The sequence below is a fragment of the Bacillus sp. 0209A genome, from assembly GCF_036765095.1.
Taxonomy (GTDB): domain Bacteria; phylum Bacillota; class Bacilli; order Bacillales; family Bacillaceae; genus Bacillus; species Bacillus subtilis_G.
In genome coordinates, this window is the sequence record NZ_JBAIZV010000009.1 from 1 (window position 1) to 55,968 (window position 55,968).

Below are 55,968 nucleotides of genomic sequence, written 5' to 3' on the forward strand. Positions count from 1 at the left end.
TCGAAAAAAGAGCAGCTCATATGAGCTGCTCTTTTTTGTATTCTGGTTTGTTGGTATCATAAAATTTCATTTAATTGTATAATATAATAACTTTACACTGAATTTTAAATCGGTGGTCAGGTTTTATGGGCCGAGAAAGTGGAAATAATAAAGGATAGAGCGAGAAAGTTGAAAATTCTCGAGAAACGCCTTATAGTAAGATTAAAGTCAAATATAGTCAAAGTCAGTAAAGGAGGGGGTTGAGTGGGACATAATATTTCTGACATCATTGAACAATATTTAAAACGAGTGTTAGATCAAAATGGCAAGGAAATTTTAGAGATTAAACGAAGCGAAATTGCAGATAAATTTCAATGCGTTCCTTCCCAAATAAATTATGTCATCAACACCAGATTTACAAGTGAGAGAGGTTATATTGTTGAGAGCAAACGCGGGGGCGGCGGTTACATCAGAATTATTAAAATTAAAATGAACAGTGAAGTTGTCCTGATCAATAATATTATTTCTCAAATTAATACCCATTTGTCTCAAGCAGCCTCTGATGACATTATTATAAGGCTATTAGAAGACAAGGTGATTTCAGAAAGAGAAGCAAAAATGATGGTCAGCGTGATGGACCGCTCGGTTTTATACATTGACTTGCCTGAACGTGATGAATTAAGAGCAAGAATGATGAAGGCTATGCTGACTTCTTTAAAATTAAAATAAGCGGGTGAAAAGATTGATTTGTCAAGAGTGCCACGAGAGACCAGCCACTTTTCACTTTACAAAGGTTGATAACGGAGAGAAAAAAGAAGTTCATATTTGTGAACAATGTGCCAAAGAAAATAGTGATTCATATGGTATAAGTGCAAATCACGGTTTCTCTATTCATAATTTACTTTCGGGTTTGCTGAACATGGATTCTTCATTTCAAAAAGCAGGAACTCAAATGTTCAGTCAATCGGAGCAAATATCTGCTTGTCCGAAATGTGGAATGACCTTTCAGCAATTTAGAAAAATTGGCCGTTTTGGATGTTCTGAATGTTATAAAACATTTCGTAGCAACATTACACCTATCTTACGTAAAGTGCACAGCGGAAACACTGTGCATGCTGGAAAAATACCGAAACGTATAGGTGGCAATCTCCATGTCAGACGGCAGATTGACATGCTTAAAAAAGAATTAGAATCCTTAATTCATCAAGAAGAATTTGAAAACGCAGCTCATGTGAGAGATCAAATTCGTTCATTAGAGCAATCACTCAAAAGTACAGATAGTGAGGAGGAACAGGGGTAATGTCGCTAAAGCATTTTATTCAGGACGCACTAAGCAGTTGGATGAAGCAGAAAGGACCTGAAAGTGACATTGTACTCAGCAGCCGCATACGTTTAGCAAGGAACTTTGAACATATACGGTTCCCTACGCGGTATTCCAATGAAGAAGCCTCATCCATCATACAGCAGTTTGAAGATCAGTTTTCAGGACAAGAAATTCCCGAAATCGGCAAATTCGTTTTGATCAGAATGCATGATGCACAGTCTTTAGAAAAGCGTGTATTAGTGGAAAAACATCTCATCAGTCCGAATCTGACAGAATCCCCTTTTGGAGGTTGTTTGCTTTCTGAAAATGAGGAAGTAAGCGTCATGATAAATGAAGAGGATCATATTAGAATACAGTGTCTTTTTCCTGGATTTCAGCTTTTAGAAGCAATGAAAGCCGCAAACCAGGTCGACGACTGGATTGAAGAAAAAGTTGATTATGCATTCAATGAGCAAAGAGGATACTTAACCAGCTGTCCTACAAATGTAGGTACGGGTTTAAGGGCTTCAGTCATGATGCATCTGCCGGCATTGGTTTTAACTAGGCAAATAAATCGAATTATACCGGCAATTAATCAATTAGGCTTAGTTGTTAGAGGAATTTATGGGGAAGGCAGCGAAGCAGTAGGGAATATCTTTCAAATTTCAAATCAGATTACGCTTGGTAAGCCAGAGCAGGATATTGTGGATGACCTTAACAGTGTTGCTGCCCAGCTGATTGAACAAGAACGATCTGCCCGAGAAGCGCTTTATCAAACCTCTAAGATAGAACTTGAGGATCGGGTGTATCGATCTTACGGGGTCTTGTCCAATTGTCGGATGATAGAGTCGAAAGAGACTGCGAAGTGCCTTTCGGATGTCCGGTTAGGCATAGATCTAGGCATTATTAAAGGACTTTCAAGCAACATACTTAATGAACTAATGATTTTGACACAGCCAGGATTTTTACAGCAGTACTCGGGAGGCGCTTTGCGTCCGAACGAAAGGGACATTCGAAGAGCGGCTCTCATCAGAGAACGGCTTCACTTGGAAATGAATGGGAAAAGACAGGAGGATGAATCGATATGATGTTTGGAAGATTTACAGAACGAGCTCAAAAAGTACTGGCGCTTGCACAGGAAGAAGCACTTCGTTTAGGTCATAATAACATTGGCACTGAGCATATTTTATTAGGACTGGTACGAGAAGGAGAAGGGATTGCCGCTAAAGCTCTACAAGCGCTTGGACTTGGTTCAGATAAAATTCAAAAAGAAGTTGAAAGTTTGATCGGTCGCGGGCAGGAAATGTCTCAAACGATTCATTACACTCCAAGAGCTAAAAAGGTCATTGAGCTTTCAATGGATGAGGCAAGAAAACTAGGTCATTCTTATGTTGGAACAGAACATATTCTTCTTGGTCTGATTCGCGAAGGTGAAGGTGTTGCTGCAAGAGTTCTGAATAACCTCGGCGTCAGCTTAAATAAAGCTAGACAGCAAGTGCTCCAGCTTCTCGGAAGCAATGAAACAGGATCATCAGCGACAGGAACAAACAGCAATGCGAATACGCCTACGCTTGATAGCTTGGCAAGAGACTTAACTGCTATTGCGAAGGAAGACAGCCTAGACCCTGTAATCGGCAGAAGCAAGGAAATTCAGCGTGTAATCGAAGTGTTAAGCCGAAGAACGAAAAACAACCCTGTTCTCATTGGTGAGCCAGGTGTAGGTAAAACTGCAATCGCAGAAGGTTTGGCACAGCAAATTATTAATAACGAAGTTCCCGAGATCTTACGCGATAAACGCGTGATGACATTAGACATGGGAACAGTTGTTGCCGGCACTAAATACCGCGGTGAATTTGAGGATCGCCTGAAAAAAGTCATGGATGAAATTCGCCAGGCAGGAAACATCATTCTATTCATCGATGAGCTCCATACCTTAATCGGAGCGGGCGGAGCAGAAGGTGCCATTGATGCATCTAATATTTTAAAACCTTCACTTGCTCGCGGCGAACTTCAATGTATTGGAGCGACGACTCTTGATGAGTACCGTAAATATATTGAAAAAGATGCAGCATTGGAACGCCGTTTTCAGCCAATCCAGGTTGATCAGCCATCTGCAGATGAAAGCATTCAAATTTTACAAGGCTTGCGTGACAGATACGAAGCCCACCACCGTGTTTCTATCACTGATGATGCCATTGAAGCTGCGGTTAAGCTTTCTGACAGATATATTTCTGACCGTTTCCTTCCGGATAAAGCAATTGACTTGATTGATGAAGCGGGTTCAAAGGTTAGACTGCGCTCTTTTACCACGCCTCCTAACTTAAAAGAGCTTGAACAGAAGCTTGATGAGGTTCGTAAAGAGAAGGATGCGGCGGTGCAGAGCCAAGAGTTTGAAAAAGCGGCCTCCTTGCGCGACACTGAGCAGCGCTTGCGCGAGCAAGTAGAGGATACAAAAAAATCATGGAAAGAGAAGCAAGGGCAGGAAAACTCAGAGGTTACTGTTGATGATATTGCGATGGTTGTATCTAGCTGGACTGGTGTGCCAGTATCTAAAATCGCTCAAACCGAAACAGATAAGCTTCTCAATATGGAGAGCATTCTTCACTCCCGTGTCATCGGCCAGGATGAAGCGGTTGTCGCTGTTGCAAAAGCAGTCAGACGCGCAAGAGCAGGGTTAAAAGATCCTAAACGCCCAATCGGCTCATTCATTTTCTTAGGCCCTACAGGTGTGGGTAAAACAGAGCTGGCGCGAGCACTTGCTGAATCCATTTTCGGCGATGAAGAAGCCATGATCAGAATTGATATGTCTGAATACATGGAAAAACACTCGACTTCAAGACTTGTCGGTTCACCTCCGGGATATGTGGGATACGATGAAGGCGGTCAATTAACAGAGAAAGTAAGAAGAAAACCGTACTCTGTGGTGCTTCTTGATGAGATTGAGAAAGCACACCCAGATGTCTTCAATATTTTATTGCAAGTTCTTGAAGACGGGCGTTTGACTGACTCTAAAGGACGTACAGTCGATTTCCGCAATACGATTCTGATTATGACATCAAACGTCGGAGCAAGTGAACTGAAACGCAATAAATATGTCGGCTTTAACGTTCAGGATGAGACGCAAAATCATAAAGACATGAAAGATAAAGTGATGGGTGAACTGAAACGCGCGTTCAGACCGGAGTTTATCAACCGGATTGATGAAATCATTGTCTTCCATTCACTTGAGAAAAAACACCTTACTGAAATCGTGTCATTAATGTCTGACCAATTAACGAAACGTCTGAAAGAACAGGATCTTTCTATCGAATTGACAGATGCTGCAAAAGCGAAAGTCGCGGAAGAGGGTGTTGATCTGGAATACGGTGCCCGTCCGTTAAGAAGAGCTATCCAAAAACATGTAGAAGACCGTTTATCTGAAGAACTCCTCAGAGGAAATATTCATAAAGGACAGCATATCGTTCTCGATGTAGAAGACGGCGAAATTGTCGTAAAAACGACTGCTAAAACGAATTAATATAGAAGACGAAAATGAGGCATACAGCATGTAAGTGTATGCCTCACTTTCATATCAAGAAATAGAACAAGGGAGAGGTCTTACACTATATATGGCTAAAACAAAATCGAAATTCATCTGCCAATCCTGCGGTTATGAGTCTCCAAAATGGATGGGGAAATGTCCGGGCTGCGGTGCTTGGAATACAATGGTGGAAGAAATGATTAAAAAGGCACCGGCCAATCGGAGAGCGGCTTTTTCTCATTCTGTTCAAACTGTACAGAAACCTTCACCTATTACATCAATCGAAACATCAGATGAACCCCGCGTCAAAACCAAGCTTGGCGAATTTAACAGGGTACTCGGCGGAGGTGTCGTTAAAGGCTCACTTGTTTTAATCGGCGGAGATCCCGGTATCGGAAAGTCAACGTTATTACTGCAAGTTTCTGCTCAATTATCAGACTCATCGAACAGTGTGCTGTACATTTCGGGAGAAGAATCGGTCAAACAAACGAAACTTAGAGCAGACCGTCTCGGCATTAATAGTCCGTCGCTGCATGTTTTATCTGAAACCGATATGGAGTATATTTCGTCTGCTATACAAGAGATGAATCCAGCGTTTGTCGTTGTTGACTCTATTCAAACGGTTTACCAAAGCGATATCACATCGGCTCCCGGCAGCGTGTCACAGGTCAGAGAATGTACGGCTGAGCTGATGAAAATCGCCAAAACAAAAGGCATTCCGATTTTTATCGTAGGACACGTGACAAAAGAAGGGTCTATTGCAGGGCCGAGATTGTTGGAGCATATGGTTGACACTGTTTTATATTTTGAAGGAGAACGTCACCATACCTTCCGTATTTTGCGGGCTGTAAAAAACCGTTTTGGTTCTACAAACGAAATGGGTATTTTTGAAATGCGCGAAGAGGGGCTCACCGAGGTTTTGAATCCTTCAGAAATTTTCTTGGAAGAACGCTCAGCGGGATCTGCAGGCTCGAGTATAACTGCCTCTATGGAAGGCACAAGGCCGATTCTCGTTGAAATCCAGGCGCTTATCTCGCCGACAAGCTTTGGCAATCCGCGGCGTATGGCAACGGGAATAGACCATAACAGGGTTTCGCTGTTAATGGCCGTGTTAGAAAAAAGAGTTGGGCTGCTGCTGCAAAATCAGGATGCTTATTTGAAAGTGGCCGGCGGCGTAAAGCTTGATGAACCGGCAATTGACCTTGCCATTGCGATCAGTATCGCGTCAAGCTTTAGAGATACACCTCCAAATCCTGCCGATTGTTTTATAGGTGAAGTGGGATTAACCGGAGAAGTCCGGCGGGTTTCAAGAATTGAACAGCGTGTGAAGGAAGCTGCTAAGCTTGGTTTTAAACGCATGATCATACCCGCGGCAAATCTGGATGGATGGACAAAACCAAAAGGGATTGAGGTTATCGGAGTAGCAAATGTTGCAGAGGCGCTTCGTACTTCATTAGGAGGATAATAGATGGAAAAAGAGAAAAAAGGGGCGAAACACGAGTTAGACCTGTCATCTATATTGCAGTTTGTTGCTCCGGGTACTCCGCTCAGAGCTGGAATCGAAAATGTACTGAGAGCAAATACAGGCGGTCTGATTGTTGTTGGATATAACGATAAAGTAAAAGAAGTTGTGGATGGCGGTTTCCATATTAACACTGCTTTTTCTCCGGCACACTTATATGAGCTGGCTAAAATGGATGGGGCGATTATTTTAAGTGATTCTGGTCAAAAGATCCTATACGCCAATACACAGCTGATGCCTGAAGCCACAATTTCTTCATCAGAAACAGGAATGCGGCACAGAACCGCCGAAAGAGTAGCTAAGCAAACTGGCTGTCTCGTGATCGCTATTTCTGAAAGAAGAAATGTCATAACGTTATATCAGGAAAACATGAAGTATACACTAAAAGACATAGGATTTATTTTAACCAAAGCGAACCAAGCCATTCAAACACTTGAAAAATATAAGACAATCCTCGACAAAACGATTAATGCACTGAATGCATTAGAGTTTGAGGAGCTTGTTACCTTCAGTGATGTCTTGTCCGTCATGCATCGTTATGAAATGGTGCTGCGAATCAAAAACGAAATCAACATGTATATCAAAGAGCTTGGAACAGAAGGCCATTTGATTAAACTGCAAGTCATTGAATTGATTACGGATATGGAAGAAGAGGCGGCTTTATTTATCAAGGATTATGTGAAAGAAAAAATTAAAGACCCGTTTGTTCTCTTGAAAGAGCTGCAGGATATGTCCAGCTATGATCTGCTGGATGATTCCATTGTTTATAAACTGCTCGGTTACCCGGCTTCTACAAATCTTGATGATTATGTACTGGCAAGAGGATACAGGCTGTTAAATAAGATCCCGCGTCTTCCTATGCCGATAGTGGAAAATGTTGTAGAAGCATTTGGAGTTCTCCCAAGGATTATTGAAGCGAGTGCAGAAGATTTAGATGAAGTAGAGGGAATCGGCGAAGTACGAGCCCAAAAGATTAAAAAAGGATTAAAACGGCTGCAAGAGAAGCATTATTTAGACAGACAGCTGTGATTTCGGTTAAAACCTTATGAAAACGGGTATATTAATGTTGGTTTTTGTTTATTCTGATATTCGTAGGATGCATAAAATCTTGTGAAAATAAAATGTTTAAAAAAGGAGGTGGGGGTATGTTAAAACGAATAGTTCAGGCGTTCTTCATTATTTTCGGCGGCGTTGTTGGTATATTTTTAATACCTGAATTGTTTGTACTGTTAAGTATACAGGACATACCTTTAATAACAAACGCATATACGTCTGCGGCAATAGGAGCAATTATCTTTTTTCTCATCAGTATATGGGGTACAGATTACGTTGTGAACTGGATGAAGTGGATAGAGGATTCATTGTTAAAAGCGCCGGTTCCAGATTTGTTGTTTGGAAGTCTTGGCTTGGTTTTTGGACTTATAATTGCTTATCTTATCGTAAATGTTATTCCTTTAGACAATATACCTTACCGCATATTCAGCACAATCATCCCTGTGTTTTTAGCTTTCTTCCTCGGTTATCTAGGCTTCCAGGTGGGCTTTAAGAAAAAGGATGAATTGATCAGTCTGTTTTCCATTTCCGCCAGAATGCAAAAGAAAAAAGGACCAGCCGATGAAGAACATGAGGTTGAGGACAAGAAGCTGAAAATTTTGGACACAAGTGTTATTATTGATGGGAGAATTGCAGATATTTGTCAGACTGGTTTTTTAGAAGGGATTATCGTGATTCCGCAGTTTGTCCTTGAGGAATTACAGCATATTGCTGACTCTTCAGATGTTCTAAAACGGAACAGAGGACGGCGCGGTCTTGATATCCTGAATCGCATTCAGAAAGAATTAGACATTGAAGTTGAAATTTATGAAGGCGACTTTGAAGATATTCAGGAGGTTGACAGCAAGCTCGTCAAACTCGCTAAGCTGACATCAGGGGTCGTCGTGACGAATGATTTTAATTTAAATAAAGTATGCGAGCTTCAGAAGGTAGCGGTATTAAACATTAATGACCTTGCCAATGCGGTCAAGCCTGTCGTGCTTCCTGGCGAGGAAATGAATGTTCAGGTCATTAAGGACGGGAAAGAGCATAATCAGGGAGTTGCCTACTTGGATGACGGTACGATGATTGTCGTTGAAGAAGGACGCAATTATATCGGAAAGCATATAGATGTACTCGTTACAAGTGTGCTGCAGACAGCAGCGGGACGAATGATTTTTGCTAAGCCTAAGCTGTTGGAGAAGGCGCTGTAAAGGGAGAAAAAACAATGAGTTATGATGTGGTGATTCTTGCAGCCGGACAGGGAAAACGGATGAAGGCAGGGAGAAATAAACTGTTCATTGAGCTGAAAGGAGACCCGGTGATCATACACACGTTAAGAGTGTTTGACAGCCACCAGCCGTGCGAAAAAATCATTTTGGTGATTAATGAGCGGGAGCGGGAGGATTTTCAGCAATTGCTGACCAATTATCGTTTTCAAACCGCTATTGAGCTTGTTGCAGGCGGAGATGAGCGTCAGCACAGTGTTTATAAGGGGCTGAAAGCCGTGAAACAAGAAAAGATAGTCCTTGTTCACGACGGCGCCCGGCCTTTTATAAAACATGAACAAATTGACGAATTGGTCGATGAAGCGGAACAAGCAGGAGCGGCCATCCTCGCTGTCCCGGTAAAAGATACGATTAAACGCGTTCAAGATTTACAAGTCAGTGAGACGATTGAACGTTCAAGCTTGTGGGCTGTCCAAACACCACAAGCTTTTCGTCTTTCTTTATTGATAAAGGCTCACGCTGAGGCCGAGCACAAGGGATTTTTAGGGACAGATGACGCCAGCCTCGTTGAAGAGATGGAAGGCGTTTCGGTCCGTGTTGTAGAAGGCAGGTATACAAATATTAAGTTGACGACGCCAGACGACTTGACGTCAGCTGAAGCGATCATGGACTCAGAAAGTGGGAATAAACATGTTTAGAATTGGACAAGGATTTGATGTGCATCAATTAGTTGAGGGCCGTCCTTTGATTATTGGCGGAATTGAGATCCCTTATGAAAAAGGGCTGCTCGGCCATTCTGATGCAGACGTATTGCTGCATACCGTCGCTGACGCCTGTCTGGGAGCTGTGGGAGAAGGTGACATCGGCAAGCATTTTCCTGATACTGCTCCTGAATTCAAGGACGCAGATTCTTTCAAATTACTTCAGCATGTCTGGGGGATCGTGAAACAGAAGGGCTATGTTCTTGGAAACATTGACTGCACCATCATTGCACAGAAGCCGAAGATGCTGCCGTACATAGAAGATATGAGAAAAAGAATCGCCGAAGGGCTTGATGCAGACGTTTCTCAAGTGAATGTAAAAGCAACAACGACAGAAAAGCTTGGATTTACAGGCCGGGCGGAAGGAATAGCGGCTCAAGCGACAGTACTGATACAAAAAGGCTAACTTGTTTTGATGCCGGGTGTATTTGGTGGTAGAATAGATTCATACATTTTAGCCTGAGGCCATACATGACATGAAAGGAAGTATTTGAAAATGGGAAACGAAGTACGCGTCCGTTATGCACCGAGTCCAACCGGACATTTGCATATTGGAAATGCCAGAACGGCGCTTTTTAATTATTTATTTGCCCGCAACCAAGGCGGTAAGTTTATTATTCGTGTTGAGGACACTGATAAAAAGCGCAATATTGAGGGCGGAGAACAAAGCCAGCTGAATTATCTGAAATGGCTCGGTATTGACTGGGATGAGAGTGTCGATGTCGGCGGTGAATACGGTCCATATCGTCAGTCAGAGCGTAACGATATCTATAAAGTGTACTATGAAGAGCTGCTTGAAAAAGGGCTTGCTTATAAATGTTACTGTACGGAAGAAGAGCTTGAAAAAGAGCGTGAAGAACAGATTGCCCGCGGAGAAATGCCGCGCTATTCCGGAAAACACAGAAATCTGACTCAGGAAGAACAGGAGAAATTTATTGCTGAAGGCAGAAAACCGAGTATTCGTTTCCGCGTGCCGGAAGGAAAAGTCATCGCCTTCAATGATATCGTAAAAGGCGAAATTACTTTCGAGTCAGATGGCATTGGCGACTTTGTTATTGTGAAAAAAGACGGAACGCCGACTTACAACTTCGCGGTAGCTATTGACGACTACTTAATGAAAATGACACATGTGCTGCGCGGTGAGGATCATATTTCTAACACACCGAAACAGATTATGATCTACCAAGCATTCGGATGGGATGTTCCTCAGTTCGGACACATGACGCTGATCGTCAATGAAAGCCGTAAAAAGCTCAGCAAACGTGATGAGTCCATTATTCAATTCATAGAGCAGTATAAAGAGCTTGGCTACTTGCCAGAAGCGCTGTTCAACTTTATCGGTCTGCTTGGCTGGTCACCGGTTGGAGAAGAAGAGCTATTCACAAGAGAACAGTTTATTGACATTTTTGATGTAAACCGTTTATCTAAATCACCAGCTTTGTTTGATATGCATAAGCTAAAATGGGTTAACAACCAATATGTGAAGAAGCTGGATCTTGATCAGGTTGTTGAACTGACTCTTCCGCATTTGCAAAAGGCCGGAAAAGTCGGTACTGAGCTTTCTGCTGAAGAACAAGAATGGGTTCGTAAACTGATTTCCCTTTACCATGAGCAATTAAGCTACGGTGCGGAGATTGTTGAGCTGACTGATTTGTTCTTTACGGATAAGATCGAGTATAATCAAGAAGCAAAAGCTGTTCTGGAAGAGGAACAGGTTCCTGAAGTGCTCAGCACATTCGCTGCGAAGCTTGAAGAACTTGAGGAGTTCACTCCGGATAACATCAAAGCATCGATCAAAGCAGTGCAGAAAGAAACTGGCCATAAAGGGAAAAAACTGTTTATGCCGATCCGTGTTGCTGTAACAGGTCAGACTCACGGTCCGGAACTGCCGCAATCAATTGAATTGATCGGTAAAGAGATTGCGATTCAGCGTTTAAAAACATCTAAATAGATGATTGTTGACAGGGAAGAGTATAAAGCTTTAGGCCATTACAGAAAGGATCTTCATTGGCTGAGAGAGATCCATGAGCCGGGTTTTAGAAGTGCGCCCTTAAGACCTTTGAAGAACATTTTTCGAAATCAGTATTCAAAGGCGGCCGCCGCCGTTACAGGCTGAAGTTGGGAGAGCAGAAGTCTGCTTTTCAAACAGAGTGGAACCGCGCGGTTAAAGCGTCTCTGTCATGTTTACATGCAGAGGCGCTTTTTTTATTGGGTAGAGGAAATCAGATAGAGAGAAATGGGGGGAAGCATGTGTTTTTTAGAATGCTCAAAGAAGACATTGATACAGTGTTCGATCAAGATCCAGCAGCAAGAAGCTATTTTGAAGTGATTTTAACTTATTCCGGTTTACATGCTATATGGGCGCATCGGATTGCACATGCTTTATATAAACGAAAATTTTATTTCCTTGCACGCCTTATATCTCAAGTAAGCCGATTTTTTACCGGGATCGAAATCCACCCCGGCGCTACAATCGGGAGAAGATTCTTCATAGACCATGGTATGGGGGTTGTCATTGGGGAGACATGTGAAATCGGTAATAACGTCACCGTTTTTCAGGGGGTTACCCTCGGGGGAACGGGGAAAGAAAAGGGAAAAAGGCACCCAACGATTAAAAATGACGCATTGATAGCCACAGGTGCTAAAGTGCTCGGTTCGATTACTGTCGGTGAAGGCTCAAAGATTGGTGCCGGTTCAGTAGTGTTGCACGACGTTCCTGATTTTTCAACAGTTGTCGGCATCCCTGGACGGGTCGTTGTACAAAATGGCAAGAAAGTAAGACGCGATTTAAACCATCAGGATTTGCCCGATCCGGTTGCTGATCGCTTTAAGTCTTTGGAACAGCAGATTTTAGAGCTGAAGGCAGAAATTGAAGACAGAAAAGAAAGGATCAATCAAAAATGACAATCACACTTTATAATACATTGACTAGACAGAAGGAAACATTCGTTCCTCTTGAAGAGGGAAAAGTGAAAATGTACGTGTGCGGACCGACGGTTTACAATTACATTCACATCGGGAACGCGCGTCCCGCTATCGTTTATGATACGGTTCGAAATTATCTGGAGTATAAAGGCTATGATGTGCAGTATGTCTCTAACTTTACAGACGTAGACGATAAATTAATAAAAGCGGCAAATGAACTTGGTGAGGATGTGCCTGCCATTTCAGAGCGTTTTATTAAAGCATACTTTGAAGATGTAGGTGCGCTCGGCTGCCGAAAAGCCGACCTTCATCCGCGAGTGATGGAAAACATGGATGTGATTATCGAGTTCGTAGATCAGCTCGTGAAAAAGGGCTACGCTTATGAATCAGAAGGTGACGTTTATTTCAAAACCAGAGCATTTGAAGGGTATGGAAAGCTTTCTCAGCAATCAATTGATGAACTGAGATCAGGTGCACGCATCCGGGTCGGTGAGAAAAAAGAAGATGCTCTTGATTTCGCGCTGTGGAAAGCGGCGAAAGACGGAGAAATCTCTTGGGATAGCCCTTGGGGTAAAGGACGTCCGGGCTGGCACATTGAATGCTCAGCGATGGTGAAAAAGTATTTGGGTGACCAGATTGATATCCATGCGGGCGGACAGGATTTAACCTTCCCTCACCATGAAAATGAAATTGCGCAATCTGAGGCGCTGACAGGCAAAACGTTTGCGAAGTACTGGCTCCATAATGGCTATATCAATATTGATAATGAAAAAATGTCAAAATCACTGGGCAACTTTGTGCTTGTGCATGACATCATTAAACAGCATGATCCGCAGCTTTTAAGATTCTTTATGCTATCTGTTCATTATCGTCATCCCATTAACTATTCAGAAGAACTTTTGGAGAATACCAAAAGTGCGTTTAACCGTTTAAAAACAGCGTACAGCAACCTTCAGCACCGTCTGAACAGCAGTACGAATTTAACGGAAGATGACGATCAATGGCTGGAGAAAGTGGAAGAGCACCGCAAAGCATTCGAAGAAGCGATGGACGATGATTTTAATACGGCGAATGCCATTTCTGTCTTATTCGACTTAGCGAAGCATGCTAATTATTATCTTCAGAAAGATCATACGGCTGATCATGTGATTACGGCGTTTATTGAGATGTTTAACCGTATTGTTTCTGTCCTCGGTTTTTCATTGGGGGAGCAGGAACTGCTTGATCAAGAGATTGAAGACTTAATCGAAAAAAGAAATGAAGCGCGCCGGAATCGCGATTTTGCATTGTCAGATCAGATCCGCGACCAGCTGAAAAGCATGAATATCATTCTTGAAGATACGGCTCAAGGCACTCGCTGGAAACGGGGAGAATAACGGATGCTTGATTTTGAGACGATAAAAGATTCAAAGCAGCTTAACGGTCTTGCGCTTGCTTATATAGGTGATGCCATTTTTGAAGTGTATGTCAGGCATCACCTGCTTAAGCAGGGCTTTACCAAACCAAATGATCTTCATAAGAAATCAAGCCGGATTGTTTCGGCAAAGTCACAGGCTGAGATCCTATTCTTTCTGCAGGATCAATCATTTTTTACGGAAGAAGAGGAAGCGGTGCTGAAAAGAGGCAGAAATGCCAAGTCGGGAACGACACCTAAAAATACAGATGTTCAGACGTACCGCTACAGTACGGCATTTGAAGCGCTGCTTGGCTACCTTTTTCTAGAGAAAAAAGAGGATAGACTTAGTCAGCTCGTTGCCGAAGCTATACAATTCGGGACGTCAGGGAGGAAAACAAATGAGTCAGCAACATGATTACGTCATAGGAAAAAATGCAGTGATCGAAACGTTAAAATCAGATCGGAAGCTGTATAAGCTGTGGATGGCGGAAAACACCGTAAAGGGACAAGCACAGCAGGTGATTGAACTTGCGAAAAAGCAGGGAATCACGATTCAATATGTCCCGAGAAAAAAACTCGATCAAATGGTGACAGGGCAGCATCAAGGCGTAGTGGCACAGGTTGCCGCTTATGAATATGCGGAACTGGATGATTTATATAAAGCAGCCGAAGAAAGAAATGAACAGCCTTTCTTCCTTATTTTGGACGAACTTGAAGACCCTCATAATCTTGGTTCCATTATGAGAACAGCTGATGCGGTAGGCGCCCATGGCATCGTGATTCCAAAACGGAGAGCTGTCGGGCTGACAACAACAGTGGCAAAAGCATCAACAGGCGCGATCGAGCATATCCCTGTGGTGAAAGTAACCAATCTGGCACGAACGTTAGAAGAGATGAAAGAGCGGGGTATCTGGGTTGTCGGAACGGATGCGTCTGCGCGTGAGGATTACCGCAATATGGACGGCAATATGCCTTTGGCTTTAGTTATCGGAAGTGAAGGAAAAGGAATGGGCCGCCTCGTTAAAGAAAAGTGTGATTTTCTCATTAAACTCCCGATGGCCGGGAAGGTAACTTCACTGAATGCATCTGTAGCGGCTGGTCTTTTGATGTATGAAGTCTATCGGAAACGAAACCCTCTGGGAGAATAAAGACTTATGGATATCCTGTTAGTAGACGGATACAACATGATTGGAGCCTGGCCGCAGCTGAAGGATTTAAAAGCGAACAGTTTTGAAGAGGCGAGAGACGTACTGATTCAGAAAATGGCGGAATATCAATCGTATACAGGAAACAGGGTTATTGTTGTTTTTGACGCGCATCTCGTAAAAGGGCTTGAGAAAAAACAGACCAACCACAGAGTTGAAGTGATTTTTACAAAAGAAAATGAAACGGCTGATGAGCGGATAGAAAAGCTTGCTCAGGCGTTGAATAATATCGCGACTCAAATTCATGTCGCGACCTCTGATTATACTGAACAGTGGGCGATTTTCGGACAGGGGGCATTGCGGAAATCGGCCCGGGAGCTTTTGAGAGAGGTAGAAGCGATTGAAAGGCGAATAGAGAGACGGGTCAGAAAAATCACTTCCGAAAAGCCGGCGGGTAAAATTGCTTTATCAGAAGAGGTTTTGAAAACGTTTGAAAAGTGGAGGCGGGGGGACTTAGATTAAGTTGACGCTTTTTTGCCCAATACTGTATAATATTTCTATCTACGTGCGCCGGGGGGATCGGAGTGAATCTACAGAACAACAAGGGAAAATTCAACAAAGAACAGTTTTGTCAGTTGGAGGACGAGCAGGTCATTGAAAAGGTTCATGTTGGGGACAGTGATGCGTTAGATTACTTGATTACGAAGTACCGAAACTTTGTTCGGGCAAAAGCAAGATCCTATTTTTTAATAGGAGCGGACAGAGAGGATATTGTTCAGGAAGGTATGATAGGCCTTTATAAGTCTATTCGCGACTTTAAAGAGGACAAGCTTACCTCATTCAAAGCTTTCGCAGAATTATGTATTACCCGCCAAATTATTACCGCAATAAAGACAGCTACTCGCCAGAAACACATTCCTTTGAATTCCTACGTCTCATTAGATAAACCGATTTTTGATGAAGAATCAGACCGAACGCTGCTTGATGTTATTTCAGGAGCGAAAACCTTAAATCCTGAGGAAATGATCATCAACCAGGAAGAATTTGATGATATTGAAATGAAAATGGGAGAAATATTAAGTGATTTAGAGAGAAAAGTACTCGTCTTATATCTTGACGGGAGAAGTTACCAAGAGATTTCTGATGAACTGAACCGGCATGTGAAATCGATCGATAATGCCCTTCAGCGTGTGAAACGCAAGCTGGAGAAGTACTTGGAAATTCGCGAAATCAGTTTTTGATAGGGATTTAAGTGATATTGACAGTATTTTTCTGACTGTGATATGTTACTAAAGATAAGAACTAATGTCTATTTAGAAAAAGGTGTAATGACATGAGAAAAAAGATTACCTTGGCATGCAAGACTTGCGGAAACCGTAATTATACGACAATGAAGAGCTCTGCATCAGCGGCTGAGCGATTAGAAGTAAAGAAATACTGCAGTACTTGCAATTCACATACAGCTCATCTTGAAACAAAATAGTTTTTGCGCTTTTAAATTGTGGAGGTCTTTTACATGCGTATTATGAGATTCTTTAAAGATGTTGGGAAAGAAATGAAAAAGGTAAGCTGGCCTAAAGGAAAAGAGTTAACGCGTTATACCATTACGGTGATTTCAACAGTTATCTTTTTTATTATCTTTTTTGCCCTCCTTGATACAGGAATTTCTCAATTAATTCGTTTAATAGTTGAATAATGATCAGCAATACGTGCTATAATAGATCATAATATCACTTGCCAAAACCCGTTCAGCGGGTTTTTTATTGTGGCTTAAAATGAAAGTTATCATAGGCTTGACGCCTATTTTTTGAGCGTTATGGTAATTCACTAAAACCAAATGCGGGGAGGGAAGGACTGGACAGTCCTGAAGAGAATGGAAAAGAATTGGTATGTTGTTCACACGTACTCTGGTTATGAGAATAAAGTAAAAGCCAACTTGGAAAAACGTGTTGAATCAATGGGGATGCAAGATAAAATTTTCCGTGTAGTCGTACCTGAAGAAGAAGAAACGGATATCAAAAACGGCAAGAAAAAAGTGGTGAAAAAGAAAGTATTCCCTGGTTATGTGCTTGTTGAAATTGTAATGACAGACGACTCTTGGTATGTTGTCCGCAACACGCCGGGTGTTACTGGTTTCGTAGGATCTGCCGGCTCTGGTTCAAAACCTACGGCGCTTCTTCCGGGCGAAGCAGAAACCATTCTGAAGAGAATGGGCATGGACGAACGCAAAACGGACATTGACTTTGAACTGAAAGAGACAGTGAAAGTAATAGACGGGCCTTTTGCTAACTTTACTGGGTCAATTGAAGAGATTGATTATGATAAAAGCAAGGTCAAAGTTTTCGTTAATATGTTTGGCCGGGAAACGCCGGTTGAGCTGGAATTTACCCAAATCGATAAATTGTAATGTGAAAAAACTTGAAATTGCTATATATAAATGATAATATAGCAAAGGTACGTCTTGGACTTATCCAAGGCAACTAGCTTGATATTTCGTCATTCATATAAAGAATGAAACCTTGAGTGGGAGGGTTTACCCTATTACCACATCACGGACTTAAGGAGGTGTGTCTCGTGGCTAAAAAAGTAGTAAAAGTTGTAAAATTGCAAATTCCTGCTGGAAAAGCTAACCCAGCACCACCAGTTGGACCTGCACTTGGTCAAGCCGGTGTTAACATCATGGGATTCTGTAAGGAGTTCAACGCTCGTACAGCTGACCAAGCTGGTTTAATTATTCCTGTTGAAATTTCGGTTTACGAAGACCGTTCATTTACATTTATTACAAAAACTCCACCTGCTGCTGTATTGCTTAAAAAAGCGGCTGGAATTGAGTCTGGTTCTGGTGAACCAAACCGTAATAAAGTGGCAACCGTTAAGCGCGATAAAGTACGCGAAATCGCTGAAACGAAAATGCCTGACTTAAACGCAGCAGACGTTGAAGCGGCAATGCGCATGGTTGAAGGTACTGCCCGTAGTATGGGTATTGTAATCGAGGATTAATTTGTTTCTTGTCGGGTTGCGAGTTTTAACAAGTTCGCAACCCTTATTCGTGGGAGGTTATTCCGCTATAACCACATAAGGAGGAAATTTTAAAATGGCTAAAAAAGGTAAAAAGTACGCTGAAGCTGCTAAGCTTGTAGATCGTTCAAAAGCTTACGACGTTTCTGAAGCAGTAGCTCTCGTTAAAAAAACAAACACAGCTAAATTCGACGCTACAGTTGAAGTGGCTTTCCGTCTAGGGGTTGACCCTCGTAAAAACGACCAGCAAATCCGTGGAGCAGTTGTGCTTCCAAACGGAACTGGTAAAACTCAGCGCGTTCTCGTTTTCGCAAAAGGCGAAAAAGCGAAAGAAGCTGAAGCTGCTGGTGCAGATTTCGTTGGCGATACTGACTACATCAACAAAATTCAACAAGGCTGGTTCGATTTCGATGTAATCGTAGCAACACCTGACATGATGGGTGAAGTTGGTAAAATCGGCCGTGTACTTGGACCAAAAGGTTTAATGCCAAACCCTAAAACTGGTACAGTTACTTTCGAAGTTGAAAAAGCAATCGGCGAAATCAAAGCTGGTAAAGTTGAATACCGTGTTGATAAAGCTGGAAACATTCATGTTCCTATCGGTAAAGTTTCTTTCGAGGATGAAAAACTTGTTGAGAACTTCACAACAATGTACGATACAATCCTGAAAGCTAAACCTGCTGCAGCAAAAGGCGTTTACGTGAAAAACGTTGCGGTAACTTCTACTATGGGACCTGGTGTCAAAGTAGACTCTTCAACTTTCAACGTAAAATAATATTGACACGACATCAACATTCTGATATTATTCAAAATGTTGTAAAATAGAATATCATTTATACCGTAGACAGTAGGGGCCTAACCGCTTAATCTTCCTACCGAGGTGTATATTATCACAGCTATTACGTTACGTATGCTTGTATATACAGCCTCCATGTCTCATGGAGGCTTTTTATATGGAATCCGTCGTCTCGGTCGTGATCACCTAACGGTATAAGTGTTACACAAGAATCTACAGGAGGTGTAACCATGAGCAGCGCAATTGAAACAAAAAAAGTTGTTGTTGAAGAAATTGCTTCTAAACTGAAAGAAAGTAAATCAACGATCATCGTTGACTACCGCGGACTTACCGTTTCTGAAGTAACAGAACTTCGTAAACAGCTTCGCGAAGCTAACGTTGAGTTCAAAGTTTACAAAAATACGATGACTCGCCGTGCGGTTGAACAAGCTGAGCTTAATGGTTTGAATGATTTCTTAACTGGACCGAACGCGATCGCATTCAGTACTGAAGATGTTGTCGCTCCGGCTAAAGTTCTTAATGACTTCGCTAAAAATCACGAAGCTCTTGAAATTAAAGCTGGCGTTATCGAAGGCAAAGTTTCTAGTGTTGAAGAAGTGAAAGCTCTTGCTGAACTTCCATCACGCGATGGCTTGCTTTCTATGTTGCTTAGCGTACTTCAAGCTCCAGTTCGCAACTTTGCTCTTGCTGCAAAAGCTGTGGCAGAACAAAAAGAAGAACAAGGCGCTTAATCTAATTATCTTTTCATAAATTAAAACAAAATGGAGGAATTACAAATGGCTTTAAATATCGAAGAAATCATTGCTTCCGTTAAAGAAGCAACTGTACTTGAATTGAACGACCTAGTAAAAGCAATCGAAGAAGAGTTTGGCGTAACTGCTGCTGCTCCTGTAGCTGTAGCTGGCGGAGCTGCTGCAGGCGGAGCTGCTGAAGAGCAAAGCGAATTCGACCTTATCCTTGCTGGTGCAGGTTCTCAAAAAATCAAAGTTATCAAAGTTGTACGTGAAATCACTGGTCTTGGCTTGAAAGAAGCTAAAGAACTTGTTGACAACACTCCAAAACCACTTAAAGAAGGTATTGCTAAAGAAGAAGCTGAAGAGCTTAAAGCTAAACTTGAAGAAGTTGGCGCTTCTGTAGAAGTTAAGTAATCTTCACTTACCTGTAGGGGGAGCTCGCTTTTATGAGGCGGGCTTTTTCTTTGCCATTCTTTATGCCATTACAAAAGGAGGTTCTAATAATGAGTGAGCATTATTATTCAGATAAACCTTCAGTTAAAAGCAACAAGCAAACCTGGTCTTTTAGGCTTCGTAAAAAAGATTTCACGTTTACCAGCGACAGCGGGGTTTTTTCTAAAAAGGAAGTTGATTTCGGCTCCCGCCTGCTGATTGATTCTTTTGAAGAGCCTGAAGTTGAGGGCGGCATTCTGGATGTTGGCTGCGGGTACGGCCCGATTGGTTTATCGCTCGCCAGCGACTTTAAAGACCGGACCATCCACATGATTGACGTTAATGAGAGAGCCGTAGAGCTATCAAATGAAAATGCGGAACAAAATGGAATAACAAACGTTAAGATTTATCAGAGTGATTTGTTTTCGAACGTTGATTCTGCTCAAACATTTGCTTCTATTCTTACAAATCCCCCAATCCGAGCCGGAAAAAAAGTTGTCCATGCTATCTTTGAGAAAAGCGCTGAACACTTAAAAACTTCAGGTGAGTTGTGGATCGTCATACAGAAAAAACAAGGCGCGCCTTCTGCCATTGAAAAGCTCGAGGAATTGTTCGATGAAGTTTCTGTCGTTCAAAAAAAGAAAGGCTATTATATCATAAAAGCAAAAAAAGTTTGACTCGGTATTTTAGCTATGTTAATATTATAAAATGCCAATGTATATATTTTGCTTGATATGATGAATTGTCAATATCTATGTATAAATTATACAAGTATGGAAATGCTAATAAAATCGGTATTTGTTTTTGGATGTGGTTTTCTTAATTAGAAACCCTTTTTTCTTTTGTCTTGTAAAAGTATTTTCTTTCTTTGGAAGAAATGCTTATTACACATATAATACGCATGATTTGAGGGGTGAATCAGTTGACAGGTCAACTAGTTCAGTATGGACGACACCGCCAGCGCAGAAGCTATGCTCGCATTAGCGAAGTGTTAGAATTACCAAATCTCATTGAAATTCAAACCTCTTCTTATCAGTGGTTTCTTGATGAGGGTCTTAGAGAGATGTTTCAAGACATATCACCAATTGAGGATTTCACTGGTAACCTCTCTCTTGAGTTCATTGATTATAGTTTAGGTGAGCCTAAATATCCTGTAGAGGAATCAAAAGAACGTGATGTGACTTACTCAGCTCCGCTAAGAGTGAAGGTTCGTTTAATTAACAAAGAAACTGGAGAGGTAAAAGACCAAGATGTCTTCATGGGGGATTTCCCGATTATGACAGATACAGGTACTTTTATCATTAATGGTGCGGAACGTGTAATCGTTTCCCAGCTTGTTCGGTCTCCAAGTGTATATTTCAGTGGTAAAGTAGACAAAAACGGTAAAAAAGGTTTTACCGCAACTGTCATTCCAAACCGTGGCGCATGGTTAGAATACGAAACTGATGCGAAAGATGTTGTTTATGTCCGCATTGATCGCACACGTAAGTTGCCGGTTACGGTTCTTTTGCGTGCTCTCGGCTTCGGTTCCGATCAAGAGATTCTTGATCTCGTAGGAGAAAATGAATACCTGCGAAATACGCTTGATAAAGATAACACAGAAAATAGCGACAAAGCTTTGCTTGAAATTTACGAACGTCTCCGTCCTGGAGAGCCACCTACAGTTGAAAATGCGAAAAGCTTGCTTGATTCGCGTTTCTTTGATCCGAAACGTTACGATCTTGCCAATGTAGGACGCTATAAAATTAATAAAAAACTTCATATTAAGAATCGCCTCTTTAATCAGAGACTTGCTGAAACGCTTGTTGACCCTGAAACAGGAGAAATCCTTGCTGAAAAAGGTCAGATTCTTGATAGAAGAACACTTGATAAAGTACTGCCATACTTAGAAAGCGGAATCGGTTTCAGAAAGCTGTATCCAAATGGCGGTGTTGTTGAAGATGAAGTAACTCTTCAATCGATTAAAATCTATGCTCCGACTGACCAAGAAGGAGAACAGGTTATCAATGTAATCGGCAATGCTTACATTGAAGAAGAGATTAAAAACATTACGCCTGCTGATATTATTTCCTCTATCAGCTACTTCTTCAACCTGCTGCACGGAGTAGGCGATACAGATGATATCGATCATCTTGGAAACCGCCGTTTACGTTCTGTAGGTGAACTTCTCCAGAACCAATTCCGTATCGGGTTAAGCCGTATGGAGCGTGTGGTTCGTGAGAGAATGTCAATTCAAGATACGAATACAATTACGCCTCAGCAGTTGATCAATATTCGTCCTGTTATTGCGTCCATTAAAGAGTTCTTTGGAAGCTCTCAGCTTTCCCAGTTCATGGACCAGACGAACCCGCTTGCTGAATTAACGCATAAGCGTCGTCTGTCAGCATTAGGACCAGGCGGATTGACACGTGAACGTGCCGGAATGGAAGTGCGTGACGTTCACTACTCCCACTATGGCCGTATGTGTCCGATTGAAACACCTGAGGGTCCAAACATCGGTTTGATCAACTCGCTTTCATCTTATGCAAAAGTAAACCGTTTTGGTTTCATCGAAACGCCTTATCGCCGTGTTGACCCTGAAACAGGGAAGGTAACGGGCAGAATCGATTACTTAACTGCTGATGAAGAGGATAACTATGTTGTCGCTCAGGCGAACGCTCGTCTTGATGACGATGGCTCATTTATTGATGACAGCATCATCGCCCGTTTCCGCGGGGAGAACACCGTTGTTTCCAGAAACCGTGTGGATTACATGGATGTATCACCTAAGCAGGTTGTTTCTGCTGCGACAGCATGTATCCCGTTCCTAGAAAACGATGACTCCAACCGTGCCCTCATGGGAGCGAACATGCAACGTCAGGCTGTGCCTTTGATGCAGCCGGAAGCGCCGTTCGTTGGAACTGGTATGGAATATGTATCAGGTAAAGACTCTGGTGCCGCTGTTATTTGTAAACACCCTGGTATCGTTGAACGCGTAGAAGCGAAGAACGTTTGGGTTCGCCGTTATGAAGAAGTAGATGGTCAAAAAGTAAAAGGGAACCTGGATAAATACAGCATGCTGAAATTTGTCCGCTCCAACCAAGGTACTTGCTACAATCAACGTCCGATCGTAAGTGTCGGCGATGAAGTGGTAAAAGGAGAAATCCTTGCTGACGGTCCTTCTATGGAGCTTGGTGAACTTGCACTTGGCCGTAACGTAATGGTTGGCTTCATGACTTGGGATGGCTACAACTATGAGGATGCCATCATCATGAGTGAACGCCTTGTGAAGGATGATGTTTATACATCTATCCACATTGAAGAATATGAATCAGAAGCACGCGATACGAAACTTGGACCTGAAGAAATCACTCGCGATATTCCAAACGTCGGTGAAGATGCGCTTCGCAATCTTGATGACCGCGGAATCATCCGTATTGGGGCAGAAGTGAAAGACGGAGATCTTCTTGTTGGTAAAGTAACGCCTAAAGGTGTAACTGAACTGACTGCTGAAGAACGCCTGCTTCACGCCATCTTTGGTGAAAAGGCCCGCGAGGTTCGTGATACTTCTCTTCGTGTGCCTCACGGCGGCGGCGGAATTATCCACGACGTTAAAGTCTTCAATCGTGAAGACGGAGATGAACTTCCTCCAGGCGTTAACCAGTTGGTACGTGTGTATATCGTTCAGAAACGTAAGATTTCTGAAGGGGATAAAATGGCCGGTCGTCACGGTAACAAAGGTGTTATCTCTAAGATTCTTCCTGAAGAGGATATGCCTTACCTTCCTGACGGCACACCAATTGATATCATGCTTAACCCGCTGGGCGTACCATCACGTATGAACATCGGGCAGGTATTGGAGCTCCATATGGGTATGGCCGCTCGTTATCTCGGCATCCACATTGCGTCACCGGTATTTGACGGAGCGCGTGAAGAGGATGTTTGGGAAACACTTGAAGAAGCCGGAATGTCTCGTGACGCCAAAACGGTTCTTTACGACGGGCGTAGCGGAGAGCCGTTTGATAACCGTGTATCTGTTGGTATTATGTACATGATTAAACTGGCTCACATGGTTGACGATAAACTTCATGCGCGCTCTACAGGCCCTTACTCACTTGTTACGCAGCAGCCTCTTGGCGGTAAAGCGCAATTTGGCGGACAGCGTTTTGGTGAGATGGAGGTTTGGGCACTTGAAGCTTACGGTGCGGCTTACACTCTTCAAGAAATTCTGACTGTTAAATCTGATGACGTGGTTGGACGTGTGAAAACATACGAAGCCATCGTTAAAGGCGACAACGTTCCTGAACCAGGTGTTCCGGAATCATTCAAAGTATTAATCAAGGAACTTCAAAGCTTAGGTATGGATGTCAAAATCCTTTCTGGTGATGAAGAAGAAATAGAAATGAGAGATTTAGAAGACGAAGAAGATGCAAAACAAGCTGACGGCCTGGCGTTATCAGGTGATGAAGAGCCGGAGGAAACAGCATCTGCAGACGTTGAACGAGATGTAGTAACAAAAGAATAATCTCTAGTTATAAAGGCAAGTGACATCGGTTAATCCGAAGATAAAAAGGGAGGTAGGCCCCTTGCTAGATGTGAACAATTTTGAGTATATGAACATCGGTCTTGCTTCACCGGATAAAATCCGTTCATGGTCTTTTGGTGAAGTGAAAAAGCCTGAAACGATAAACTATCGTACGTTAAAACCTGAAAAGGACGGTCTATTCTGCGAACGCATTTTCGGACCGACTAAAGACTGGGAATGTCATTGCGGGAAGTACAAGCGAGTTCGTTATAAAGGCGTAGTTTGTGACCGCTGCGGAGTCGAAGTAACACGGGCTAAAGTCCGTCGTGAGAGAATGGGGCACATTGAACTGGCTGCCCCAGTTTCCCACATTTGGTATTTCAAAGGTATTCCAAGCCGTATGGGTCTTGTGCTGGATATGTCACCTCGTGCTTTAGAAGAAGTCATTTACTTTGCTTCTTACGTTGTAACTGATCCGGCAAACACACCGCTTGAAAAGAAACAGCTTCTGTCTGAGAAAGAATACCGTGCTTATCTCGATAAATACGGTAATAAATTCCAAGCATCCATGGGTGCAGAAGCGATTCATAAGCTTCTTCAAGATATTGATCTTGTAAAAGAAGTTGATATGTTAAAAGAAGAGCTGAAAACATCACAAGGACAGCGCCGTACTCGTGCGATCAAACGCCTTGAAGTTTTAGAAGCCTTCCGTAACTCAGGAAACAAGCCTTCTTGGATGATCCTTGATGTGCTCCCTGTTATTCCTCCTGAGCTTAGACCGATGGTTCAGCTTGATGGCGGACGTTTTGCGACTTCTGATTTGAACGACCTTTATCGTCGTGTCATCAACCGTAATAATCGTTTGAAACGTCTTTTGGATCTTGGTGCACCTAGCATCATTGTTCAAAACGAAAAGCGTATGCTTCAAGAGGCTGTCGATGCCTTAATTGACAACGGCCGCCGCGGACGCCCTGTAACAGGTCCTGGTAACAGACCGTTAAAATCTCTTTCTCACATGTTGAAAGGGAAGCAAGGCCGTTTCCGTCAAAACCTTCTTGGTAAACGTGTCGATTACTCCGGACGTTCTGTAATCGTTGTTGGTCCTCATTTGAAAATGTACCAATGCGGATTGCCGAAGGAAATGGCGCTTGAACTTTTCAAACCTTTCGTTATGAAAGAGCTTGTTGAAAAAGGTCTTGCTCACAACATTAAGAGTGCGAAACGTAAAATTGAGCGCGTACAGCCTGAGGTATGGGATGTACTAGAATCAGTTATCAAGGAGCACCCGGTACTTCTGAACCGTGCCCCTACACTTCACAGACTAGGTATCCAAGCGTTTGAACCAACGCTTGTTGAAGGACGCGCAATCCGCCTTCACCCGCTCGTATGTACAGCTTATAACGCTGACTTTGATGGTGACCAAATGGCGGTTCACGTACCATTATCTGCAGAAGCTCAAGCTGAAGCACGCATCTTGATGCTTGCCGCTCAGAACATCTTGAACCCTAAAGATGGTAAACCGGTTGTAACACCGTCTCAGGATATGGTACTGGGTAACTATTATCTGACACTTGAGCGTGCCGGTGCTGTCGGTGAAGGTATGGTTTTCAAGAATACAGACGAAGCGCTTCTTGCTTATCAAAACGGATATGTCCACCTTCATACGAGAGTAGCTGTTCCAGCTAGCTCCCTTAAGAATGTGACATTTACCGAAGAGCAGCGCTCAAAATTGTTAATTACAACTGTCGGTAAGCTTGTCTTCAATGAAATTCTGCCGGAATCATTCCCTTACATGAATGAACCAACGAAGAGCAACATTGAAGAGAAAACACCTGACCGTTTCTTCTTAGAAAAAGGTGCCGATGTTAAAGCTGCCATTGCACAGCAGCCAATCAATGCACCGTTTAAAAAAGGCATTCTGGGTAAAATCATCGCGGAAATCTTTAAACGATTCCATATCACGGAAACGTCTAAAATGCTTGACCGTATGAAAAACCTAGGTTTCAGATACTCTACAAAAGCTGGTATTACAGTTGGTGTTTCTGATATCGTCGTTCTCGATGATAAGCAAGAAATTCTTGAAGAAGCACAAGGTAAAGTTGATAACGTTATGAAGCAATTCCGACGTGGTTTAATCACTGAAGAAGAACGCTATGAGAGAGTTATCTCTATCTGGAGTGCTGCGAAAGACGTTATCCAAGGCAAACTAATGCAATCACTTGATGAGCTCAACCCAATCTACATGATGAGTGACTCTGGTGCCCGTGGTAACGCGTCTAACTTTACACAGCTTGCCGGAATGCGCGGTCTGATGGCCAACCCGGCTGGACGTATCATTGAATTGCCGATCAAATCAAGTTTCCGTGAAGGTCTGACAGTATTGGAGTACTTTATCTCTACTCACGGTGCGCGTAAAGGTCTTGCCGATACCGCCCTTAAAACAGCTGACTCAGGGTACCTTACACGTCGTCTCGTTGACGTTGCGCAGGATGTTATCATCCGTGAAACTGATTGCGGAACTGACCGAGGCATTCTTGCTAAGCCTCTTAAAGAAGGAACGGAAACCATTGAGCGCTTAGAAGAACGCTTAATTGGCCGGTTTGCACGAAAACAAGTGAAGCACCCTGAAACAGGTGAAGTACTTGTCAATGAAAACGAACTGATCGATGAAGATAAAGCACTAGAGATTGTTGAAGCCGGCATTGAAGAAGTCTGGATTCGTTCTGCCTTCACATGTAATACGCCTCATGGTGTATGTAAACGATGCTATGGCCGAAATCTTGCAACTGGCTCCGATGTTGAAGTCGGTGAGGCTGTCGGTATCATTGCTGCCCAATCAATCGGTGAGCCTGGTACACAGTTAACAATGCGTACATTCCATACAGGCGGGGTTGCCGGAGACGATATCACACAGGGTCTTCCGCGTATCCAAGAGCTTTTCGAAGCGCGTAATCCGAAAGGTCAGGCAACAATTACAGAAATCGACGGTACAGTCGTTGAGATCAATGAAGTTCGTGATAAGCAACAGGAAATTGTGGTTCAAGGCGCAGTGGAAACACGTTCTTATACGGCACCTTATAACTCCCGTTTGAAAGTAGCGGAAGGAGATAAAATTACTCGAGGCCAAGTACTGACAGAAGGTTCGATCGATCCGAAAGAGCTTCTGAAAGTGACTGACATGACTGCTGTTCAAGAGTATCTTCTCCATGAGGTTCAAAAGGTTTATCGTATGCAAGGTGTTGAAATCGGTGATAAACACGTAGAAGTAATGGTTCGCCAGATGCTTCGCAAAGTCCGCGTGATTGATGCCGGTGACACTGATGTGCTTCCAGGTACATTGCTTGATATTCACCAATTTACTGAAGCGAACAAAAAGGTATTGCTTGAAGGTAATCGTCCTGCTACAGGTCGTCCTGTTTTACTCGGTATTACAAAAGCATCTCTTGAAACTGATTCATTCTTATCTGCTGCTTCCTTCCAGGAAACAACACGTGTCCTTACAGACGCAGCGATCAAAGGTAAGCGTGATGAGCTTCTCGGCTTGAAAGAGAATGTTATCATCGGTAAGCTTGTTCCGGCTGGTACAGGTATGATGAAATACCGAAAAGTAAAAACAGTTTCAAATGTTCAGCCGACTGATGACATGGTTCCGGTTGAATAATTGATTTAAATCTGCTGAAAGACTGCAAAACAGTCTTTCAGCAGATAATTTTAATAAAAAATCACTCTATGAGAACAACGAAACTAAAAAATGTCATACTATGTTGACATACGTCTCCTAGAATGATAATATAACCAAGGTGCTCGAAATAAACCTGTTACTTTGGAGGATGTATTTATGTCTTATGATAAAGTATCACAGGCCAAATCAATTATTATTGGTACGAAGCAAACAGTGAAAGCTCTAAAACGAGGTTCGGTAAAGGAAGTAGTCGTTGCAGAAGACGCAGATCCTATCCTTACGAAAAGTGTTATTACACTTGCGAAAGATCAGGGGATCGCAGTCTCAATGGTCGAATCCATGAAAAAGCTCGGCAAAGCCTGCGGAATTGAAGTAGGAGCAGCAGCTGTTGCCATTATGTTATAACGTACTTTTTTGTTTTTGCGTGAGATTTTTTCTCGTGTGAAGACATTGTTTTTTGCCTTTTGATGAACCACCTGGGTATGTGGGTTATAAAACGTAATGAAGGGAGGAAAAAATAATGCCTACAATCAATCAGCTAATTCGTAAAGGACGCGTGAGTAAAGTAGAAAACTCAAAGTCTCCTGCACTTAACAAAGGATACAACAGCTTTAAAAAAGAGCACACTAATGTATCTTCTCCACAAAAACGCGGGGTATGTACTCGTGTTGGTACAATGACACCGAAAAAACCGAACTCAGCACTTCGTAAATATGCTCGTGTTCGTTTGACTAACGGAATCGAGGTTACGGCTTACATTCCTGGTATCGGTCACAACCTGCAAGAGCACAGCGTTGTACTAATCCGCGGCGGACGTGTAAAAGACTTACCAGGGGTACGTTACCACATCGTTCGTGGTGCGCTTGACACTGCTGGAGTAGAAAACCGTGCGCAAGGCCGTTCTAAATACGGAACTAAACGTCCTAAAGCAAAATAATAAACACAAAAACGTAAAAATAATGAAGGGAGGATATTCAGATGCCACGTAAAGGTCCTGTAGCAAAAAGAGATGTTTTACCTGATCCGCTTTATAATTCTAAGCTTGTATCTCGTCTAATCAACAAAATGATGATCGATGGTAAAAAAGGTAAGTCTCAAACAATCCTATACAAGTCATTCGATATCATTAAAGAACGTACTGGCAATGATGCAATGGAGGTTTTCGAACAAGCATTGAAAAACATCATGCCTGTACTTGAAGTTAAAGCACGCCGTGTAGGTGGTGCGAACTACCAAGTTCCTGTAGAAGTTCGTCCTGAACGTCGTACTACTCTCGGACTTCGCTGGTTAGTAAACTATGCTCGTCTTCGCGGAGAAAAAACGATGGAAGAGCGTTTAGCTAACGAAATCCTTGACGCAGCTAACAATACTGGTGCTGCTGTTAAGAAACGCGAAGATACTCATAAGATGGCTGAAGCAAACAAAGCATTTGCTCACTATCGCTGGTAGGTTTCACATATATTTAAAAAACACAATTTCCTAATAAGGAAGGAGAAATTACCCAATGGCAAGAGAGTTCTCCTTAGATAAAACTCGTAATATCGGGATCATGGCTCACATTGATGCTGGTAAAACGACTACTACAGAACGTATCTTGTTCTACACAGGCCGTATCCACAAAATTGGTGAAACTCATGAAGGAGCTTCACAAATGGACTGGATGGAGCAGGAACAAGAACGCGGTATTACAATCACATCCGCTGCGACAACTGCGCAGTGGAAAGGTTACCGCGTAAACATCATCGATACTCCAGGACACGTAGACTTCACAGTTGAAGTTGAACGTTCTCTTCGTGTACTTGATGGTGCGGTTGCCGTACTTGATGCACAATCAGGCGTTGAGCCTCAAACAGAAACAGTATGGCGCCAAGCAACAACTTACGGAGTTCCGCGTGTCGTATTTGTCAACAAAATGGACAAAATCGGCGCAGACTTCCTTTACTCTGTAGGTACTTTAAGAGACCGTCTTCAAGCTAACGCCCATGCAATCCAATTGCCAATCGGTGCTGAAGACAACTTCGAAGGTATCATCGACCTTGTAGAAAACGTTGCGTATTTCTACGAAGATGATCTTGGAACTCGTTCTGATGCGAAAGAAATCCCTGAAGAGTACAAAGAACAAGCTGAAGAGCTTCGTAACAGCTTAATTGAAGCTGTCGCAGAGCTTGATGAAGAGCTTATGGAAAAGTACCTCGAAGGTGAAGAAATCACAATCGACGAGTTGAAAGCTGCAATCCGTAAAGGTACTTTGAATGTTGAATTCTATCCAGTACTAGTCGGTTCTGCTTTCAAAAACAAAGGTGTTCAGCTTGTACTTGATGCAGTTCTTGACTACCTTCCTGCACCAACTGATGTTGCTGCAATCAAAGGTGTACGCCCGGATACTGATGAAGAGATTGTTCGTCATTCTTCTGATGAAGAGCCATTCTCTGCACTTGCATTTAAAGTAATGACTGACCCTTATGTTGGTAAACTGACGTTCTTCCGTGTGTACTCTGGAACTCTTGATTCCGGTTCATACGTGAAAAACTCAACAAAAGGCAAACGTGAGCGTGTCGGACGTATCCTGCAAATGCATGCCAACAGCCGTGAAGAGATCGCTACTGTTTATGCAGGAGACATCGCAGCTGCTGTAGGTCTAAAAGATACATCTACTGGAGATACTCTATGTGACGAAAAGGATCTTGTAATCCTTGAATCAATGGAATTCCCAGAGCCGGTTATCGATGTAGCGATTGAGCCTAAATCAAAAGCTGACCAAGATAAAATGGGTATCGCTTTAGCGAAACTTGCTGAAGAAGATCCTACATTCCGTACTCAAACAAATCCGGAAACTGGTCAGACGATCATCTCTGGTATGGGTGAACTTCACCTTGATATCATTGTTGACCGTATGAAGCGTGAATTCAAAGTAGAAGCTAACGTAGGTGCTCCTCAAGTTGCGTACCGTGAAACATTCCGTTCAGGTGCAAAAGTTGAAGGTAAATTCGTACGTCAATCTGGTGGACGCGGTCAGTTCGGACACGTTTGGATTGAATTCGAACCTAATGAAGAAGGCGCTGGATTTGAATTCGAAAACGCAATCGTCGGTGGTGTTGTTCCTCGTGAATACATCCCAGCCGTACAAGCAGGTCTTGAAGACTCTCTTGAAAATGGTGTCTTAGCAGGATTCCCGCTAATTGACATCAAGGCAAAACTTTTTGATGGATCTTACCATGATGTTGACTCAAATGAAATGGCGTTTAAAGTCGCTGCTTCAATGGCATTGAAAAATGCAGTCAGCAAATGTAACCCTGTTCTTCTTGAACCAATTATGAAAGTTGAAGTTGTTATTCCTGAAGAATACATGGGAGACATCATGGGTGATGTTACTTCTCGTCGCGGACGCGTAGAAGGTATGGAAGCTCGCGGTAACGCACAGGTTGTTCGCGCGATGGTTCCTCTTGCTGAAATGTTCGGTTACGCTACTGCACTTCGTTCTAATACGCAAGGTCGCGGTACGTTCACTATGTTCATGGATCACTACGAAGAAGTACCGAAGAGCATTTCTGAAGAAATTATCAAAAAAAATAAAGGCGAATAATTGATTTTGCCTCTTAACTCAAGTATAACTACTATTGTAAGATGAGGAAGTGAAAGCTTTCTTTCACTTCCTATCACACTATACATTACTAATTAAAAGCTCTTAAGGAGGATTTTAGAATGGCTAAAGAAAAATTCGACCGTTCCAAATCACATGCCAATATTGGTACAATTGGACACGTTGACCATGGTAAAACAACATTAACTGCTGCTATCACAACAGTACTTCATAAGAAATCTGGTAAAGGTACAGCTATGGCGTACGATCAAATTGATGGTGCACCAGAAGAGCGCGAGCGCGGAATCACAATCTCTACTGCACACGTTGAGTATGAAACTGAAACTCGTCACTATGCACACGTTGACTGCCCAGGACACGCTGACTATGTTAAAAACATGATCACTGGTGCTGCGCAAATGGACGGAGCTATCCTTGTAGTATCTGCTGCTGATGGCCCAATGCCACAAACTCGTGAGCACATCCTTCTTTCTAAAAACGTTGGTGTACCATACATCGTTGTATTCTTAAACAAATGCGACATGGTAGACGACGAAGAGCTTCTTGAACTAGTTGAAATGGAAGTTCGCGATCTTCTTAGCGAATATGACTTCCCTGGTGATGATGTACCAGTAATCAAAGGTTCTGCTCTTAAAGCACTTGAAGGTGATGCTGATTACGAAGCAAAAATCTTCGAACTTATGGATGCGGTTGATGAGTACATCCCAACTCCAGAGCGTGACACTGAAAAACCATTCATGATGCCAGTTGAGGACGTATTCTCAATCACTGGTCGTGGTACAGTTGCTACTGGACGTGTTGAACGCGGACAAGTTAAAGTCGGTGACGAAGTAGAAATCATCGGTCTTCAAGAAGAAAACAAGAAAACAACTGTTACAGGTGTTGAAATGTTCCGTAAGCTTCTTGATTACGCTGAAGCTGGAGACAACATTGGAGCCCTTCTTCGCGGTGTAGCTCGTGAAGATATCCAACGTGGTCAAGTACTTGCTAAACCAGGTACAATCACTCCGCACAGCAAATTCAAAGCTGAAGTTTACGTTCTTTCTAAAGAAGAGGGTGGACGTCATACTCCATTCTTCTCTAACTACCGTCCTCAGTTCTACTTCCGTACAACTGACGTAACTGGTATCATCCAACTTCCAGAAGGCGTAGAAATGGTTATGCCTGGAGACAACACTGAAATGATCGTTGAACTTATCTCTACAATCGCTATCGAAGAAGGAACTCGTTTCTCTATTCGTGAAGGCGGACGTACTGTTGGTTCAGGCGTTGTTTCTACAATCACTGAGTAATAGTATGATCATAAACGAGACCCCCTGCGGGTCTCGTTTTTTATTTTATAATCTATTTCTTGTATAATAGGATCTATCATATTCTAGGGGCTAATTTTTATGATTCCTGAAAAGAGATCAATCGCTATCATGAAAGAACTGACCATTGACAAAACGAAGCAAACGCTGATGATTAATGGGGCTGATGTGAAAAATCCTTTGCTGCTTTTTTTACATGGCGGGCCGGGGACGCCCCAAATCGGGTATGTTAGGCATTATCAAAAAGAGCTGGAACAGCATTTTACAGTAGTACATTGGGATCAAAGAGGATCAGGGCTTTCTTATTCAAAACGAATTCCTCATCACTCCATGACAATCAGTCATTTCATTAGTGATGCAATTCAAGTCACTCAATGGGTCCTAGACCATTTTTCAAAAACAAAACTATATCTTGCCGGCCATTCATGGGGCTCGGTGCTAGCACTTCATGTACTGCAGCAACGTCCGGAGTTGTATTACGCGTATTATGGAATCAGCCAGGTTGTTAACCCTCACTATGAAGAATCAGCTGCTTATCACTCTATTCGTGAAATGTGTGATGCGAAGCGAGCCAGTATAGTATCCAAGGCCATACGTTTTATTGGCGCTCCGCCTTGGGAGAAGGACATCTATCATCATATCTATCGGTTTTGTGTCGAGTTGAGTAGGGGAGGATTTACTCACCATCATCGTCAAGCTCTATCTATTTTTTTTCAAATGCTTACCGGTAATGAGTATGGAATAAAAAACATGCACAAATTTCTCAATGGACATCGATTCAGCAAAAAACATTTAACTGATGAGTTGTACCTGTTTAATGGATTTGAATCAATTCCTTCTATTAGAGTGCCGTGCTTTTTCATTTCGGGGAGACATGATCTAATTGTTCCTGCTGAAATATCAAAACAGTTTTATCAAGAGCTTGAGGCGCCTGAAAAGCACTGGCTTCAATTTGAGAATTCCGCTCACACCCCGCATATCGAGGAGCCATCATTATTCGCAAGTACATTGAGTCGCCACGCACTGCACCACTTATGATAGGTCCTTGATAAATATGAAAAACACCTGTATAATAAAAAAAGTGTGCAAATCATGCATATCTTAAATAAGTCTTGCAACATACGTCTATTTTCTGTATAATGGTGTATGTTGGTCTTTTGACTGCGATGAAGCGAGAGGTTGCTGACACACCCGGCCGCTTTGCCATGGCAAGGTGTTCAGGTTTTTCTCGCGGAGAACTGTCTAACGTGATGTAGGCGAAAAGGAGGGAAAATAATGGCAAAACAAAAAATTCGTATTCGTTTGAAAGCATATGATCATAGAATCCTTGATCAATCTGCTGAGAAGATTGTTGAAACGGCAAAACGTTCTGGTGCCAGCGTATCTGGTCCGATCCCGTTGCCAACTGAAAAATCAGTTTACACAATCCTTCGTGCGGTGCACAAATACAAAGATTCTCGTGAGCAATTTGAAATGCGTACACATAAACGTTTAATCGACATTGTGAACCCAACACCACAAACTGTTGATGCTCTCATGCGATTAGATTTACCATCTGGTGTCGATATCGAAATTAAACTTTAATTCTAAAATATAGAATGATCTTAATAGGAGGTGTGACGAATGACCAAAGGAATCTTAGGAAGAAAAATTGGTATGACGCAAGTATTCGCAGAAAACGGTGATCTTATTCCGGTAACTGTTATTGAAGCTGCTCCAAACGTTGTTCTTCAAAAGAAATCAGCTGAAAACGATGGCTACGAGGCTATCCAGCTTGGTTTTGACGACAAGCGAGAAAAGCTTTCTAACAAACCTGAAAAAGGACACGTTGCAAAAGCGGAAACTGCTCCTAAGCGCTTCGTTAAAGAATTACGCGGAGTGGAAATGGATGCGTATGAAGTTGGTCAGGAAGTCAAGGTTGAAATTTTCTCTGCTGGAGAAATCGTAGATGTAACAGGAGTATCTAAAGGTAAAGGTTTCCAAGGTGCGATCAAGCGCCACGGACAATCTCGCGGACCTATGTCTCACGGTTCACGCTACCACCGTCGTCCTGGTTCAATGGGACCTGTAGATCCTAACCGTGTATTCAAAGGCAAACTATTACCTGGACGTATGGGCGGAGATCAAATCACTGTTCAAAACCTTGAAATTGTTAAAGTTGATGCGGAACGCAATCTTCTTTTGATCAAAGGTAACGTACCTGGTCCGAAGAAAACTTTAATCACTGTTAAAAGTGCTGTTAAATCTAAATAACTCTCTTAGGAAAGGAGGAAATTGATCATGCCAAAAGTAGCATTATACAACCAAAACGGTTCTACTGCTGGTGACATCGAATTAAATACTTCTGTATTTGGTATCGAGCCAAATGAGAGTGTTGTATTCGACGCTATTCTTATGCAAAGAGCTTCCTTACGTCAAGGATCTCACAAAGTAAAAAATCGTTCTGAAGTACGCGGCGGAGGTCGTAAACCATGGCGTCAAAAAGGTACTGGACGTGCCCGTCAAGGTTCTATCCGTTCACCGCAATGGCGCGGAGGTGGTGTCGTATTCGGCCCAACACCACGCAGCTATTCTTATAAATTACCTAAAAAAGTTCGCCGCTTGGCAATCAAATCAGTATTGTCTTCTAAAGTGATCGACAACAACATCATCGTACTTGAAGATCTTACTCTTGATACAGCTAAAACAAAAGAAATGGCAGCTATCCTTAAAGGATTATCTGTTGAGAAAAAAGCTTTAATTGTAACTGCGGATGCTAACGAAGCAGTCGCTTTATCTGCTCGCAACATTCCTGGAGTTACTGTAGTTGAAGCTAACGGAATCAACGTTTTAGACGTTGTCAACCACGAGAAGCTTCTGATTACAAAAGCAGCGGTTGAAAAAGTAGAGGAGGTGCTTGCATAATGAAAGATCCTCGTGATGTTCTAAAGCGCCCCGTCATTACTGAACGTTCTGCTGATTTAATGACTGATAAAAAATATACTTTTGAAGTTGATGTAAGAGCTAATAAAACAGAAGTGAAAGACGCGATTGAAAGCATCTTTGGAGTGAAAGTTGACAAAGTCAACATCATGAACTACAAAGGTAAATCAAAACGTGTCGGACGCTACACTGGTATGACTAGCCGTCGCAGAAAAGCGATCGTAAAACTTACTGCAGACAGCAAAGAAATCGAAATTTTTGAAGCTTAATTATCTGTAAAAAGAAGGAGGGAAATTCAAAATGGCGATTAAAAAGTATAAACCGACCTCTAATGGACGTCGTGGCATGACAACTTCAGATTTTGCTGAAATCACGACTGACAAGCCGGAAAAATCCTTGCTTGCTCCCCTTCACAAAAAAGGCGGACGTAACAACCAAGGTAAATTGACTGTACGTCACCAAGGTGGCGGACATAAACGCCAATACCGTGTTATCGACTTCAAACGCGATAAAGATGGTATACCTGGACGCGTTGCTACAGTTGAATACGATCCAAACCGTTCAGCTAACATCGCTCTAATCAACTATGCAGACGGAGAAAAACGTTACATTCTTGCTCCTAAAGGAATTCAAGTGGGTACTGAAATCATGTCAGGTCCTGAAGCTGACATTAAAGTAGGTAATGCACTTCCACTTATCAACATCCCTGTTGGTACAGTTGTGCATAACATTGAATTAAAACCTGGCAAAGGCGGACAGCTTGTACGTTCAGCTGGTACATCAGCTCAGGTTCTTGGTAAAGAAGGTAAATACGTTCTTGTGCGTCTTAACTCTGGAGAAGTTCGCATGATTCTTTCTGCTTGCCGTGCTTCTATCGGTCAAGTAGGCAATGAACAGCACGAACTTATCAACATTGGTAAAGCTGGACGTTCTCGCTGGAAAGGCATCCGCCCTACAGTTCGTGGTTCTGTAATGAACCCTAACGATCACCCACACGGTGGTGGTGAAGGACGCGCGCCAATCGGACGTAAATCACCTATGTCTCCATGGGGTAAACCAACTCTTGGATTCAAGACACGTAAGAAAAAGAGCAAATCTGATAAATTTATCGTACGTCGTCGTAAAAATAAATAACGGGGTTGTCTACGGTTCATTTCGGACCGTAGTGCAATCACGAAGGGAGGTTCCAAAATGGCTCGCAGCTTGAAAAAAGGACCATTTGTCGATGGACACTTGATGACAAAAATCGAGAAATTAAACGAATCAGACAAGAAACAAGTGGTAAAAACTTGGTCTCGTCGTTCCACTATTTTCCCACAGTTTATTGGTCACACAATCGCAGTCTATGACGGACGTAAACACGTGCCTGTATTCATCTCTGAAGATATGGTAGGGCACAAGTTGGGTGAATTCGCTCCAACTCGTACGTACAAAGGTCATGCTAGTGATGACAAAAAAACAAGACGCTAAGAGAGGAGGCTTTTAAATGCAAGCTAAAGCTGTTGCAAGAACAGTCCGTATTGCTCCTCGTAAAGCACGTCTAGTAATGGACCTGATTCGAGGCAAGCAAGTAGGTGAGGCAGTATCAATCTTGAACCTTACACCAAGAGCTGCTTCTCCAATTATCGAGAAAGTATTAAAATCCGCTATTGCAAATGCTGAGCATAACTATGAAATGGACGTTAACAACTTGGTTATTTCTCAAGCATTCGTTGACGAAGGCCCTACGTTAAAAAGATTCCGCCCACGTGCTATGGGACGTGCGAGCCAAATCAACAAACGTACGAGCCACATTACAATCGTTGTATCAGAAAAGAAGGAGGGATAAGTAGTGGGTCAAAAGGTAAATCCAGTCGGTCTTCGTATCGGAGTCATTCGTGATTGGGAATCTAAGTGGTACGCTGGTAAAGATTACGCTGACTTCCTGCACGAAGATTTAAAAATTCGTGAATACATTAGCAAACGCCTTTCTGACGCTTCTGTTTCTAAAGTAGAAATCGAGCGTGCAGCAAACCGCGTTAACATTACGATCCACACAGCTAAGCCTGGTATGGTTATCGGTAAAGGCGGTTCTGAAGTTGAAGCACTTCGCAAAGCCCTTAACAGCCTTACTGGCAAGCGTGTACACATTAACATTCTTGAAATCAAAAGAGCAGATCTTGATGCACAGCTAGTTGCTGACAACATCGCTCGTCAATTAGAAAACCGTGTTTCTTTCCGCCGTGCGCAGAAACAACAAATCCAACGCACAATGCGCGCTGGAGCACAAGGTGTGAAAACAATGGTTTCTGGTCGTCTTGGCGGTGCAGATATCGCTCGTTCTGAATACTACAGTGAAGGAACTGTTCCATTGCACACATTACGTGCGGACATTGACTATGCAACATCTGAAGCTGACACTACTTACGGTAAGCTTGGTGTAAAAGTCTGGATCTATCGTGGAGAGGTTCTTCCTACTAAGAAGAAAACTGAGGAAGGAGGAAAATAATATGTTATTACCAAAACGCGTTAAATATCGCAGAGAGCATCGCGGAAAAATGCGTGGTCGTGCGAAAGGCGGTACTGAAGTACATTTTGGTGAGTTCGGTATCCAAGCTCTTGAAGCTTCATGGATTACTAACCGTCAAATCGAAGCTGCACGTATTGCGATGACTCGTTACATGAAACGTGGCGGTAAAGTTTGGATTAAAATTTTCCCTTCTAAACCTTACACTGCTAAACCACTTGAGGTACGTATGGGATCCGGTAAAGGGGCTCCAGAAGGTTGGGTAGCTGTTGTAAAACCGGGCAAAGTTTTATTTGAGATTTCTGGTGTGTCTGAAGAGGTTGCCCGTGAAGCGCTTCGTCTTGCATCTCACAAATTGCCAATTAAAACGAAGTTCGTAAAACGTGAAGAAATTGGTGGTGAATCAAATGAAAGCTAATGAAATTCGTGACCTTACCACTGCTGAAATTGAACAAAAAGTAAAGTCTCTTAAAGAAGAACTTTTCAATCTTCGCTTTCAATTAGCGACAGGACAACTTGAAAATACTGCTCGCATTCGTGAAGTGCGCAAAGCTATCGCGCGCATGAAAACTGTGATTCGTGAAAGAGAAATTGCTGCAAATAAATAATCACTGAGGGGAGGTCGTGAGCATGAGCGAACGTAACCAACGCAAAGTTTACCAAGGCCGTGTAGTTTCTGACAAAATGGATAAAACCATTACTGTTGTTGTTGAAACATACAAAAAACATACACTTTACGGTAAACGCGTAAAATACTCAAAAAAATTCAAAGCACATGATGAAAATAATCAAGCTAAAATCGGTGACATCGTAAAGATCATGGAAACTCGTCCATTGTCTGCAACTAAGCGTTTCCGTCTAGTTGAAGTTGTCGAAGAAGCTGTTATTATCTAATAAAGTTCGGAATTCTTTTTCCGAAGGGAGGTAACAAATAATGATTCAACAAGAGACTCGTTTAAAAGTAGCTGATAACTCTGGCGCTCGTGAAGTGCTTACTATTAAAGTTCTTGGCGGTTCTGGACGCAAAACAGCTAACATTGGTGATGTCATTGTTTGCACGGTTAAACAAGCAACACCAGGAGGCGTTGTCAAAAAAGGTGAAGTCGTAAGAGCTGTTATCGTTCGCACGAAAAGCGGAGCACGCAGAAGCGACGGTTCATACATCAGCTTCGATGAGAATGCATGTGTTATCATCCGTGACGACAAGAGCCCGCGTGGAACTCGTATCTTCGGACCAGTTGCTCGTGAGTTGCGTGAAAACAACTTTATGAAAATTGTTTCTCTAGCTCCAGAAGTTATCTAATGAAATAAATGCCTTAGTCAAGGAGGTGCGATCAGGATGCATGTTAAAAAAGGCGATAAAGTAATGGTTATCTCTGGTAAAGATAAAGGCAAACAAGGAACAATCCTTGCTGCTTTCCCTAAAAAGGACCGCGTTTTAGTTGAAGGTGTGAACATGGTGAAGAAACACTCTAAACCAACTCAAGCTAACCCTCAAGGCGGTATTTCTAATCAAGAGGCGCCAATTCATGTATCAAACGTTATGCCGCTCGATCCTAAAACAGGTGAAGTGACTCGCGTAGGATACAAAGTGGAAGATGGCAAAAAAGTTCGTGTAGCAAAAAAATCTGGGCAAGTTCTAGATAAATAGTATTAAAAGGAAGGGAGGTCTATCTCATGAACCGCCTTAAAGAAAAGTACAATAAAGAAATTGCACCTGCTTTAATGACAAAGTTCAACTATGATTCTGTCATGCAAGTGCCTAAAATCGAAAAAATCGTAATCAACATGGGTGTTGGTGACGCTGTTCAAAACGCGAAAGCAATCGACAGTGCTGTTGAAGAATTAACGTTTATCGCAGGTCAAAAACCTGTCGTTACTCGTGCGAAGAAATCAATTGCTGGATTCCGTCTTCGTGAAGGAATGCCTATCGGTGCGAAAGTAACTCTTCGCGGAGAGCGCATGTATGATTTCCTTGATAAACTTATTTCTGTATCTTTACCGCGTGTACGTGACTTCCGCGGGATTTCTAAAAAATCTTTTGACGGTCGCGGTAACTACACACTTGGTATCAAAGAACAGTTAATCTTCCCTGAAATTGACTACGATAAAGTAACAAAGGTTCGCGGAATGGACATCGTTATCGTAACAACTGCTAATACTGACGAAGAAGCTCGTGAGCTATTAACTCAAGTAGGTATGCCGTTCCAGAAATAATCAATGAAAGGGAGGCGAAATCGTGGCTAAAAAGTCTATGATTGCGAAACAACAACGTACACCAAAGTTTAAAGTACAAGAGTACACACGCTGTGAACGCTGCGGACGTCCGCATTCAGTCATTCGTAAATTTAAACTTTGCCGTATTTGTTTCCGTGAGCTTGCATATAAAGGACAAATTCCTGGCGTGAAAAAAGCCAGCTGGTAATCCCCAAGAAAGGGAAGGAGGTAATTATATAATGGTTATGACAGATCCAATTGCAGATATGCTAACTCGTATTCGCAATGCAAACATGGTACGTCATGAGAAGCTTGAAATTCCTGCTTCTAAATTGAAAAGAGAAATTGCTGAAATTTTAAAGCGTGAAGGTTTCATTCGTGACGTTGAGTTCGTAGAAGACAGCAAACAAGGTATCATCCGCGTTTTCTTGAAATACGGACAAAACAACGAGCGCGTTATCACTGGTCTTAAAAGAATCAGCAAGCCTGGTTTGCGTGTATATGCTAAATCTAATGAAGTACCTCGCGTACTTAACGGTCTTGGAATTGCGATTATTTCTACATCACAAGGTGTTTTAACGGACAAAGAAGCCCGTGCAAAACAAGCTGGTGGAGAAGTTCTAGCATACGTTTGGTAAGAAGTTTAACATGAATGGAGGTGTTTGGTATGTCTCGTGTAGGTAAGAAGTTACTTGAGATTCCTTCTGATGTTACAGTTACGTTAAACGATAACAATACTGTAGCTGTGAAAGGACCAAAAGGAGAATTAACTCGTACGTTTCACCCTGATATGGAGATTAAAGTAGAGGACAATGTGCTTACAGTCGCTCGTCCTTCTGATCATAAAGAGCACCGTGCGCTGCATGGTACTACTCGCAGTCTGCTTGGCAACATGGTTGAAGGTGTATCTAAAGGATTTGAAAGAGGTTTGGAATTAGTCGGTGTCGGTTACCGTGCGTCTAAATCCGGAAATAAACTTGTTTTAAACGTTGGATACTCTCACCCTGTTGAGATCGTTCCTGAGGAAGGCATCGAAATTGAAGTTCCTTCTCAAACTAAAGTAGTTGTAAAAGGAACAGACAAAGAACGTGTAGGAGCTATTGCTGCTAACATTCGCGCTGTCCGTTCTCCAGAGCCTTACAAAGGTAAAGGTATCCGCTACGAAGGTGAAGTTGTTCGCCGCAAAGAAGGTAAATCTGCTAAGTAAGATCGCTTAAAGTGAAGAAAGGAGTGACCTAGATGATTACGAAAACTAGCAAAAATGCTGCTCGTCTTAAAAGACACGCTCGTGTTCGCGCTAAACTTTCCGGTACTGCTGAAAGACCGCGTCTGAACGTTTTCCGTTCTAACAAGCACATTTACGCTCAAATCATCGATGATGTAAATGGTGTAACACTTGCTAGTGCATCTACTCTCGATAAAGACTTGAACGTTGAAAGCACAGGAGATGCTTCTGCTGCTACTAAAGTTGGAGAATTAGTTGCAAAACGCGCTGCTGAAAAAGGCATTTCTGACGTAGTATTTGACCGTGGCGGATACTTATACCATGGACGTGTAAAAGCTTTAGCTGATGCTGCTCGTGAAGCTGGACTTAAATTTTAATAAAAGAAGGAGGGACACATGATTATGCGTCGTATTGACCCAAGCAAATTAGAGTTAGAAGAACGCTTAGTTACGGTTAACCGCGTAGCGAAAGTTGTTAAAGGTGGTCGTCGTTTCCGCTTCGCAGCTCTAGTCGTTGTCGGTGACAAAAACGGACACGTAGGATTCGGTACTGGTAAAGCACAAGAAGTACCAGAAGCGATCCGCAAAGCTGTTGAAGATGCGAAAAAGAATTTAATTGAAGTACCAATGGTTGGAACTACAATTCCACACGAAATCATCGGACGTTTCGGTGCAGGTAACATCTTGTTAAAACCTGCTTCTGAAGGTACTGGAGTTATCGCTGGAGGCCCTGTACGTGCGGTACTTGAGCTTGCAGGTGTAGCTGATATCCTTTCTAAGTCTTTAGGTTCTAACACACCGATCAACATGATTCGTGCAACTCTTCAAGGTTTAAGTGAACTTAAACGTGCTGAAGACGTTGCGAAGCTTCGTGGAAAATCTGTAGAAGAACTGTTAGGATAAGGAGGGAACATTAATGGCTAAATTAGAAATTACCCTCAAACGAAGTGTAATCGGTCGTCCGGAAGATCAACGCGTTACTGTGAGAACACTTGGTTTAAAGAAAACAAACCAAACTGTTGTTCATGAAGACAACGCTGCGATTCGCGGTATGATTAATAAAGTATCTCATTTAGTTTCTGTTAAAGAACAATAAAAATAATTGATCGGATAAGGAGGTGTCCTAATGAAACTTCATGAATTAAAACCTTCAGAAGGTTCACGCAAAACGCGTAATCGCGTAGGTCGTGGTATTGGTTCTGGTAACGGTAAAACAGCTGGTAAAGGTCACAAAGGTCAAAACGCTCGTTCTGGCGGCGGTGTGCGTCCAGGATTCGAGGGGGGACAAATGCCTTTATTCCAACGTCTTCCTAAACGCGGTTTCACTAACATCAACCGCAAGGATTACACTGTAGTCAACCTAGACAAATTGAACGGTTTTGCAGAAGGAACGGAAGTCACTCCTGAACTTCTTCTTGAGACTGGTGTTATTAGCAAACTTAATGCAGGAGTAAAGATTCTTGGCAACGGTAAATTAGAGAAAAAATTAACTGTAAAAGCCAATAAATTCTCTGCTTCTGCGAAAGAAGCTGTTGAAGCTGCTGGCGGTACAGCTGAGGTGATCTAACTTGTTTAAAACAATCTCCAACTTTATGCGTGTGAGTGATATCAGGAATAAAATCATATTCACTTTACTCATGCTTATCGTCTTTCGCATAGGTGCGTTTATTCCTGTGCCTTATGTTAACGCTGAAGCGTTACAGGCACAGTCTCAAATGGGTGTTTTTGATCTCCTTAATACATTTGGCGGCGGTGCGCTTTACCAATTCTCCATTTTTGCAATGGGAATTACTCCTTATATCACGGCTTCGATCATCATTCAGCTGCTTCAGATGGATGTTGTGCCGAAGTTTACCGAGTGGTCTAAGCAAGGTGAAGTTGGCCGCCGTAAATTAGCTCAGTTCACAAGGTACTTTACGATTGTGCTTGGGTTCATCCAAGCGTTAGGTATGTCATACGGATTCAACAATCTGGCAAACGGTATGCTGATCGAAAATTCGGGTGTTTCGACATATCTCATCATTGCTTTAGTGCTCACTGGCGGAACTGCCTTTTTAATGTGGCTCGGAGAACAAATTACGTCTCATGGGGTAGGCAACGGAATATCGATCATTATCTTCGCGGGGATTGTGGCTAGTATTCCAAAAACGGTTGGACAAATATATGAGACTCAATTTGTCGGCAGCGACGATCAGTTGTTTATTCATATTGTAAAAATCGCACTTCTTGTGATTGCGATTTTAGCAGTTATTGTTGGAGTTATTTTCATTCAGCAAGCCGTACGGAAAATTGCGATTCAATATGCTAAAGGCACAGGTCGTTCACCTGCAGGCGGGGGACAGTCTACTCACCTACCATTGAAAGTAAACCCTGCGGGGGTTATTCCGGTCATCTTTGCGGTTGCGTTTCTGATAACGCCGCGGACGATCGCGTCATTCTTTGGAACAAACGATGTGACAAAGTGGATTCAAAACTACTTTGATAATACGCATCCGGTGGGTATGGCGATATATGTTGCGTTGATTATTGCCTTTACGTACTTTTATGCTTTTGTACAGGTCAATCCTGAACAAATGGCTGATAACCTTAAAAAACAGGGTGGCTATATCCCGGGGGTTCGTCCAGGGAAAATGACTCAAGATAGAATTACGAGCATTTTGTATCGACTTACGTTTGTGGGTTCTATATTCTTAGCCGTGATTTCCATTCTTCCTATCTTTTTCATTCAATTCGCTGGATTGCCTCAAAGTGCACAAATTGGCGGAACATCTTTGTTAATTGTTGTCGGGGTAGCCTTAGAGACAATGAAGCAACTAGAAAGCCAGTTGGTGAAACGAAACTACCGTGGATTTATGAAAAACTAGAGGAAATGGATTTATCCATTCCCTCTTAATAAAGAGAGGACGGGGGAAATCCGAATGAACTTAGTCTTAATGGGGCTTCCTGGTGCCGGTAAAGGTACACAGGGCGAACGAATTGTTGAGGATTATGGGATTCCTCATATCTCAACAGGAGATATGTTCCGTGCTGCTATGAAAGAAGAAACACCACTCGGACTCGAAGCAAAATCTTATATTGATAAGGGAGAGCTCGTACCTGACGAAGTCACAATCGGAATTGTAAAAGAAAGGCTTGGCAAAGACGATTGTGAAAGAGGTTTTCTTCTGGACGGATTTCCGCGAACAGTCGCTCAAGCCGAGGCTCTTGAAGGAATTCTTGAGGAGTACGGCAAGCCGATTGATTATGTCATTAACATTGAAGTCGACAAGGATGTTCTGATGGAACGTCTGACTGGACGCAGAATTTGCAGTGTTTGCGGCACAACCTATCATTTAGTCTTTAATCCGCCGAAAACGCCGGGTGTTTGTGATAAAGACGGAGGCGAACTCTATCAACGGGCAGATGATAATGAGGAAACAGTCTCTAAACGGCTTGAGGTAAACATGAAGCAAACTCAGCCTTTACTCGATTTTTATTCTGAGAAAGGTTATCTTGCAAACGTGAATGGCCAACAGGACATTCAAGACGTATATGCAGATGTGAAGGATCTTCTTGGAGGATTAAAAAAATGATTATCTGTAAAACCCCACGTGAACTTGGTATCATGCGGGAAGCAGGGCGAATCGTGGCTTTAACTCATGAAGAGTTAAAAAAGCATATTAAACCAGGAATCTCGACAAAAGAATTGGATCAAATTGCCGAACGTTTTATTAATAAGCAGGGTGCAATCCCATCTTTTAAGGGGTATAATGGGTTTCGCGGGAGCATTTGCGTATCAGTTAATGAAGAACTCGTTCACGGTATTCCTGGCAGCAGGGTGCTGAAGGACGGAGACATCATCAGTATTGATATCGGTGCTAAATTAAATGGTTATCATGGTGACTCTGCATGGACATATCCGGTAGGAAACATCAGCAATGATGACAAAAAACTTCTGGAAGTGACAGAGGAGTCTTTATATAAAGGCTTGCAGGAAGCAAAACCAGGTGAACGTTTGTCGAATATTTCCCACGCAATACAAACGTATGTCGAAAATGAGCAGTTTTCAGTTGTTAGGGAGTATGTCGGACATGGTGTTGGTCAAGACTTGCATGAGGACCCGCAAATTCCTCATTATGGTCCGCCCAACAAAGGACCACGGCTCAAACCTGGCATGGTTCTCGCTATTGAACCTATGGTGAACGCTGGCAGCCGCTACGTGAAAACATTGGCTGATAACTGGACGGTTGTAACGGTAGATGGGAAAAAGTGTGCTCATTTTGAACATACAATTGCGATTACGGAAACGGGTTTTGATATACTGACGAGAGTCTAGGTGATGAAAATAATTCCGAAGACAGGTGTTTTATCCGGCTTGATAGGGCAGAAAGTTTGGATGAACATTGGCAGGACTGAATTCATCTTGCTGTTGTCATTGGAATTGTTAACGATCATCATTGTACTAACAGCAGACGGAGAAAAGCGTACATTTCATTCTCCTAAGAAAAAGAATATCAATCATTTAACCCTTTATGATTGCGTATCTCCGGAAGTTCAGAACAGTATAAACGAAACAGGGCGTGTGACAAACGGAAAACTGAGATTTTCTCTTTTGAAATTTGTCAGAAAGCAAGTTACTGATTTGAAGAAGGGAGAACACTTGAATGGCGAAAGACGATGTAATTGAAGTGGAAGGTACTATAGTCGAAACATTGCCAAACGCGATGTTCAAAGTCGAACTCGAAAACGGCCATACTGTTTTGGCTCATGTATCTGGTAAAATCCGCATGCACTTCATTCGCATTTTACCTGGAGACAAAGTTACGGTAGAATTATCTCCATATGACTTAACTCGTGGCAGGATTACGTACCGTTACAAATAAAGCACTCCGGAAACTGAAGGAGGTTGGAAACACATGAAAGTGAGACCATCAGTTAAACCAATCTGCGAAAAATGTAAAGTTATTCGCAGAAAAGGAAAAGTAATGGTGATCTGTGAAAATCCAAAGCATAAACAAAAACAAGGATAATTTATAAGGAGGTGCCCAGAGAATGGCTCGTATTGCTGGTGTAGATATCCCACGTGACAAACGTGTTGTTATTTCTTTAACGTATGTCTTCGGAATTGGCCGCACAACGGCTCAACAAGTCTTGAAAGAGGCTGGTGTTTCAGAAGATACTCGTGTGCGTGATCTTACTGAAGAAGAACTTGGTAAAATCCGTGATGTTATTGATAAACTGAAAGTAGAAGGTGACCTTCGCCGTGAAGTTTCTCTTAACATTAAGCGTCTGATCGAAATCGGAAGCTACCGCGGAATCCGCCATCGCAGAGGTTTGCCTGTTCGCGGACAAAACTCTAAAAACAATGCGCGTACTCGTAAAGGTCCGCGTCGTACTGTAGCTAACAAGAAAAAATAAGTAAGGGAGGTACCTAAACAATGGCTGCTGCTCGTAAATCTAACACGCGTAAACGTCGCGTGAAAAAGAATATTGAGTCTGGAATTGCTCATATTCGCTCAACTTTCAATAACACGATCGTTACGATCACTGACACTCATGGTAATGCTCTTTCTTGGTCTAGTGCCGGAGCTCTAGGATTCAGAGGTTCTCGTAAATCTACTCCTTTTGCTGCGCAAATGGCTGCAGAAACAGCTGCTAAAGGTTCAATCGAACATGGTCTTAAAACTCTTGAGGTTACTGTTAAAGGCCCTGGTTCAGGCCGTGAAGCTGCAATTCGTGCACTTCAAGCTGCTGGACTAGAAGTCACTGCTATCAGAGACGTAACTCCTGTTCCTCATAACGGATGCCGTCCACCAAAACGTCGCCGCGTGTAATTTGTTTGTATAGATTTTGTGTCCCTGTCAATAATGGGTTATGATACAGTTATTTATGAAACGAATGCACCGACTCGTTGCCTGAGCACATACGGGACTAAACAATGGGGAATTTCGGATGGAATCTCATATGATTCTATTCGAGGTTTCGACGTTTTGAAGGAGGGTTTTAAGTAATGATCGAGATTGAAAAACCAAAAATCGAAACGGTTGAAATCAGCGACGATGCCAAATTTGGTAAGTTTGTCGTAGAGCCACTTGAGCGTGGATATGGTACAACTCTGGGTAACTCCTTACGTCGTATCCTCTTATCCTCACTCCCTGGTGCCGCTGTAACATCAATCCAGATAGATGGTGTACTGCACGAATTCTCGACAATTGAAGGCGTTGTGGAAGATGTTACAACGATTATCTTACACATTAAAAAGCTTGCATTGAAAATCTACTCTGATGAAGAGAAGACGTTAGAAATTGATGTACAGGGCGAAGGAACTGTAACGGCAGCAGATATTACACACGATAGTGATGTAGAGATTTTAAATCCAGATCTTCATATCGCGACTCTTGGTGAGAATGCGAGTTTCCGAGTTCGCCTTACTGCTCAAAGAGGACGTGGGTATACGCCTGCTGACGCAAACAAGAGAGACGATCAGCCAATCGGCGTGATTCCGATCGATTCTATCTTTACACCAGTTTCTCGTGTATCTTATCAGGTAGAGAACACTCGTGTAGGCCAAGTTGCAAACTATGATAAACTTACACTTGATGTTTGGACTGATGGAAGCACTGGACCGAAAGAAGCCATTGCGCTTGGTTCAAAGATTTTAACTGAACACCTTAATATATTCGTTGGTTTAACTGACGAAGCTCAACATGCTGAAATCATGGTTGAAAAAGAAGAAGATCAAAAAGAGAAAGTTCTTGAAATGACAATTGAAGAATTAGATCTTTCTGTTCGTTCTTACAACTGCTTAAAGCGTGCGGGTATTAACACGGTTCAAGAGCTTGCGAACAAGACGGAAGAAGATATGATGAAAGTTCGTAATTTAGGACGCAAATCACTTGAAGAAGTGAAAGCGAAACTAGAAGAACTTGGACTCGGACTTCGCAAAGACGATTGACTAGTTTCCTATGCGAACTAGGATTTTCGTGTGTTTATTATCAGAAACAGCATTCCAATAAAGGAGGGGACATCACATGTCATACAGAAAACTAGGACGTACGAGTGCACAGCGTAAAGCTATGCTTCGTGATCTTACAACTGATTTGATCATCAACGAAAGAATCGAAACAACTGAAACACGTGCGAAAGAACTTCGCTCTGTAGTTGAAAAAATGATCACGCTTGGCAAACGCGGTGATCTTCACGCTCGCCGTCAAGCTGCTGCATACATCCGCAACGAGGTTGCTAACGAAGAAAATAACCAAGATGCACTTCAAAAATTATTCTCTGACATTGCAACTCGTTACGAGGAGCGCCAAGGCGGATACACACGTATTATGAAGCTTGGTCCTCGCCGTGGTGACGGAGCACCAATGGCAATTATCGAATTGGTTTAATATCACATATTTTTGTGTATCTAAAGAAGGGCGGGACAGTTTCTAACTGGATCTATGCCCTTTTTTTAGATACTGCAACTTTTTATATAGAGAGAATAGCAGAGCGTTAGCTGAGAGGAGGCCGGTTTTCCATGAATCAAAATCAGTTGATATCGGTAGAGGATATCGTATTTCGATATCGGAAAGACGCAGAAAGGCGGGCACTAGACGGCGTCTCCCTGCAGGTGTATGAGGGTGAATGGCTTGCTATTGTAGGTCATAACGGTTCAGGAAAATCAACACTGGCCCGGACTTTGAATGGTTTAATCCTTCCTGAATCAGGTGATATCAAGGTTGCCGGGATTCAATTGACAGAGGAATCGGTTTGGGAAGTGCGTAAGAAGATCGGTATGGTCTTTCAAAATCCGGATAACCAATTTGTCGGAACGACGGTTCGCGATGATGTGGCTTTTGGTTTAGAAAACAATGGTGTACCGCGGGAAGAAATGATTGAGAGAGTAGACTGGGCAGTAAAACAGGTGAATATGCAAGATTTTCTCGATCAAGAGCCGCACCATCTCTCCGGAGGCCAAAAGCAGAGAGTTGCGATTGCGGGAGTTATTGCCGCACGTCCTGATATTATTATCTTAGATGAAGCAACATCTATGCTTGACCCGATTGGGCGAGAAGAAGTGCTTGAAACGGTAAGATACTTAAAGGAACAGGGTATGGCAACTGTCATTTCCATCACACATGATTTGAATGAGGCAGCAAAAGCAGATCGAATCATTGTCATGAATGGCGGTAAGAAACATGCCGAAGGGACGCCTGAAGAGATTTTTAAATTGAATAAGGAACTTGTTCGAATCGGGCTTGATTTACCCTTCTCATTCCAGCTTAGCCAGCTATTACGTGAAAATGGACTGGCACTGGAAGAAAATCATTTGACTCAGGAAGGGCTGGTGAAAGAGCTATGGACATTACAATCAAAGATGTAGAGCATCGCTATCAGATGAAGACGCCGTTTGAGCGCCTTGCACTGTATGACATCAATGCATCGATTAACGAAGGAAGCTACGTAGCCGTTATCGGGCATACAGGCTCTGGCAAGTCCACTCTTCTTCAGCACCTGAATGGTCTTCTGAAGCCGACGAAGGGACGGATATCACTAGACAGCACTGTCATTCAGGCAGGGAAAAAGAATAAAGAGCTGAAAGCCCTTCGCAAAAAAGTCGGAATCGTTTTCCAATTTCCTGAACATCAATTATTCGAAGAAACAGTTCTCAAAGATATTTCGTTCGGACCAATGAATTTTGGTGTGAAAAAAGAGGCTGCTGAACAAAGAGCGAGAGAGATGCTGAAGCTTGTAGGTTTATCAGAAGAGCTTCTGGACAGATCGCCTTTTGAATTAAGCGGGGGACAAATGCGCAGAGTTGCAATTGCCGGCGTACTTGCCATGGATCCTGAAGTGCTTGTTTTGGATGAACCGACTGCTGGATTGGATCCAAGAGGTCGAAAAGAGATAATGGACATGTTTTATGAGCTTCATCAACGGGGAAACCTGACGACGATCCTTGTGACTCACAGCATGGAGGATGCAGCTGCATACGCTGATGAAATGATTGTCATGCATAAAGGAACGATACAAGCTTCAGGCAGTCCGCGTGATTTGTTTTTAAAAGGTGAAGAGATGGCTGGCTGGGGGCTGGATCTTCCGGAAACGATCAAATTCCAAAGACAGCTGGAAGCTGCACTAGGCGTCAAATTTAAAGAGCCTATGCTCACGATTGAAGATGCCGCTGCTGAAATCCGTACTCTCTTTCATGGGGAGAAAACCTTATGATGGACAGCATGATTATCGGCAAGTATGTACCGGGCTCTTCACTTGTGCACCGGCTTGACCCCAGAACAAAACTCATCACGATCTTTTTATTTGTTTGTATCGTATTCTTAGCCAATAATGTACAGACATATGCACTGCTTGGATTATTTACAGTGGGCGTCGTTTCTTTAACAAGAGTTCCTTTCTCTTTTTTACTGAAAGGGTTAAAGCCTATTATCTGGATTGTCCTTTTCACGTTCCTTCTTCACATTTTAATGACACACGAAGGACCGATTATCTTTCAATTAGGCGTTTTCAAAGTCTATGAGGGCGGTTTGGTTCAAGGGATATTCATTTCTCTAAGATTCGTCTATCTGATTTTAATCACAACCTTATTAACACTAACGACTACTCCGATTGAGATTACCGATGGAATGGAACAGCTGCTGAATCCATTAAAAAAAGTAAAGCTTCCTGTGCACGAGCTGGCTCTTATGATGTCAATTTCTTTGCGGTTTATCCCGACCTTGATGGAGGAGACAGATAAGATCATGAAGGCTCAGATGGCGCGAGGCGTTGATTTTACAAGCGGCCCTGTCAAAGACAGAGTAAAGGCTATTGTCCCGCTTCTTGTCCCTCTCTTCGTCAGTGCATTCAAACGTGCCGAGGAGCTTGCGGTGGCAATGGAAGCAAGAGGCTATCAAAGCGGAGAGGGACGGACGAAATATAGAAAGCTTGTATGGACAGGAAAAGATACTTCTGTCATTGTCAGCTTGATGGTATTGGCTGCTTTGTTATTTTTCTTAAGAGCTTAGAGGTGCGGGTATGAGACTGAAATGCACGATTTCTTATGACGGACACTTGTTTAACGGTTATCAGGTTCAGCCGGGCAAACGAACGGTTCAGAGTGAACTGGAGAAGGCTTTAGCTGTCCTGCATAAGTCGAAAGAAAGAATCCCGGTCGTATCTTCAGGAAGAACAGACAGCGGGGTTCACGCAGCCGGACAGGTGATTCATTTTGATACACCGCTGTCTATCCCGGCAGAGAGATGGCCGTATGCCTTAAATGCACTGCTTCCGGACGATATCGCAGTCAAACAGGCAGAAATTGCGGATGATGGGTTCCATGCACGATTTAGCGCAGTGAAAAAAGAATATCGCTACTTTGTATACACGGATAAACACCCGGACGTATTTAAACGGCATTACGCTTACCATTTTTCATATCACCTTAATGTGCAGAACATGAGAGAAGCGGCAAAGCATCTTTTAGGGACGCATGATTTTACGAGCTTTTGCGCGGTTAAAACAGAAGTGCAGGACAAGGTAAGAACGATTTACGAACTTGATTGGACTAAGACAGATGACGGCCTGCAAATGCGGATCACAGGCAGCGGTTTCTTATATAATATGGTCAGAATTATTGCGGGTACTTTGCTTGATGCAGGTATTGGTAAAATTTCTCCCGATGATGTGAAATCTATGCTGGAAGCGAAGGATCGCGAAGCGGCAGGGCGCACAGCGCCGGGGCACGGGCTATATTTATGGAACGTTTGCTATGACAACTAAACCAGGTGTGTAATATTTTCTTGACAGAGTCTGCATAAAGTTATAAGATATCATATGGTATGTATTTCAACCCCACGATAAGCCCCGGAAACTTATTGTGTTGTGAAATAGAACGTAATCGAAGTTTATTGAAAATGACAGATCATTTAGGAGGGAAATTCAATGCGTACAACACCTATGGCTAACGCAAGTACTATTGAACGCAAGTGGTTAGTTGTTGATGCTGCTGGCAAGACTCTAGGACGTCTTTCTACAGAAGTTGCATCTATCCTTCGCGGAAAACACAAACCGACTTACACACCGCACGTTGATACTGGAGATCATGTGATCATCATCAACGCGGAAAAAATCGAGTTAACTGGTAAAAAGTTAACTGACAAAATCTACTACCGTCACACTCAACATCCAGGCGGATTAAAATCAAGAACTGCTCTTGAAATGCGTACAAACTACCCTGAGAAAATGCTTGAGCTTGCTATCAAAGGCATGCTTCCAAAAGGTTCTCTAGGTCGTCAAATGTTCAAAAAATTGAACGTATACCGTGGTTCTGAGCATCCACATGAAGCACAAAAACCTGAAGTTTACGAACTTCGCGGTTAATTAAAAAGGAGGTTACCAATTTGGCACAGGTTCAATATTACGGTACTGGCCGTCGTAAAAGCTCTGTAGCGCGTGTGCGCTTAGTTCCAGGAGAAGGTCGTATCGTCGTTAATAATCGTGAAATCAGCGAGCACATCCCATCTCCAGCTCTAATTGAAGATATCAAACAACCATTAACTTTGACTGAAACAGCTGGTACTTATGATGTTTTAGTAAACGTACATGGAGGCGGCTTATCTGGTCAAGCTGGAGCAATCCGTCATGGTATCGCTCGTGCTTTGCTTGAAGCAGATCCAGAATACCGTGCAACACTTAAACGCGCTGGTCTTCTGACTCGTGACGCTCGTATGAAAGAACGTAAAAAATACGGTCTTAAAGGCGCTCGTCGTGCACCTCAGTTCTCAAAACGTTAATTTTACGTTTTCGAAGCTCTCAACCTTGGGTTGGGAGCTTTTTTATATCCTTATAAAAAAGCAGAAGCCTATATGAGTGCTTCTGCTTTTTGCTTTATAAAACGGCCGCTTTTTGCTGATTGGCTTTCTCCACTAAAGTTTCGAATAGCATCAGCATGAGCGGATATCCTTTTGTCAACATTTCCGGATGCCACTGAACCCCAAGCACAAATGTGCTGCTCTCCATTTCGATTGCTTCAATGACTTCATCCCGTGCCCGTGCAGATATAAGGAACCCGGGAGCCACATCTTTAATCGCTTGGTGATGGAACGAATTGACCAGCGCTGTATCTCCAAATATAGAATGAAGGTGCGTACCCGTTTCAATGTCAATGGTATGAGTGGGAACCTTGGTATTATTGTACTGATCATGTTTAATAGATGCATTCTTAATATAAGATAGATCTTGGTAAATAGAGCCGCCAAACGCGACATTCAAAATTTGCAATCCTCTGCAAATGGCAAATACGGGTTTGCCGGCAGCAATGGCTTTTTTTATTAGTAATTGATCAAATTCATCTCGCTCGGGAAAAACTGAACCTTGCTTAGCAAGAGGCTCCTCACCGTAAAGGAGTGGGTTAACGTCATGCCCTCCTGACATCACAAGCCCATCTATTTGCTGTATCATCTGATCGATTGTTTCTTCATCATTTATAATAGGCACGATAAAAGGGACGCCTCCCGCATCTAAAACAGATTGAACGTATGTATCATTCACATAGGCGCGCTTATAACCTGGGAAACGCCCGCCTTGATCAATGATGATACTCCCTGATATGCCGATAACAGGTTTCATCTATACTCATTCCTTCCAACTGACTATACTGCAGACTGCCATAAAGCTTATTAAACTTATCAGTATTATTGACAATATGAAGCTTCTCTTGTAGTATACACTATTGTTCAATTAGTTTAAATTTTAACAATTTTATATGGGGGGTTTAGAGTGAAAAAGCGGTTTATATTCAGCTTGTCATTTGTGCTTATTACCAGTGTTTTCTTAGCGGCGTGCGGTAACAACGATAAAAATGATAAAGCTTCAGAGAGTAAGGGTTCATCAAGTGATACATTCACGGTTGCTTTAGAAAGTGATGTGACAACGCTTGATCCTCATGATACAAACGATAATGCATCCTATACAGCTGAATCAGCTATTATGGAGGGACTTTTAGGCTTTGATAAGGATAACAAAGTCGTTCCTGTCCTAGCCAAAAGCTATGAGGTAAACAAAGATTCGACTGAGTTTACGTTCAAGCTCAAGAAAGGAATCAAGTTCCAAGACGGAACGGACTTTAATGCCGAAGCGGTGAAAACGAATATTGACCGTCTTGCCGATCCTGAATCTAAGTTAAAACGACATAGTTTATTTGAGTTAGTAAAAGAAACGAAAGTCATAGATGATGATACAGTGCGTGTCACTTTAAGCAAGCCATTTGCGGCGATGATCAACAACTTTGCTCATCCGGCAGCTATGATGATTAGTCCTGATGCGATAAAAAAATATGGTGACAAAGTATCACAGCGCCCGGTCGGAACAGGACCGTTTACATTTGAAAAATGGCAGCACGGCGAATATCTTAAATTAACTGTCAATAAAAATTACTGGAACAAGGACCTTCCAAAGGTACATAACATTGTCTTTAAGCCTGTTCCTGAAAATGGGGCACGAATTGCGATGCTTCAAACGGGAGAAGCGGATTTCATCTATCCCGTACCTCCGACAGATACAAAAACAATTGAGAACACCGACGGACTGTCACTGGTTACAAAGCCGTCTTTAATTGTGAAGTATTTTTCAATGAATACTATGAAAAAGCCTTTTAATGATGTGAAAGTCCGCCAGGCTATTAACTATGCAATTGATAAAGAAGCTTTCCTGAAAGTTGTATATAACGGATATGCTTCTGAAGCGAAATCATCTATTGCACCTGATACACAGTTTTACGCTGGACAAACACCATACGAATATAACATCAAAAAAGCGAAACAGCTTTTAAAAGAAGCGGGTTATCCAAATGGGTTTGAGGCAACAATCTGGGGCGGAAACAGCTCTGATAAGGTTAAAATGATGGAATTCTATAAACAGCAGCTTGATAAAGTAGGAATTACATTAAAAACAGTGCCTATGGAAAGCGGTACTATCGGGGATAAAATCTGGGGTGTTACAAACGCGAAAGATGCTGATCTGGAGCTTTATAATGGCGGATGGTCTCCGTCTACCGGCGATGCCGATTGGGGTCTTCGCCCTGTCTTTGGCGGAGAGGAAGCATTCCCGCCGAATTCTTATAACACGTCTTACTACCAAAGTAATACTGTAAACAGTCTTCTGAACCAAGCGTTACAAACTTCTGACACGGCGAAACGCAAAGAATTATATGGAAAAGCGCAGCAGCAGATTTGGGAAGATGCTCCATG

The 55,968-nt window shown here is 42.6% G+C and carries 71 protein-coding genes and 2 other annotated features (1 of these 73 only partly in view); of the genes, 70 read left to right on the forward strand and 1 reads right to left on the reverse strand.

Going from position 1 to position 55,968, the window contains the following annotated elements; all coding sequences use genetic code 11:
- The first annotated feature begins 243 nt into the window (after positions 1-243).
- The 69 genes from ctsR to rpsI all read left to right on the forward strand — a co-directional run bounded on the left by ctsR (position 244) and on the right by rpsI (position 53,514).
- The gene (gene ctsR, locus V6D44_RS20040) at positions 244-708 is read left to right on the forward strand and encodes a transcriptional regulator CtsR (RefSeq protein ID WP_087991669.1); all 465 of its coding nucleotides are present in this window, start codon (positions 244-246) and stop codon (positions 706-708) included.
- A gap of 13 nt (positions 709-721) precedes the next feature.
- Complete coding sequence (gene mcsA / locus V6D44_RS20045) at positions 722-1,279, forward strand: protein-arginine kinase activator protein McsA (protein WP_087991670.1); 558 nt, start codon at positions 722-724, stop codon at positions 1,277-1,279.
- Positions 1,279-2,370, forward strand: a complete 1,092-nt coding sequence (locus tag V6D44_RS20050) for a protein arginine kinase (protein ID WP_087991671.1) — start codon at positions 1,279-1,281, stop codon at positions 2,368-2,370. Before mcsA ends, V6D44_RS20050 begins: the two co-directional genes overlap by 1 nt.
- A complete protein-coding gene (gene clpC / locus V6D44_RS20055) occupies positions 2,367-4,799 on the forward strand; it encodes an ATP-dependent protease ATP-binding subunit ClpC (protein ID WP_087991672.1) in 2,433 nt (810 codons plus the stop codon). The genes V6D44_RS20050 and clpC overlap by 4 nt, the downstream gene beginning before the upstream one ends.
- 91 nt (positions 4,800-4,890) lie before the next feature.
- A complete protein-coding gene (gene radA / locus V6D44_RS20060; protein WP_087991673.1) occupies positions 4,891-6,267 on the forward strand; it encodes a DNA repair protein RadA in 1,377 nt (458 codons plus the stop codon).
- 3 nt (positions 6,268-6,270) lie between these two features.
- The gene (disA, locus tag V6D44_RS20065; protein ID WP_087991674.1) at positions 6,271-7,353 is read left to right on the forward strand and encodes a DNA integrity scanning diadenylate cyclase DisA; all 1,083 of its coding nucleotides are present in this window, start codon (positions 6,271-6,273) and stop codon (positions 7,351-7,353) included.
- Between the two features lie 116 nt (positions 7,354-7,469).
- Positions 7,470-8,570, forward strand: a complete 1,101-nt coding sequence (locus V6D44_RS20070) for a PIN/TRAM domain-containing protein (RefSeq protein ID WP_087991675.1) — start codon at positions 7,470-7,472, stop codon at positions 8,568-8,570.
- A gap of 14 nt (positions 8,571-8,584) precedes the next feature.
- A complete protein-coding gene (ispD, locus tag V6D44_RS20075) occupies positions 8,585-9,283 on the forward strand; it encodes a 2-C-methyl-D-erythritol 4-phosphate cytidylyltransferase (RefSeq protein ID WP_333516844.1) in 699 nt (232 codons plus the stop codon).
- Positions 9,276-9,752 carry a 2-C-methyl-D-erythritol 2,4-cyclodiphosphate synthase gene (ispF, locus tag V6D44_RS20080; RefSeq protein WP_087991677.1) on the forward strand — a complete coding sequence of 159 codons (477 nt, stop codon included), beginning with the start codon at positions 9,276-9,278 and terminating at the stop codon, positions 9,750-9,752. Before ispD ends, ispF begins: the two co-directional genes overlap by 8 nt.
- A 90-nt stretch (positions 9,753-9,842) precedes the next feature.
- Positions 9,843-11,297, forward strand: a complete 1,455-nt coding sequence (gene gltX, locus V6D44_RS20085) for a glutamate--tRNA ligase (RefSeq protein ID WP_087991678.1) — start codon at positions 9,843-9,845, stop codon at positions 11,295-11,297.
- Positions 11,296-11,526 (forward strand) — a binding site (T-box leader). Its footprint overlaps the gene before it by 2 nt.
- A gap of 70 nt (positions 11,527-11,596) precedes the next feature.
- A complete protein-coding gene (gene cysE, locus V6D44_RS20090; protein WP_087991715.1) occupies positions 11,597-12,250 on the forward strand; it encodes a serine O-acetyltransferase in 654 nt (217 codons plus the stop codon).
- A complete protein-coding gene (gene cysS / locus V6D44_RS20095) occupies positions 12,247-13,647 on the forward strand; it encodes a cysteine--tRNA ligase (RefSeq protein WP_087991679.1) in 1,401 nt (466 codons plus the stop codon). Before cysE ends, cysS begins: the two co-directional genes overlap by 4 nt.
- A 3-nt stretch (positions 13,648-13,650) precedes the next feature.
- Positions 13,651-14,082, forward strand: coding sequence for a mini-ribonuclease 3 (locus V6D44_RS20100; protein WP_087991680.1), 432 nt, complete (start codon positions 13,651-13,653; stop codon positions 14,080-14,082).
- On the forward strand, positions 14,066-14,815 hold the full coding sequence (gene rlmB, locus V6D44_RS20105) for a 23S rRNA (guanosine(2251)-2'-O)-methyltransferase RlmB (protein WP_064814479.1): 750 nt from the start codon (positions 14,066-14,068) through the stop codon (positions 14,813-14,815). Before V6D44_RS20100 ends, rlmB begins: the two co-directional genes overlap by 17 nt.
- Before the next feature lie 6 nt (positions 14,816-14,821).
- The gene (gene rae1, locus V6D44_RS20110) at positions 14,822-15,334 is read left to right on the forward strand and encodes a ribosome-dependent mRNA decay endonuclease Rae1/YacP (RefSeq protein WP_003225756.1); all 513 of its coding nucleotides are present in this window, start codon (positions 14,822-14,824) and stop codon (positions 15,332-15,334) included.
- A 62-nt stretch (positions 15,335-15,396) separates the two neighbouring features.
- Positions 15,397-16,053 (forward strand): RNA polymerase sporulation sigma factor SigH, encoded by a 657-nt coding sequence (gene sigH / locus V6D44_RS20115; RefSeq protein WP_087991681.1) that lies wholly within the window; start codon positions 15,397-15,399, stop codon positions 16,051-16,053.
- Positions 16,054-16,145: 92 nt separating this feature from the next.
- On the forward strand, positions 16,146-16,295 hold the full coding sequence (rpmG, locus tag V6D44_RS20120; protein WP_003156421.1) for a 50S ribosomal protein L33: 150 nt from the start codon (positions 16,146-16,148) through the stop codon (positions 16,293-16,295).
- 33 nt (positions 16,296-16,328) lie between these two features.
- Positions 16,329-16,508 carry a preprotein translocase subunit SecE gene (secE, locus tag V6D44_RS20125; protein WP_010327716.1) on the forward strand — a complete coding sequence of 60 codons (180 nt, stop codon included), beginning with the start codon at positions 16,329-16,331 and terminating at the stop codon, positions 16,506-16,508.
- Positions 16,509-16,685: 177 nt separating this feature from the next.
- Positions 16,686-17,219, forward strand: a complete 534-nt coding sequence (gene nusG, locus V6D44_RS20130) for a transcription termination/antitermination protein NusG (RefSeq protein WP_010332761.1) — start codon at positions 16,686-16,688, stop codon at positions 17,217-17,219.
- A 167-nt stretch (positions 17,220-17,386) separates the two neighbouring features.
- On the forward strand, positions 17,387-17,812 hold the full coding sequence (rplK, locus tag V6D44_RS20135; RefSeq protein WP_003156430.1) for a 50S ribosomal protein L11: 426 nt from the start codon (positions 17,387-17,389) through the stop codon (positions 17,810-17,812).
- Between the two features lie 94 nt (positions 17,813-17,906).
- Complete coding sequence (gene rplA, locus V6D44_RS20140) at positions 17,907-18,605, forward strand: 50S ribosomal protein L1 (RefSeq protein ID WP_010327718.1); 699 nt, start codon at positions 17,907-17,909, stop codon at positions 18,603-18,605.
- A 45-nt stretch (positions 18,606-18,650) separates the two neighbouring features.
- Positions 18,651-18,791 (forward strand) — a sequence feature (ribosomal protein L10 leader region).
- A gap of 65 nt (positions 18,792-18,856) precedes the next feature.
- Positions 18,857-19,357 carry a 50S ribosomal protein L10 gene (rplJ, locus tag V6D44_RS20145; RefSeq protein WP_087991682.1) on the forward strand — a complete coding sequence of 167 codons (501 nt, stop codon included), beginning with the start codon at positions 18,857-18,859 and terminating at the stop codon, positions 19,355-19,357.
- A gap of 45 nt (positions 19,358-19,402) precedes the next feature.
- A complete protein-coding gene (rplL, locus tag V6D44_RS20150; RefSeq protein WP_003156436.1) occupies positions 19,403-19,774 on the forward strand; it encodes a 50S ribosomal protein L7/L12 in 372 nt (123 codons plus the stop codon).
- Positions 19,775-19,863: 89 nt separating this feature from the next.
- Entirely contained in the window at positions 19,864-20,469 is a 606-nt protein-coding gene (locus V6D44_RS20155) for a class I SAM-dependent methyltransferase (RefSeq protein WP_253268769.1), read from the forward strand.
- 245 nt (positions 20,470-20,714) lie between these two features.
- Complete coding sequence (gene rpoB / locus V6D44_RS20160) at positions 20,715-24,296, forward strand: DNA-directed RNA polymerase subunit beta (protein WP_087991684.1); 3,582 nt, start codon at positions 20,715-20,717, stop codon at positions 24,294-24,296.
- Positions 24,297-24,357: 61 nt separating this feature from the next.
- A complete protein-coding gene (gene rpoC / locus V6D44_RS20165) occupies positions 24,358-27,957 on the forward strand; it encodes a DNA-directed RNA polymerase subunit beta' (protein ID WP_087991685.1) in 3,600 nt (1,199 codons plus the stop codon).
- A gap of 177 nt (positions 27,958-28,134) precedes the next feature.
- Complete coding sequence (locus V6D44_RS20170; protein WP_087991686.1) at positions 28,135-28,383, forward strand: 50S ribosomal protein L7ae-like protein; 249 nt, start codon at positions 28,135-28,137, stop codon at positions 28,381-28,383.
- Between the two features lie 115 nt (positions 28,384-28,498).
- Positions 28,499-28,915, forward strand: a complete 417-nt coding sequence (gene rpsL, locus V6D44_RS20175) for a 30S ribosomal protein S12 (protein WP_003156445.1) — start codon at positions 28,499-28,501, stop codon at positions 28,913-28,915.
- Between the two features lie 41 nt (positions 28,916-28,956).
- A complete protein-coding gene (rpsG, locus tag V6D44_RS20180; protein ID WP_003156447.1) occupies positions 28,957-29,427 on the forward strand; it encodes a 30S ribosomal protein S7 in 471 nt (156 codons plus the stop codon).
- Positions 29,428-29,482: 55 nt separating this feature from the next.
- A complete protein-coding gene (gene fusA, locus V6D44_RS20185; protein WP_087991687.1) occupies positions 29,483-31,561 on the forward strand; it encodes an elongation factor G in 2,079 nt (692 codons plus the stop codon).
- A 119-nt stretch (positions 31,562-31,680) separates the two neighbouring features.
- The gene (gene tuf / locus V6D44_RS20190) at positions 31,681-32,871 is read left to right on the forward strand and encodes an elongation factor Tu (protein WP_087991688.1); all 1,191 of its coding nucleotides are present in this window, start codon (positions 31,681-31,683) and stop codon (positions 32,869-32,871) included.
- 99 nt (positions 32,872-32,970) lie between these two features.
- Positions 32,971-33,927: an alpha/beta fold hydrolase gene (locus V6D44_RS20195; RefSeq protein WP_087991689.1), complete on the forward strand. Its 957-nt coding sequence runs from the start codon at positions 32,971-32,973 to the stop codon at positions 33,925-33,927.
- Between the two features lie 237 nt (positions 33,928-34,164).
- Positions 34,165-34,473 (forward strand): 30S ribosomal protein S10, encoded by a 309-nt coding sequence (gene rpsJ / locus V6D44_RS20200; RefSeq protein WP_003156464.1) that lies wholly within the window; start codon positions 34,165-34,167, stop codon positions 34,471-34,473.
- Between the two features lie 39 nt (positions 34,474-34,512).
- Complete coding sequence (rplC, locus tag V6D44_RS20205; protein ID WP_039076392.1) at positions 34,513-35,142, forward strand: 50S ribosomal protein L3; 630 nt, start codon at positions 34,513-34,515, stop codon at positions 35,140-35,142.
- 27 nt (positions 35,143-35,169) lie between these two features.
- Positions 35,170-35,793 carry a 50S ribosomal protein L4 gene (rplD, locus tag V6D44_RS20210; RefSeq protein ID WP_087991690.1) on the forward strand — a complete coding sequence of 208 codons (624 nt, stop codon included), beginning with the start codon at positions 35,170-35,172 and terminating at the stop codon, positions 35,791-35,793.
- Positions 35,793-36,080: a 50S ribosomal protein L23 gene (rplW, locus tag V6D44_RS20215; protein WP_333516845.1), complete on the forward strand. Its 288-nt coding sequence runs from the start codon at positions 35,793-35,795 to the stop codon at positions 36,078-36,080. The genes rplD and rplW overlap by 1 nt, the downstream gene beginning before the upstream one ends.
- 31 nt (positions 36,081-36,111) lie before the next feature.
- Positions 36,112-36,945: a 50S ribosomal protein L2 gene (gene rplB / locus V6D44_RS20220; RefSeq protein ID WP_024714051.1), complete on the forward strand. Its 834-nt coding sequence runs from the start codon at positions 36,112-36,114 to the stop codon at positions 36,943-36,945.
- A gap of 57 nt (positions 36,946-37,002) precedes the next feature.
- A complete protein-coding gene (gene rpsS / locus V6D44_RS20225) occupies positions 37,003-37,281 on the forward strand; it encodes a 30S ribosomal protein S19 (protein ID WP_039076395.1) in 279 nt (92 codons plus the stop codon).
- Between the two features lie 16 nt (positions 37,282-37,297).
- Positions 37,298-37,639, forward strand: a complete 342-nt coding sequence (gene rplV, locus V6D44_RS20230; RefSeq protein ID WP_014662532.1) for a 50S ribosomal protein L22 — start codon at positions 37,298-37,300, stop codon at positions 37,637-37,639.
- Positions 37,640-37,642: 3 nt separating this feature from the next.
- Complete coding sequence (gene rpsC / locus V6D44_RS20235; protein ID WP_003242001.1) at positions 37,643-38,299, forward strand: 30S ribosomal protein S3; 657 nt, start codon at positions 37,643-37,645, stop codon at positions 38,297-38,299.
- A 1-nt stretch (position 38,300) separates the two neighbouring features.
- On the forward strand, positions 38,301-38,735 hold the full coding sequence (gene rplP / locus V6D44_RS20240; protein ID WP_003225801.1) for a 50S ribosomal protein L16: 435 nt from the start codon (positions 38,301-38,303) through the stop codon (positions 38,733-38,735).
- Complete coding sequence (rpmC, locus tag V6D44_RS20245) at positions 38,725-38,925, forward strand: 50S ribosomal protein L29 (RefSeq protein WP_003156482.1); 201 nt, start codon at positions 38,725-38,727, stop codon at positions 38,923-38,925. Before rplP ends, rpmC begins: the two co-directional genes overlap by 11 nt.
- Before the next feature lie 22 nt (positions 38,926-38,947).
- Entirely contained in the window at positions 38,948-39,211 is a 264-nt protein-coding gene (rpsQ, locus tag V6D44_RS20250; protein WP_003225804.1) for a 30S ribosomal protein S17, read from the forward strand.
- 40 nt (positions 39,212-39,251) lie between these two features.
- Positions 39,252-39,620, forward strand: coding sequence for a 50S ribosomal protein L14 (rplN, locus tag V6D44_RS20255; protein ID WP_003156485.1), 369 nt, complete (start codon positions 39,252-39,254; stop codon positions 39,618-39,620).
- Between the two features lie 36 nt (positions 39,621-39,656).
- The gene (gene rplX, locus V6D44_RS20260) at positions 39,657-39,968 is read left to right on the forward strand and encodes a 50S ribosomal protein L24 (protein ID WP_003156486.1); all 312 of its coding nucleotides are present in this window, start codon (positions 39,657-39,659) and stop codon (positions 39,966-39,968) included.
- Between the two features lie 26 nt (positions 39,969-39,994).
- A complete protein-coding gene (rplE, locus tag V6D44_RS20265) occupies positions 39,995-40,534 on the forward strand; it encodes a 50S ribosomal protein L5 (protein ID WP_202329117.1) in 540 nt (179 codons plus the stop codon).
- Positions 40,535-40,556: 22 nt separating this feature from the next.
- Positions 40,557-40,742, forward strand: coding sequence for a 30S ribosomal protein S14 (rpsN, locus tag V6D44_RS20270; protein WP_003156488.1), 186 nt, complete (start codon positions 40,557-40,559; stop codon positions 40,740-40,742).
- A gap of 31 nt (positions 40,743-40,773) precedes the next feature.
- Positions 40,774-41,172 (forward strand): 30S ribosomal protein S8, encoded by a 399-nt coding sequence (rpsH, locus tag V6D44_RS20275; RefSeq protein ID WP_003241998.1) that lies wholly within the window; start codon positions 40,774-40,776, stop codon positions 41,170-41,172.
- 29 nt (positions 41,173-41,201) lie between these two features.
- A complete protein-coding gene (gene rplF, locus V6D44_RS20280; RefSeq protein WP_087991692.1) occupies positions 41,202-41,741 on the forward strand; it encodes a 50S ribosomal protein L6 in 540 nt (179 codons plus the stop codon).
- Between the two features lie 32 nt (positions 41,742-41,773).
- Positions 41,774-42,136, forward strand: a complete 363-nt coding sequence (rplR, locus tag V6D44_RS20285; RefSeq protein WP_087991693.1) for a 50S ribosomal protein L18 — start codon at positions 41,774-41,776, stop codon at positions 42,134-42,136.
- A gap of 24 nt (positions 42,137-42,160) precedes the next feature.
- On the forward strand, positions 42,161-42,661 hold the full coding sequence (rpsE, locus tag V6D44_RS20290; protein ID WP_003328273.1) for a 30S ribosomal protein S5: 501 nt from the start codon (positions 42,161-42,163) through the stop codon (positions 42,659-42,661).
- Between the two features lie 13 nt (positions 42,662-42,674).
- Entirely contained in the window at positions 42,675-42,854 is a 180-nt protein-coding gene (gene rpmD / locus V6D44_RS20295; protein WP_003156497.1) for a 50S ribosomal protein L30, read from the forward strand.
- A gap of 30 nt (positions 42,855-42,884) precedes the next feature.
- Positions 42,885-43,325 (forward strand): 50S ribosomal protein L15, encoded by a 441-nt coding sequence (rplO, locus tag V6D44_RS20300; RefSeq protein WP_087991694.1) that lies wholly within the window; start codon positions 42,885-42,887, stop codon positions 43,323-43,325.
- A gap of 1 nt (position 43,326) precedes the next feature.
- The gene (gene secY, locus V6D44_RS20305) at positions 43,327-44,622 is read left to right on the forward strand and encodes a preprotein translocase subunit SecY (RefSeq protein WP_087991695.1); all 1,296 of its coding nucleotides are present in this window, start codon (positions 43,327-43,329) and stop codon (positions 44,620-44,622) included.
- A 54-nt stretch (positions 44,623-44,676) separates the two neighbouring features.
- The gene (locus V6D44_RS20310) at positions 44,677-45,330 is read left to right on the forward strand and encodes an adenylate kinase (RefSeq protein ID WP_087991696.1); all 654 of its coding nucleotides are present in this window, start codon (positions 44,677-44,679) and stop codon (positions 45,328-45,330) included.
- Positions 45,327-46,073 carry a type I methionyl aminopeptidase gene (gene map, locus V6D44_RS20315; protein WP_087991697.1) on the forward strand — a complete coding sequence of 249 codons (747 nt, stop codon included), beginning with the start codon at positions 45,327-45,329 and terminating at the stop codon, positions 46,071-46,073. Before V6D44_RS20310 ends, map begins: the two co-directional genes overlap by 4 nt.
- 3 nt (positions 46,074-46,076) lie before the next feature.
- Entirely contained in the window at positions 46,077-46,424 is a 348-nt protein-coding gene (locus V6D44_RS20320) for an RNA-binding protein (protein ID WP_242519929.1), read from the forward strand.
- Positions 46,402-46,620 (forward strand): translation initiation factor IF-1, encoded by a 219-nt coding sequence (gene infA, locus V6D44_RS20325; RefSeq protein WP_003156508.1) that lies wholly within the window; start codon positions 46,402-46,404, stop codon positions 46,618-46,620. Before V6D44_RS20320 ends, infA begins: the two co-directional genes overlap by 23 nt.
- Positions 46,621-46,653: 33 nt before the next feature.
- Positions 46,654-46,767 carry a 50S ribosomal protein L36 gene (rpmJ, locus tag V6D44_RS20330; RefSeq protein ID WP_003156543.1) on the forward strand — a complete coding sequence of 38 codons (114 nt, stop codon included), beginning with the start codon at positions 46,654-46,656 and terminating at the stop codon, positions 46,765-46,767.
- A gap of 22 nt (positions 46,768-46,789) precedes the next feature.
- Positions 46,790-47,155 (forward strand): 30S ribosomal protein S13, encoded by a 366-nt coding sequence (gene rpsM, locus V6D44_RS20335; protein WP_003156545.1) that lies wholly within the window; start codon positions 46,790-46,792, stop codon positions 47,153-47,155.
- A gap of 20 nt (positions 47,156-47,175) precedes the next feature.
- Positions 47,176-47,571, forward strand: a complete 396-nt coding sequence (gene rpsK, locus V6D44_RS20340; RefSeq protein WP_010332782.1) for a 30S ribosomal protein S11 — start codon at positions 47,176-47,178, stop codon at positions 47,569-47,571.
- A 176-nt stretch (positions 47,572-47,747) separates the two neighbouring features.
- Complete coding sequence (locus V6D44_RS20345) at positions 47,748-48,692, forward strand: DNA-directed RNA polymerase subunit alpha (RefSeq protein WP_087991698.1); 945 nt, start codon at positions 47,748-47,750, stop codon at positions 48,690-48,692.
- 76 nt (positions 48,693-48,768) lie between these two features.
- Entirely contained in the window at positions 48,769-49,131 is a 363-nt protein-coding gene (rplQ, locus tag V6D44_RS20350; protein ID WP_003225836.1) for a 50S ribosomal protein L17, read from the forward strand.
- A 131-nt stretch (positions 49,132-49,262) separates the two neighbouring features.
- On the forward strand, positions 49,263-50,108 hold the full coding sequence (locus V6D44_RS20355) for an energy-coupling factor ABC transporter ATP-binding protein (RefSeq protein ID WP_087991699.1): 846 nt from the start codon (positions 49,263-49,265) through the stop codon (positions 50,106-50,108).
- Positions 50,084-50,953: an energy-coupling factor ABC transporter ATP-binding protein gene (locus tag V6D44_RS20360; RefSeq protein WP_087991700.1), complete on the forward strand. Its 870-nt coding sequence runs from the start codon at positions 50,084-50,086 to the stop codon at positions 50,951-50,953. Before V6D44_RS20355 ends, V6D44_RS20360 begins: the two co-directional genes overlap by 25 nt.
- Entirely contained in the window at positions 50,950-51,747 is a 798-nt protein-coding gene (locus V6D44_RS20365) for an energy-coupling factor transporter transmembrane component T family protein (RefSeq protein ID WP_202329118.1), read from the forward strand. The genes V6D44_RS20360 and V6D44_RS20365 overlap by 4 nt, the downstream gene beginning before the upstream one ends.
- A 10-nt stretch (positions 51,748-51,757) precedes the next feature.
- A complete protein-coding gene (gene truA / locus V6D44_RS20370) occupies positions 51,758-52,501 on the forward strand; it encodes a tRNA pseudouridine(38-40) synthase TruA (RefSeq protein WP_202329119.1) in 744 nt (247 codons plus the stop codon).
- A 162-nt stretch (positions 52,502-52,663) separates the two neighbouring features.
- Entirely contained in the window at positions 52,664-53,101 is a 438-nt protein-coding gene (rplM, locus tag V6D44_RS20375; RefSeq protein WP_003225844.1) for a 50S ribosomal protein L13, read from the forward strand.
- Positions 53,102-53,121: 20 nt separating this feature from the next.
- Entirely contained in the window at positions 53,122-53,514 is a 393-nt protein-coding gene (gene rpsI / locus V6D44_RS20380) for a 30S ribosomal protein S9 (protein WP_003225846.1), read from the forward strand.
- A gap of 94 nt (positions 53,515-53,608) precedes the next feature.
- Here rpsI and V6D44_RS20385 read toward each other — a convergent pair whose 3' ends face one another.
- Complete coding sequence (locus V6D44_RS20385) at positions 53,609-54,349, reverse strand: gamma-glutamyl-gamma-aminobutyrate hydrolase family protein (protein ID WP_087991703.1); 741 nt, start codon at positions 54,347-54,349, stop codon at positions 53,609-53,611.
- Positions 54,350-54,499: 150 nt separating this feature from the next.
- Here V6D44_RS20385 and V6D44_RS20390 point away from each other — a divergent pair, with 150 nt between their 5' ends.
- Positions 54,500-55,968, forward strand: the 5' portion of a protein-coding gene (locus V6D44_RS20390; protein ID WP_202329120.1) for a glutathione ABC transporter substrate-binding protein. It continues 109 nt past the right edge of the window; only the first 1,469 of its 1,578 coding nucleotides appear in the window; it begins with the start codon at positions 54,500-54,502; the stop codon falls past the right edge of the window.

Excerpts from the sequence above, each read along its gene's own strand:
- V6D44_RS20050 (WP_087991671.1), top strand. The coding sequence starts at position 1,279 with ATGTCGCTAAAGCATTTTATTCAGGACGCACTAAGCAGTTGGATGAAG.
- clpC (WP_087991672.1), top strand. The coding sequence starts at position 2,367 with ATGATGTTTGGAAGATTTACAGAACGAGCTCAAAAAGTACTGGCGCTT.
- radA (WP_087991673.1), top strand. The coding sequence starts at position 4,891 with ATGGCTAAAACAAAATCGAAATTCATCTGCCAATCCTGCGGTTATGAG.
- disA (WP_087991674.1), top strand. The coding sequence starts at position 6,271 with ATGGAAAAAGAGAAAAAAGGGGCGAAACACGAGTTAGACCTGTCATCT.
- V6D44_RS20070 (WP_087991675.1), top strand. The coding sequence starts at position 7,470 with ATGTTAAAACGAATAGTTCAGGCGTTCTTCATTATTTTCGGCGGCGTT.
- ispD (WP_333516844.1), top strand. The coding sequence starts at position 8,585 with ATGAGTTATGATGTGGTGATTCTTGCAGCCGGACAGGGAAAACGGATG.
- ispF (WP_087991677.1), top strand. The coding sequence starts at position 9,276 with ATGTTTAGAATTGGACAAGGATTTGATGTGCATCAATTAGTTGAGGGC.
- gltX (WP_087991678.1), top strand. The coding sequence starts at position 9,843 with ATGGGAAACGAAGTACGCGTCCGTTATGCACCGAGTCCAACCGGACAT.
- cysS (WP_087991679.1), top strand. The coding sequence starts at position 12,247 with ATGACAATCACACTTTATAATACATTGACTAGACAGAAGGAAACATTC.
- V6D44_RS20100 (WP_087991680.1), top strand. The coding sequence starts at position 13,651 with ATGCTTGATTTTGAGACGATAAAAGATTCAAAGCAGCTTAACGGTCTT.
- rlmB (WP_064814479.1), top strand. The coding sequence starts at position 14,066 with ATGAGTCAGCAACATGATTACGTCATAGGAAAAAATGCAGTGATCGAA.
- rae1 (WP_003225756.1), top strand. The coding sequence starts at position 14,822 with ATGGATATCCTGTTAGTAGACGGATACAACATGATTGGAGCCTGGCCG.
- rpmG (WP_003156421.1), top strand. The coding sequence starts at position 16,146 with ATGAGAAAAAAGATTACCTTGGCATGCAAGACTTGCGGAAACCGTAAT.
- secE (WP_010327716.1), top strand. The coding sequence starts at position 16,329 with ATGCGTATTATGAGATTCTTTAAAGATGTTGGGAAAGAAATGAAAAAG.
- nusG (WP_010332761.1), top strand. The coding sequence starts at position 16,686 with ATGGAAAAGAATTGGTATGTTGTTCACACGTACTCTGGTTATGAGAAT.
- rplA (WP_010327718.1), top strand. The coding sequence starts at position 17,907 with ATGGCTAAAAAAGGTAAAAAGTACGCTGAAGCTGCTAAGCTTGTAGAT.
- rplJ (WP_087991682.1), top strand. The coding sequence starts at position 18,857 with ATGAGCAGCGCAATTGAAACAAAAAAAGTTGTTGTTGAAGAAATTGCT.
- rplL (WP_003156436.1), top strand. The coding sequence starts at position 19,403 with ATGGCTTTAAATATCGAAGAAATCATTGCTTCCGTTAAAGAAGCAACT.
- V6D44_RS20155 (WP_253268769.1), top strand. The coding sequence starts at position 19,864 with ATGAGTGAGCATTATTATTCAGATAAACCTTCAGTTAAAAGCAACAAG.
- V6D44_RS20170 (WP_087991686.1), top strand. The coding sequence starts at position 28,135 with ATGTCTTATGATAAAGTATCACAGGCCAAATCAATTATTATTGGTACG.
- rpsL (WP_003156445.1), top strand. The coding sequence starts at position 28,499 with ATGCCTACAATCAATCAGCTAATTCGTAAAGGACGCGTGAGTAAAGTA.
- rpsG (WP_003156447.1), top strand. The coding sequence starts at position 28,957 with ATGCCACGTAAAGGTCCTGTAGCAAAAAGAGATGTTTTACCTGATCCG.
- fusA (WP_087991687.1), top strand. The coding sequence starts at position 29,483 with ATGGCAAGAGAGTTCTCCTTAGATAAAACTCGTAATATCGGGATCATG.
- tuf (WP_087991688.1), top strand. The coding sequence starts at position 31,681 with ATGGCTAAAGAAAAATTCGACCGTTCCAAATCACATGCCAATATTGGT.
- V6D44_RS20195 (WP_087991689.1), top strand. The coding sequence starts at position 32,971 with ATGATTCCTGAAAAGAGATCAATCGCTATCATGAAAGAACTGACCATT.
- rpsJ (WP_003156464.1), top strand. The coding sequence starts at position 34,165 with ATGGCAAAACAAAAAATTCGTATTCGTTTGAAAGCATATGATCATAGA.
- rplC (WP_039076392.1), top strand. The coding sequence starts at position 34,513 with ATGACCAAAGGAATCTTAGGAAGAAAAATTGGTATGACGCAAGTATTC.
- rplD (WP_087991690.1), top strand. The coding sequence starts at position 35,170 with ATGCCAAAAGTAGCATTATACAACCAAAACGGTTCTACTGCTGGTGAC.
- rplW (WP_333516845.1), top strand. The coding sequence starts at position 35,793 with ATGAAAGATCCTCGTGATGTTCTAAAGCGCCCCGTCATTACTGAACGT.
- rplB (WP_024714051.1), top strand. The coding sequence starts at position 36,112 with ATGGCGATTAAAAAGTATAAACCGACCTCTAATGGACGTCGTGGCATG.
- rpsS (WP_039076395.1), top strand. The coding sequence starts at position 37,003 with ATGGCTCGCAGCTTGAAAAAAGGACCATTTGTCGATGGACACTTGATG.
- rplV (WP_014662532.1), top strand. The coding sequence starts at position 37,298 with ATGCAAGCTAAAGCTGTTGCAAGAACAGTCCGTATTGCTCCTCGTAAA.
- rplP (WP_003225801.1), top strand. The coding sequence starts at position 38,301 with ATGTTATTACCAAAACGCGTTAAATATCGCAGAGAGCATCGCGGAAAA.
- rpmC (WP_003156482.1), top strand. The coding sequence starts at position 38,725 with ATGAAAGCTAATGAAATTCGTGACCTTACCACTGCTGAAATTGAACAA.
- rpsQ (WP_003225804.1), top strand. The coding sequence starts at position 38,948 with ATGAGCGAACGTAACCAACGCAAAGTTTACCAAGGCCGTGTAGTTTCT.
- rplN (WP_003156485.1), top strand. The coding sequence starts at position 39,252 with ATGATTCAACAAGAGACTCGTTTAAAAGTAGCTGATAACTCTGGCGCT.
- rplX (WP_003156486.1), top strand. The coding sequence starts at position 39,657 with ATGCATGTTAAAAAAGGCGATAAAGTAATGGTTATCTCTGGTAAAGAT.
- rplE (WP_202329117.1), top strand. The coding sequence starts at position 39,995 with ATGAACCGCCTTAAAGAAAAGTACAATAAAGAAATTGCACCTGCTTTA.
- rpsH (WP_003241998.1), top strand. The coding sequence starts at position 40,774 with ATGGTTATGACAGATCCAATTGCAGATATGCTAACTCGTATTCGCAAT.
- rplF (WP_087991692.1), top strand. The coding sequence starts at position 41,202 with ATGTCTCGTGTAGGTAAGAAGTTACTTGAGATTCCTTCTGATGTTACA.
- rplR (WP_087991693.1), top strand. The coding sequence starts at position 41,774 with ATGATTACGAAAACTAGCAAAAATGCTGCTCGTCTTAAAAGACACGCT.
- rpsE (WP_003328273.1), top strand. The coding sequence starts at position 42,161 with ATGCGTCGTATTGACCCAAGCAAATTAGAGTTAGAAGAACGCTTAGTT.
- rpmD (WP_003156497.1), top strand. The coding sequence starts at position 42,675 with ATGGCTAAATTAGAAATTACCCTCAAACGAAGTGTAATCGGTCGTCCG.
- rplO (WP_087991694.1), top strand. The coding sequence starts at position 42,885 with ATGAAACTTCATGAATTAAAACCTTCAGAAGGTTCACGCAAAACGCGT.
- V6D44_RS20310 (WP_087991696.1), top strand. The coding sequence starts at position 44,677 with ATGAACTTAGTCTTAATGGGGCTTCCTGGTGCCGGTAAAGGTACACAG.
- map (WP_087991697.1), top strand. The coding sequence starts at position 45,327 with ATGATTATCTGTAAAACCCCACGTGAACTTGGTATCATGCGGGAAGCA.
- V6D44_RS20320 (WP_242519929.1), top strand. The coding sequence starts at position 46,077 with ATGAAAATAATTCCGAAGACAGGTGTTTTATCCGGCTTGATAGGGCAG.
- infA (WP_003156508.1), top strand. The coding sequence starts at position 46,402 with ATGGCGAAAGACGATGTAATTGAAGTGGAAGGTACTATAGTCGAAACA.
- rpmJ (WP_003156543.1), top strand. The coding sequence starts at position 46,654 with ATGAAAGTGAGACCATCAGTTAAACCAATCTGCGAAAAATGTAAAGTT.
- rpsM (WP_003156545.1), top strand. The coding sequence starts at position 46,790 with ATGGCTCGTATTGCTGGTGTAGATATCCCACGTGACAAACGTGTTGTT.
- rpsK (WP_010332782.1), top strand. The coding sequence starts at position 47,176 with ATGGCTGCTGCTCGTAAATCTAACACGCGTAAACGTCGCGTGAAAAAG.
- V6D44_RS20345 (WP_087991698.1), top strand. The coding sequence starts at position 47,748 with ATGATCGAGATTGAAAAACCAAAAATCGAAACGGTTGAAATCAGCGAC.
- rplQ (WP_003225836.1), top strand. The coding sequence starts at position 48,769 with ATGTCATACAGAAAACTAGGACGTACGAGTGCACAGCGTAAAGCTATG.
- V6D44_RS20355 (WP_087991699.1), top strand. The coding sequence starts at position 49,263 with ATGAATCAAAATCAGTTGATATCGGTAGAGGATATCGTATTTCGATAT.
- V6D44_RS20360 (WP_087991700.1), top strand. The coding sequence starts at position 50,084 with ATGGACATTACAATCAAAGATGTAGAGCATCGCTATCAGATGAAGACG.
- V6D44_RS20365 (WP_202329118.1), top strand. The coding sequence starts at position 50,950 with ATGATGGACAGCATGATTATCGGCAAGTATGTACCGGGCTCTTCACTT.
- truA (WP_202329119.1), top strand. The coding sequence starts at position 51,758 with ATGAGACTGAAATGCACGATTTCTTATGACGGACACTTGTTTAACGGT.
- rplM (WP_003225844.1), top strand. The coding sequence starts at position 52,664 with ATGCGTACAACACCTATGGCTAACGCAAGTACTATTGAACGCAAGTGG.
- V6D44_RS20385 (WP_087991703.1), bottom strand. The coding sequence starts at position 54,349 with ATGAAACCTGTTATCGGCATATCAGGGAGTATCATCATTGATCAAGGC.